50 protein-coding genes, 1 tRNA gene and 1 pseudogene (2 of these 52 only partly in view) are annotated in these 57,671 nt (G+C 68.5%); 26 read left to right on the top strand and 26 right to left on the bottom strand.

The features are described from left to right. The 3 genes from ACWD04_RS19225 to ACWD04_RS19215 form a co-directional block, all read right to left on the bottom strand. On the bottom strand, window positions 1-1,353 hold the 5' portion of the coding sequence (locus tag ACWD04_RS19225) for a sodium-translocating pyrophosphatase (RefSeq protein ID WP_451133359.1). The gene continues 1,095 nt to the left of window position 1, outside the view; the window shows 1,353 of its 2,448 coding nt (coding positions 1-1,353); it begins with the start codon at window positions 1,351-1,353; its stop codon lies beyond the left edge, outside the window. 395 nt (window positions 1,354-1,748) lie between these two features. Continuing rightward, window positions 1,749-2,198 carry an ATP-binding protein gene (locus ACWD04_RS19220; RefSeq protein WP_451133357.1) on the bottom strand — a complete coding sequence of 150 codons (450 nt, stop codon included), beginning with the start codon at window positions 2,196-2,198 and terminating at the stop codon, window positions 1,749-1,751. A gap of 207 nt (window positions 2,199-2,405) precedes the next feature. Next, window positions 2,406-2,759, bottom strand: coding sequence for an STAS domain-containing protein (locus ACWD04_RS19215; protein WP_003967428.1), 354 nt, complete (start codon window positions 2,757-2,759; stop codon window positions 2,406-2,408). A 79-nt stretch (window positions 2,760-2,838) separates the two neighbouring features. On the opposite strand from ACWD04_RS19215, the gene ACWD04_RS19210 reads away from it, so the two are divergent. After that, entirely contained in the window at window positions 2,839-5,325 is a 2,487-nt protein-coding gene (locus tag ACWD04_RS19210; RefSeq protein WP_451133354.1) for a DEAD/DEAH box helicase, read from the top strand. Here the strand turns inward: ACWD04_RS19210 and ACWD04_RS19205 are convergent. The 7 genes from ACWD04_RS19205 to ssd form a co-directional block, all read right to left on the bottom strand. Beyond that, complete coding sequence (locus ACWD04_RS19205; protein ID WP_451133524.1) at window positions 5,270-5,644, bottom strand: Rv3654c family TadE-like protein; 375 nt, start codon at window positions 5,642-5,644, stop codon at window positions 5,270-5,272. The genes ACWD04_RS19210 and ACWD04_RS19205 overlap by 56 nt on opposite strands. Window positions 5,645-5,649: 5 nt before the next feature. Then, window positions 5,650-6,030 carry a TadE family type IV pilus minor pilin gene (locus ACWD04_RS19200; protein WP_451133353.1) on the bottom strand — a complete coding sequence of 127 codons (381 nt, stop codon included), beginning with the start codon at window positions 6,028-6,030 and terminating at the stop codon, window positions 5,650-5,652. Further along, complete coding sequence (locus ACWD04_RS19195; RefSeq protein WP_451133351.1) at window positions 6,017-6,253, bottom strand: DUF4244 domain-containing protein; 237 nt, start codon at window positions 6,251-6,253, stop codon at window positions 6,017-6,019. Before ACWD04_RS19195 ends, ACWD04_RS19200 begins: the two co-directional genes overlap by 14 nt. A gap of 149 nt (window positions 6,254-6,402) precedes the next feature. Continuing rightward, the gene (locus tag ACWD04_RS19190; RefSeq protein ID WP_451133522.1) at window positions 6,403-7,221 is read right to left on the bottom strand and encodes a type II secretion system F family protein; all 819 of its coding nucleotides are present in this window, start codon (window positions 7,219-7,221) and stop codon (window positions 6,403-6,405) included. Between the two features lie 5 nt (window positions 7,222-7,226). Next, on the bottom strand, window positions 7,227-8,099 hold the full coding sequence (locus ACWD04_RS19185) for a type II secretion system F family protein (RefSeq protein ID WP_451133349.1): 873 nt from the start codon (window positions 8,097-8,099) through the stop codon (window positions 7,227-7,229). Next, complete coding sequence (locus tag ACWD04_RS19180; protein WP_451133347.1) at window positions 8,096-9,244, bottom strand: TadA family conjugal transfer-associated ATPase; 1,149 nt, start codon at window positions 9,242-9,244, stop codon at window positions 8,096-8,098. The genes ACWD04_RS19185 and ACWD04_RS19180 overlap by 4 nt, the downstream gene beginning before the upstream one ends. Beyond that, window positions 9,241-10,380, bottom strand: coding sequence for a septum site-determining protein Ssd (gene ssd, locus ACWD04_RS19175; protein WP_451133345.1), 1,140 nt, complete (start codon window positions 10,378-10,380; stop codon window positions 9,241-9,243). Before ssd ends, ACWD04_RS19180 begins: the two co-directional genes overlap by 4 nt. A gap of 500 nt (window positions 10,381-10,880) precedes the next feature. Between ssd and ACWD04_RS19170 the strand changes: the two genes are divergently transcribed. Further along, a complete protein-coding gene (locus tag ACWD04_RS19170) occupies window positions 10,881-11,720 on the top strand; it encodes an HAD family hydrolase (RefSeq protein WP_451133343.1) in 840 nt (279 codons plus the stop codon). Window positions 11,721-12,205: 485 nt separating this feature from the next. Here ACWD04_RS19170 and ACWD04_RS19165 read toward each other — a convergent pair whose 3' ends face one another. Then, a complete protein-coding gene (locus ACWD04_RS19165) occupies window positions 12,206-13,030 on the bottom strand; it encodes an oxidoreductase (protein WP_451133341.1) in 825 nt (274 codons plus the stop codon). Window positions 13,031-13,131: 101 nt separating this feature from the next. Here ACWD04_RS19165 and ACWD04_RS19160 point away from each other — a divergent pair, with 101 nt between their 5' ends. After that, a complete protein-coding gene (locus tag ACWD04_RS19160) occupies window positions 13,132-14,127 on the top strand; it encodes an ATP-binding protein (RefSeq protein WP_451133339.1) in 996 nt (331 codons plus the stop codon). A gap of 30 nt (window positions 14,128-14,157) precedes the next feature. Here the strand turns inward: ACWD04_RS19160 and ACWD04_RS19155 are convergent, their stop codons facing one another. Next, window positions 14,158-15,477, bottom strand: a complete 1,320-nt coding sequence (locus ACWD04_RS19155; RefSeq protein WP_451133337.1) for a hypothetical protein — start codon at window positions 15,475-15,477, stop codon at window positions 14,158-14,160. Window positions 15,478-15,775: 298 nt separating this feature from the next. Between ACWD04_RS19155 and ACWD04_RS19150 the strand changes: the two genes are divergently transcribed. From ACWD04_RS19150 to ACWD04_RS19125, 6 genes are all read left to right on the top strand, one after another. Further along, on the top strand, window positions 15,776-18,292 hold the full coding sequence (locus ACWD04_RS19150) for a SulP family inorganic anion transporter (RefSeq protein ID WP_451133335.1): 2,517 nt from the start codon (window positions 15,776-15,778) through the stop codon (window positions 18,290-18,292). Between the two features lie 185 nt (window positions 18,293-18,477). Further along, complete coding sequence (gene acs, locus ACWD04_RS19145; RefSeq protein ID WP_451133334.1) at window positions 18,478-20,445, top strand: acetate--CoA ligase; 1,968 nt, start codon at window positions 18,478-18,480, stop codon at window positions 20,443-20,445. 343 nt (window positions 20,446-20,788) lie between these two features. Next, complete coding sequence (gene nhaA / locus ACWD04_RS19140; RefSeq protein WP_451133332.1) at window positions 20,789-22,192, top strand: Na+/H+ antiporter NhaA; 1,404 nt, start codon at window positions 20,789-20,791, stop codon at window positions 22,190-22,192. 39 nt (window positions 22,193-22,231) lie between these two features. Next, window positions 22,232-22,762, top strand: coding sequence for a phage holin family protein (locus ACWD04_RS19135; RefSeq protein WP_451133330.1), 531 nt, complete (start codon window positions 22,232-22,234; stop codon window positions 22,760-22,762). After that, window positions 22,759-23,736 (top strand): alpha/beta fold hydrolase, encoded by a 978-nt coding sequence (locus tag ACWD04_RS19130; RefSeq protein ID WP_451133328.1) that lies wholly within the window; start codon window positions 22,759-22,761, stop codon window positions 23,734-23,736. Before ACWD04_RS19135 ends, ACWD04_RS19130 begins: the two co-directional genes overlap by 4 nt. Window positions 23,737-23,841: 105 nt before the next feature. Further along, window positions 23,842-24,045 carry a hypothetical protein gene (locus ACWD04_RS19125; RefSeq protein WP_451133326.1) on the top strand — a complete coding sequence of 68 codons (204 nt, stop codon included), beginning with the start codon at window positions 23,842-23,844 and terminating at the stop codon, window positions 24,043-24,045. Between the two features lie 84 nt (window positions 24,046-24,129). Here the strand turns inward: ACWD04_RS19125 and ACWD04_RS19120 are convergent, their stop codons facing one another. From ACWD04_RS19120 to nth, 3 genes are all read right to left on the bottom strand, one after another. Then, window positions 24,130-25,335 carry a MarP family serine protease gene (locus ACWD04_RS19120; protein WP_451133324.1) on the bottom strand — a complete coding sequence of 402 codons (1,206 nt, stop codon included), beginning with the start codon at window positions 25,333-25,335 and terminating at the stop codon, window positions 24,130-24,132. 91 nt (window positions 25,336-25,426) lie between these two features. Beyond that, window positions 25,427-26,164: an NUDIX hydrolase gene (locus ACWD04_RS19115; RefSeq protein ID WP_451133322.1), complete on the bottom strand. Its 738-nt coding sequence runs from the start codon at window positions 26,162-26,164 to the stop codon at window positions 25,427-25,429. A gap of 117 nt (window positions 26,165-26,281) precedes the next feature. Continuing rightward, window positions 26,282-27,076 carry an endonuclease III gene (gene nth, locus ACWD04_RS19110; RefSeq protein ID WP_451133320.1) on the bottom strand — a complete coding sequence of 265 codons (795 nt, stop codon included), beginning with the start codon at window positions 27,074-27,076 and terminating at the stop codon, window positions 26,282-26,284. Between the two features lie 301 nt (window positions 27,077-27,377). On the opposite strand from nth, the gene ACWD04_RS19105 reads away from it, so the two are divergent. Then, complete coding sequence (locus ACWD04_RS19105) at window positions 27,378-28,052, top strand: Crp/Fnr family transcriptional regulator (RefSeq protein ID WP_150489041.1); 675 nt, start codon at window positions 27,378-27,380, stop codon at window positions 28,050-28,052. 85 nt (window positions 28,053-28,137) lie between these two features. On the opposite strand, the gene ACWD04_RS19100 is transcribed toward ACWD04_RS19105, so the two are convergent. The 4 genes from ACWD04_RS19100 to ACWD04_RS19085 form a co-directional block, all read right to left on the bottom strand. Further along, a complete protein-coding gene (locus ACWD04_RS19100; RefSeq protein WP_451133317.1) occupies window positions 28,138-28,968 on the bottom strand; it encodes an MBL fold metallo-hydrolase in 831 nt (276 codons plus the stop codon). Further along, window positions 28,961-29,887: an NUDIX hydrolase gene (locus tag ACWD04_RS19095; RefSeq protein WP_451133315.1), complete on the bottom strand. Its 927-nt coding sequence runs from the start codon at window positions 29,885-29,887 to the stop codon at window positions 28,961-28,963. The genes ACWD04_RS19100 and ACWD04_RS19095 overlap by 8 nt, the downstream gene beginning before the upstream one ends. 144 nt (window positions 29,888-30,031) lie before the next feature. Continuing rightward, a complete protein-coding gene (locus ACWD04_RS19090; RefSeq protein WP_451133313.1) occupies window positions 30,032-30,502 on the bottom strand; it encodes a RidA family protein in 471 nt (156 codons plus the stop codon). Then, the gene (locus ACWD04_RS19085; protein ID WP_019992579.1) at window positions 30,502-30,660 is read right to left on the bottom strand and encodes a DUF4177 domain-containing protein; all 159 of its coding nucleotides are present in this window, start codon (window positions 30,658-30,660) and stop codon (window positions 30,502-30,504) included. The genes ACWD04_RS19090 and ACWD04_RS19085 overlap by 1 nt, the downstream gene beginning before the upstream one ends. A 71-nt stretch (window positions 30,661-30,731) precedes the next feature. Between ACWD04_RS19085 and ACWD04_RS19080 the strand changes: the two genes are divergently transcribed. After that, window positions 30,732-31,769, top strand: a complete 1,038-nt coding sequence (locus tag ACWD04_RS19080) for an ArsA family ATPase (RefSeq protein WP_451133311.1) — start codon at window positions 30,732-30,734, stop codon at window positions 31,767-31,769. Then, a complete protein-coding gene (locus ACWD04_RS19075; protein WP_451133309.1) occupies window positions 31,766-33,235 on the top strand; it encodes an ArsA family ATPase in 1,470 nt (489 codons plus the stop codon). The genes ACWD04_RS19080 and ACWD04_RS19075 overlap by 4 nt, the downstream gene beginning before the upstream one ends. Window positions 33,236-33,270: 35 nt before the next feature. Here ACWD04_RS19075 and ACWD04_RS19070 read toward each other — a convergent pair whose 3' ends face one another. After that, on the bottom strand, window positions 33,271-33,633 hold the full coding sequence (locus tag ACWD04_RS19070) for a WhiB family transcriptional regulator (protein ID WP_451133307.1): 363 nt from the start codon (window positions 33,631-33,633) through the stop codon (window positions 33,271-33,273). 638 nt (window positions 33,634-34,271) lie between these two features. Here ACWD04_RS19070 and ACWD04_RS19065 point away from each other — a divergent pair. Continuing rightward, on the top strand, window positions 34,272-36,515 hold the full coding sequence (locus ACWD04_RS19065; protein WP_451133305.1) for a transglycosylase domain-containing protein: 2,244 nt from the start codon (window positions 34,272-34,274) through the stop codon (window positions 36,513-36,515). Between the two features lie 80 nt (window positions 36,516-36,595). On the opposite strand, the gene ACWD04_RS19060 is transcribed toward ACWD04_RS19065, so the two are convergent. Further along, a complete protein-coding gene (locus tag ACWD04_RS19060; RefSeq protein ID WP_451133303.1) occupies window positions 36,596-37,060 on the bottom strand; it encodes a GatB/YqeY domain-containing protein in 465 nt (154 codons plus the stop codon). 79 nt (window positions 37,061-37,139) lie between these two features. Between ACWD04_RS19060 and ACWD04_RS19055 the strand changes: the two genes are divergently transcribed. After that, window positions 37,140-38,078 carry a metallophosphoesterase gene (locus ACWD04_RS19055; protein ID WP_451133301.1) on the top strand — a complete coding sequence of 313 codons (939 nt, stop codon included), beginning with the start codon at window positions 37,140-37,142 and terminating at the stop codon, window positions 38,076-38,078. A gap of 86 nt (window positions 38,079-38,164) precedes the next feature. Further along, a tRNA-Pro gene (locus tag ACWD04_RS19050) sits at window positions 38,165-38,238 on the top strand. A 191-nt stretch (window positions 38,239-38,429) separates the two neighbouring features. On the opposite strand, the gene ACWD04_RS19045 is transcribed toward ACWD04_RS19050, so the two are convergent. Then, the gene (locus ACWD04_RS19045; protein WP_023422169.1) at window positions 38,430-39,287 is read right to left on the bottom strand and encodes a hypothetical protein; all 858 of its coding nucleotides are present in this window, start codon (window positions 39,285-39,287) and stop codon (window positions 38,430-38,432) included. A gap of 815 nt (window positions 39,288-40,102) precedes the next feature. Here ACWD04_RS19045 and ACWD04_RS19040 point away from each other — a divergent pair. Then, the gene (locus ACWD04_RS19040; RefSeq protein ID WP_451133298.1) at window positions 40,103-41,179 is read left to right on the top strand and encodes a hypothetical protein; all 1,077 of its coding nucleotides are present in this window, start codon (window positions 40,103-40,105) and stop codon (window positions 41,177-41,179) included. Here the strand turns inward: ACWD04_RS19040 and ACWD04_RS19035 are convergent. The 4 genes from ACWD04_RS19035 to ACWD04_RS19020 form a co-directional block, all read right to left on the bottom strand. After that, window positions 41,109-41,954 (bottom strand): PE-PGRS family protein, encoded by an 846-nt coding sequence (locus ACWD04_RS19035; RefSeq protein ID WP_451133296.1) that lies wholly within the window; start codon window positions 41,952-41,954, stop codon window positions 41,109-41,111. The genes ACWD04_RS19040 and ACWD04_RS19035 overlap by 71 nt on opposite strands. A gap of 190 nt (window positions 41,955-42,144) precedes the next feature. Then, the gene (locus ACWD04_RS19030; protein WP_451133294.1) at window positions 42,145-43,668 is read right to left on the bottom strand and encodes a LacI family DNA-binding transcriptional regulator; all 1,524 of its coding nucleotides are present in this window, start codon (window positions 43,666-43,668) and stop codon (window positions 42,145-42,147) included. A gap of 30 nt (window positions 43,669-43,698) precedes the next feature. Continuing rightward, window positions 43,699-44,049, bottom strand: a complete 351-nt coding sequence (locus ACWD04_RS19025) for a helix-turn-helix domain-containing protein (RefSeq protein ID WP_451133292.1) — start codon at window positions 44,047-44,049, stop codon at window positions 43,699-43,701. Window positions 44,050-44,245: 196 nt separating this feature from the next. Continuing rightward, window positions 44,246-44,497 carry a helix-turn-helix domain-containing protein gene (locus ACWD04_RS19020; protein ID WP_032791520.1) on the bottom strand — a complete coding sequence of 84 codons (252 nt, stop codon included), beginning with the start codon at window positions 44,495-44,497 and terminating at the stop codon, window positions 44,246-44,248. Window positions 44,498-45,119: 622 nt separating this feature from the next. Between ACWD04_RS19020 and ACWD04_RS19015 the strand changes: the two genes are divergently transcribed. The 10 genes and pseudogenes from ACWD04_RS19015 to ACWD04_RS18970 all read left to right on the top strand — a co-directional run. Then, on the top strand, window positions 45,120-46,037 hold the full coding sequence (locus tag ACWD04_RS19015; protein ID WP_451133290.1) for a hypothetical protein: 918 nt from the start codon (window positions 45,120-45,122) through the stop codon (window positions 46,035-46,037). Next, on the top strand, window positions 46,034-46,732 hold the full coding sequence (locus tag ACWD04_RS19010) for an ATP-binding protein (RefSeq protein WP_451133288.1): 699 nt from the start codon (window positions 46,034-46,036) through the stop codon (window positions 46,730-46,732). The genes ACWD04_RS19015 and ACWD04_RS19010 overlap by 4 nt, the downstream gene beginning before the upstream one ends. Window positions 46,733-46,827: 95 nt before the next feature. Continuing rightward, window positions 46,828-48,123: a hypothetical protein gene (locus tag ACWD04_RS19005; protein WP_451133286.1), complete on the top strand. Its 1,296-nt coding sequence runs from the start codon at window positions 46,828-46,830 to the stop codon at window positions 48,121-48,123. A gap of 340 nt (window positions 48,124-48,463) precedes the next feature. After that, window positions 48,464-48,958: a plasmid mobilization protein gene (locus tag ACWD04_RS19000; protein WP_451133284.1), complete on the top strand. Its 495-nt coding sequence runs from the start codon at window positions 48,464-48,466 to the stop codon at window positions 48,956-48,958. After that, window positions 48,955-50,694: a relaxase/mobilization nuclease domain-containing protein gene (locus tag ACWD04_RS18995; protein WP_451133282.1), complete on the top strand. Its 1,740-nt coding sequence runs from the start codon at window positions 48,955-48,957 to the stop codon at window positions 50,692-50,694. The genes ACWD04_RS19000 and ACWD04_RS18995 overlap by 4 nt, the downstream gene beginning before the upstream one ends. Window positions 50,695-50,856: 162 nt before the next feature. Then, window positions 50,857-51,129, top strand: a pseudogene (locus ACWD04_RS18990) (helix-turn-helix domain-containing protein); the annotation flags it as partial. A gap of 219 nt (window positions 51,130-51,348) precedes the next feature. After that, window positions 51,349-52,185, top strand: coding sequence for a hypothetical protein (locus tag ACWD04_RS18985; protein WP_451133541.1), 837 nt, complete (start codon window positions 51,349-51,351; stop codon window positions 52,183-52,185). 45 nt (window positions 52,186-52,230) lie between these two features. Beyond that, on the top strand, window positions 52,231-53,484 hold the full coding sequence (locus ACWD04_RS18980; RefSeq protein WP_451133280.1) for a restriction endonuclease-related protein: 1,254 nt from the start codon (window positions 52,231-52,233) through the stop codon (window positions 53,482-53,484). After that, window positions 53,481-56,780, top strand: a complete 3,300-nt coding sequence (locus tag ACWD04_RS18975) for a hypothetical protein (protein ID WP_451133278.1) — start codon at window positions 53,481-53,483, stop codon at window positions 56,778-56,780. Before ACWD04_RS18980 ends, ACWD04_RS18975 begins: the two co-directional genes overlap by 4 nt. A gap of 92 nt (window positions 56,781-56,872) precedes the next feature. Further along, window positions 56,873-57,671: the beginning of an RNaseH domain-containing protein gene (locus ACWD04_RS18970; protein ID WP_451133276.1), read on the top strand. It continues 2,186 nt past the right edge of the window; the window shows 799 of its 2,985 coding nt (coding positions 1-799); it begins with the start codon at window positions 56,873-56,875; its stop codon lies beyond the right edge, outside the window.

Raw genomic sequence — 57,671 nt, 5'->3', positions numbered from 1 at the left:
CCCGTAGACGCCGAGACCGATCAGGAGCGCGGTGTAGACGGCCGACTCCAGGCCGATGGAGATACCCGCGAGCACCACGGTCGCCGGGCCGGTCAGCGAGGACTTACCGATGTCCCGGACCGGGCGCCGGCTGGTCTCGGTGAAGTAGCCGGTGAGTTGCTGGATCAAGGCGGCGAGCACGATGCCGATGGCTACGGCGACCAGCGCGAAGATGCGCGGGTCGCCGCCGTGCGAGGTGATGGCTTCGTCGGTGACCCCGTCCAGCTCCGCGTACGAGGACGGCAGATAGATGAAGGCGGCCACCGCCACGAGGACGAGCGAGATCACGGCGGAGACGAAGAATCCGCGATTGATGGCGCTCATCCCGCTGCGGTCGGTGCGCCTGGGAACGACGGCGAAGATCCCGATCATCGCCGTGATCACACCGATCGCCGGCACGATCAGCGGAAAGGCGAGCCCCGAGTCCCCGAAGGCTGCCATGCCCAGGATGAGTGCTGCCACGAGCGTCACAGCGTACGACTCGAACAGGTCGGCGGCCATGCCCGCGCAGTCACCGACGTTGTCGCCCACGTTGTCGGCGATGGTGGCGGCGTTGCGCGGGTCGTCCTCGGGGATGCCCTGCTCCACCTTGCCCACGAGGTCGGCACCCACGTCTGCGGCCTTGGTGAAGATGCCGCCCCCGACCCTCATGAACATGGCGATCAACGCGGCACCGAGACCGAACCCCTCCAGCACCTTGGGCGCGTCGGCGGCGTAGACGAGCACCACACAGGAGGCACCGAGCAGGCCGAGACCCACAGTGATCATGCCGACCACGCCACCCGTACGAAAAGCGATCTTCATCGCTTTGTGCGAAACCGTGGTGAGATCCTTTTCCGCTTCTCCCGCGGCGGGAGTCGCCTCACGTGCGGCGGCAGCCACGCGCACATTGCTGCGGACTGCGAGCCGCATACCGATGTACCCGGTGGCTGCCGAGAAAAGCGCACCCACCAGGAAGAACAACGAGCGCCCCGTGCGCTGCGACCAGTTTTCGGCCGGAAGCAGCAGAAGCAGGAAGAACACGACGCCGGCGAAGATGCCGACGGTGCGCAGCTGCCGGGCCAGGTAGGCATGTGCTCCTTCCTGGACGGCCGCCGCGATCTCTTTCATCCGTTCGGTGCCTTCGCCGGCCGCCAGCACCCGGCGTACGAGCAGCCTGGCCACGACCAGCGCGGCTAGGGCGACAACCGCGATGACGACGACGATCAGGCGGTTGCCGTCGGTGAGTACTGCGGCTGCGAGTGAGGTGGACCGGCCGGAAGGTACGGAAACGTGCGCCAGTTCTGCCAGTGGGGTGTTGAAGAACTCCGCCATACGTCCTCCTGAAGCTGAGCGCTCAAGACGTGGACGGATTGTAGGGAGCAGAACCAGATCAAAACAGTGGGTGGTCAATGAAATCGACTTTCGTCCACCCAATGGCAAACGATCTTACTCACACCCGAACCCGAATGCAGTAATGGGGCAGCCGCATGGCGCGTACGGAATTGCCCGAGATCATCGATCAAGAAAAAAGAAAAGGCCCTGCTCAGCAGGGTCCGAAAGCGCGATCACGCCGACCAGCCGAAGGCCGCACGGGGGCGGGCTGGTTCCGCAAGGCGAGGTGGGGGCTGCGCAGGCAGGGCGGAGCGAGGCGGGGATGGGGAGCAACTGCGTCGAGGGAGCGGGCCACGCCAGGCAGGCTGGGCTGGGCTGGGCTGGGCTGGGCTGGGTCAGGGGAGCACGACAGCCGGAGCCGTCGGCCAGGTCATGCGGATCACTCCACCGTCCGCACCCGTGCGGACTTCCACGTCGTCCACCAGGCCTCTGATGACCGCCAGGCCCATCTCGTCCTCGCTGTCGGCATCGGTCTCCGGGTCGTCCGGACCTCCGTCGCCTGGCGTTCCCTGCACCGAGGCGTCACTACCCGGAGCGGGAAGCCCGTCGCCGACCTCGATGGAGAAAGCCTTCTCGTCCTCGGTCAGAATGACCGTGACCGGAGCGGCGACATGGCGGCTCCGGTGCAGTCCCACGGCGCGGCTGCACGCCTCACCGACTGCGAGTCTGACCTCGTCGAGCACCGCCTCGTCGACGCCGGCCCGGCGTGCCACGGCGGCTGCCACAAGGCGGGCCGTCCTGACGTGTTCGGGCTGAGCGCTGAAGCGGAGTTCAACGGTTGGCATGCCATCCCCCTCGAACGTATGAGCGTGCATCTCAGGGGCCCGGGCGTGGCGCCCGGTACCCCTGCTCTCATTTCCTCTCCGGAAACCAGCGAAGCCGGCAGCCGACCAATGGGTCGACCGCCTGCTCGTGGCGGCCCGTCTGCTGCCGCCTGCCGGTCTGTCACTGCGTGCCTGCCGGCCTTGGAGCTGCCAGCCTGCACCGACGGCTCAGTCGGTAGCCGCGACAGCCTCGTCGACCGTGGTGTGAATGGGAAACACCTTGGTCAGACCTGTGATCCGGAAAATCTTGAGAATGCGCTCCTGGTTGCACACCAGGCGCAGCGAGCCCTCATGGGCCCGGACACGCTTCAAGCCACCCACGAGCACGCCGAGGCCGGTGGAGTCGAGGAAGTCGACGCCTTCCATGTCGACAACCAAGTGGTAGCTGCCGTCATTCACCAACTCGACCAACTGCTCGCGCAGCTTGGGCGCGGTATACACATCAATCTCGCCACCGACCTCGACGACCGTACGGTCGCCACCAGGCCCGGACACATTGCGAGTCGACAGGGACAGGTCCACGGATCCTCCAGCACCTTGCTATCGAGCGGTCGCCCCTCGGTCTCCCCGACGGAGGCCAGGGGACGGATCGCCAGCCGCGATGGCATTCAATCACTTACCAGCAGCCATGCACGACGCCTTGGGACCATTGTCCGTCATGCCAGTGACACACTCGGTGCCGATGGCCAAGAATCACCGCCCCAGTCGACCACCGGAGAACACGGGCTCGCGCCCCTCTCCCACGGTGGTTCTCGACCGGCTCGCCGCAGCGGCGGGCCGGGCAGCGCGCATCACTCATACGGAGCACTTGCCCCCGCGTGAGGGAACCCATGCCATCTGGCCGGATCGCATCCGGCCAGAAGTGATCTCGGCGATTGGCCGGGCCGGCATCGGCCATCCGTGGACGCACCAGGCCGCCGCCGCCGAGCACGCCCTGGACGGCGAGTCCGTCGTGATCGCCACGGGCACGGCGTCCGGCAAGTCGCTCGCCTACCTCGCTCCGGTACTGAGCACCCTCCTCGACGGCTCGGATGCCCCGAACGGCCGCGGCGCCACCGCGCTGTACCTGTCCCCCACGAAGGCCCTGGCCGCCGACCAGCGCCGTGCGGTGAAAGTGCTCGCGGCCCCCCTCGGCTCCGCGATCCGGCCGGCGGTCTACGACGGGGACACGCCGGTCGAAGAACGCGAATGGGTGCGCCAGTACGCCAATTACGTCCTGACGAATCCCGACATGCTGCATAGGGGCATCCTCCCGTCCCACCCCCGCTGGGCCTCCTTCCTCCGCTCCCTTCGCTTCGTCGTCATCGACGAGTGCCACACCTACCGGGGCGTCTTCGGCTCCCATGTGGCTCAGGTGCTGCGCCGCCTGCGCCGCCTCTGCGCCCGCTACGGATCCGATCCGGTCTTCCTCCTCGCATCCGCCACCGCCGCACAGCCCTCGGTCGCTGCGGGCCGCCTCACGGGCCTGCCCGTCAAAGAGGTCGCCGACGACGCCTCGCCCCGGGGCGAGATGGTCTTCGCCCTCTGGGAACCGCCACTGACGGAGCTGCACGGCGAGAAGGGAGCTCCCGTTCGCCGTACCGCCACGGCCGAGACCGCCGACCTCCTGACCGACCTGACCGTTCAGGGCGTGCGCTCGGTCGCCTTCGTACGCTCCCGGCGCGGCGCCGAACTCATCTCCCTCATCGCCAAGGAACGGCTGGCCGAGGTGGACCGCTCGCTGCCCGGGCGCGTCGCCGCCTACCGCGGCGGCTATCTGCCCGAGGAGCGGCGGGCTCTGGAACGAGCACTGCACTCCGGAGACCTGCTCGGACTGGCAGCCACGACCGCTCTGGAGCTCGGCATCGACGTCTCGGGCCTGGACGCCGTCATCATCGCCGGCTATCCGGGCACCCGCGCCTCCCTCTGGCAGCAGGCCGGCCGCGCCGGACGCTCGGGGCAGGGCGCCCTCGCCGTCCTTGTGGCCAGGGACGACCCGCTGGACACTTTCCTCGTCCATCACCCCGAGGCGCTCTTCCAGCAGCCCGTGGAGTCGACCGTCCTGGACCCGGACAACCCCTACGTCCTTGCTCCCCATTTGTGTGCAGCGGCCGCGGAGCTCCCGCTCACGGAAGCCGACATCGCCCTCTTCGGCCCTGCGGTGCCCGACCTGCTGCCACAGCTCGAAGCCGCGAAGCTGCTGCGCAAGCGGGCCACGGGCTGGCACTGGACCCGTCGCGAACGGGCCGCCGACCTCACGGACATCCGCGGCGAGGGCGGCCGTCCGGTCCAGATCGTCGAGGAGGGCACAGGCCGGCTGCTGGGCACGGTCGATGAATCGGCTGCGCACACCGCCGTGCACGAGGGCGCGGTCCACCTCCACCAGGGCCGCACGTACTTGGTCCGGAAGCTGGACCTGGTGGATTCGGTGGCTCTGGTGGAGGAAGCCGTCCCTCCCTACTCGACCAACGCCCGTGACACGACAGCGATCGCCGTGCTGGAGACCGACACCGAGATCCCGTGGGGTGACGGCCGGCTCTGCTTCGGCTCCGTCGAGGTCACGAATCAGGTCGTCTCCTTCCTGCGCCGGAGGCTGATCACCGGAGAGGTACTGGGCGAGACCAAGCTCGACCTGCCACCGCGCACCCTGCGCACCCGAGCCGTGTGGTGGACGGTCACCGAGGACCAGCTCGATGCCGCCCGGATCAGCCCGGAGATCCTCGGAGGCGCACTGCACGCGGCCGAGCACGCCTCCATCGGGATGCTTCCGCTCTTCGCCACCTGCGACCGCTGGGACATCGGCGGTGTCTCCGTTCCGCTCCACCCCGACACGCTCCTTCCTACGGTGTTCGTCTACGACGGCCATCCGGGTGGCGCAGGCTTCGCAGAACGCGCCTTCCACACGGCCCGCACGTGGCTCACAGCGACGCGTCAGGCCATCGCGTCCTGCGAGTGCGAGGCGGGCTGCCCCTCCTGCATCCAGTCCCCCAAGTGCGGCAACGGCAACGAACCCCTGCACAAGCGGGGTGCAGTACGCCTTCTGGCCGAACTGCTCAGGACCGCGCCACCGGACGCAGCGGGGCCTCCGGAGGCCCCGCTCTCGACCTGACCTGAGGCGCGTAAGGGCCGAAACGCGCGCGGGCCGTCACGTCGGCGATCTCGCCCTGAACCCCACAACGCACGATCTCCACTCCTTGGGCCACGGCGACCTCCCGGGCCGCCTCGCATGCCGCCTCCGTGCCCCACAGCGCCCGGTCGGCTGCGGCAAGCGCCGCCATGTCCGCCGCGCCACCGGCCTTGTGCCGGGCGGACACGGCCTGGCCGAAGGCGAGCAGCGTCGCGAACACCGCGCAGAGCGTCGCCGTCGTGACCGCCACCCAGACGGTCGCCAGCCCACGGTCCCCGGCCCCGGGGCCACCGTCTCCCATCCTCTTCAAAGCTCTGTCCCCACAGTGTCCTCGGCCAGTGCGACTGCCTCAGCGCTCAGTGTCAGGCCCAGCGCCCCGGGCCCCGGGGTCGGCGCCTCCACCCGGACCCGCCACAGCCCCCCGGCCCGCTCCACGGCGACGTGGGCCCTGCCCGGCGCCGCTTCCTGCGCCGCGGACCGTACCGCCGCCTCCGGCTCCGACCGGGCCGCGGCGCGCGCTCCGGCCCGCGCCGCGTCCACACAGCGGATCTGGTCCGACGCGGCCACCAGCGCCCAGACGAGGGCGAGGACGAAGGCCACCAGCACAGGAATGGCCATGGCCGCCTCCGCCGTCACCGCTCCCCGGTCGCCGCCTCGCCCTCTTCGCGACGCCTCAGAACTTCGCATCGAGGGCGTCCTTGATCAGCGACTGCAACGCCGACAACACAGCCCCGCTGGTAACCACCTTGTAGAGCACCGCCGCGAAGGCGCAGGCGGCAATGGTTCCCACCGCGTACTCGGACGTCGTCATCCCCCGGTCCAGTCCGCGGCCCCGGGCGCTCCTGCCGAACCTGGTCTCCCACGCGCGACGCAGCCCACTCAAAGCCTGCTCCATGACCCTGCTTCCCATCTCAACCCCCTTGCTCAGAACTCACGTTGTCTTCGTTCGGAACTTCGATCAGCGCTTCGAGCAACCCGGAGCCCGGCCCCACGCGGGGGCTCGCTGGTCCTCGTCTCGATCTGTCTTCGGAGCCGGCCTCCGTGAAAGGCCGGTTCCGATCAGCTGCGGTGCAACAGACCAGTCGCCAAACCGATCACCACCGGCGCCACGCCCACCGCCAGAAAGGCGGGCAGGAAGCAGAGCCCCACCGGTGCGGTGATCAGCACACCCGCCCGCTGGGCACGCGCCACAGCCGCGCTCGCCCGCTCGGCGCGCATCTCATCGGCCAGCCTGGAAACCGGCTCTGCCGCAGGGGCCCCCGTCGTCATAGCCTGTTCCAGACAGCGGGCCAGTCGCGCGGCACCCGGTATCTCCCCGAACCGGCCCCAGGCCTCGGCCGGTTCACCACCGAGCAAGATCTCGGCCGCCGTACGGGCCAGCCGCTCGCCGACCGGACCGGCGATGGATTCCCCGACCGCCTCCGCCGCGTCCCGCGGTCCGGCGCCCACCGAAAGGCAGGACGCCAACAGATCCGCGGCAACAGGCAGCTGCCGGGCGATCAAAGCTGCCTCGGCCTTCTCACCGGCCGCACCACGCCCCCTCACCGAGTACTGCCACCGCCGCACTCCGTAGGCGGCCGCCAGACCTATCCCGCATCCGGCGGGCCCGCCGACAAGCGCCCAGCCGGCCGCCCAGACGACCAGAAACACCGCCCACCGTCGAGCACGGCTCCGGCTCGGCCCCCGCAGGCCCTTCCATCCCTGTCCTGGCGGCCCGCTCGCACGGGACTCGGTCAGCAGCGCCCCCCGTCTGCGTATCGCCCGCTCATGCCGCCCGGCGGACAGCGCGAGGGTGAGATACGCGGCTGTGCCCAGCACCGCCCCTACCGCACCCAGCACCGACGCGGTCGCCCCCATCGGTTCTTCCGCACCTGGCATCCCGCTCACGCCGCCTCCCCTGCCCGAACGATCCGCGATGCCCAGAACAGCCCCACAGCCTCCAGCAAGCCACCCGTCACCAGGCAGATGAGTCCACCCGGGCTGTGCAGCAGAACCCTCAGCGGATCCGCTCCGAGCGCCGCCCCCAGTCCCAGCCCCACCACCGGCAGCAACGCCAGGACCGCAACCGTCGACCACGCGCCCGCCAGCTGTGCCCTCAGCTCCTCCCGCCGCCGCTTCTCGCCCCGCAACGCGCTCTCCACGCGGGCCAGTCCGGCCGCGAGTCCGGCGCCGCCGTTCACGGCGACCCGCCAACAGGCAGCCATCCCCGCGAGCCCGTCGAACCCGGGCCCAGCCGACGCCTGCCGCAGCGCGCCCGGCACATCGCCGCCGAACCGCGCAGCGGCCAGGACCGCGGACTCGGCGGTGCCCAGTGCGCCGGTGTCCCGCGCGGCAGCGAGCAGAGCCTGTCCGGGCTCGCGCCCGGCCCGCAGCTCACCGACCACCGCCCCACACAGCCCCATCACCGCATGGGCCGCCTTCTCACTCTCACGCCGCCGAGCCCGCCGTCGCAGCCAGCGCCTCACGAGGGGGACCGCTACAGCGCCGGCGAGCAGAGGGAGTACTGATTCCCCCAGCGCGGCGAGAAGAGCCGCCACAGGGGCACACAGCCATTCCTGCCGCCCGTCGAAGAGCGTGCGGGCCGTGGCCCGTGCGGCCGGCACCCACTGCGCCTGCCGCCGTCGGACCGGCAACACCCGAGCCCTCCGTGCCCCCGGGTCCCGCGCCACGGCCAGACCACCTGCCACGCCCGCGCAGCACGCCATCATCACCCACACAGGCACCTGCATCAGCGCGCCAGAGCCGGGCCCCGTCATGGCTCCTCCCCGATCAGCGCTCCGAGCCGCTCCCAGCCCCGCTGCGGCTCGAACCCCTCAGTGCCCCAGCTCAGTGCCGGCACGGTGAGGACCAGCCCTGAGGAATCCCGCTCGAGCACATGCACTTCGGCCAGACGTCGCTGCCCTCCCCGGTCTCGCACGAGATGGACGACCACGGACAACGCCGCTGCCAATTGGCTGTGCAGAGCGGCCCGGTCGAGACCCGCAGCCGTCCCGAGAGCCTCCAGTCGCGCCGGAACATGCTCGGCCGCGTTGGCGTGCACGGTGCCGCAACCACCTTCGTGTCCGGTGTTGAGAGCCGCCAGAAGTTCTGTCACCTCGGCACCCCGGACCTCTCCCACCACCAGCCGGTCAGGGCGCATACGCAACGCCTGGCGTACCAGGTCCCGCAGCGTCACCCGCCCAGCGCCTTCCTGATTGGCTGGACGCGATTCCAGACGCACCACATGCGGGTGGTCCGGGCGCAATTCCGCCGAATCCTCGGCCAGTACGATGCGTTCCCGCTCACCGACCGCCCCCAGCAGACTCGACAGAAGAGTCGTCTTCCCCGCGCCGGTTCCTCCACTGATCAGATACGAGACCCGGGCCTCGACCAGAGCTCTCAACAGCCGGTCGCCGCCGGGTGGTACGGTCCCCGCCGACACGAGCTCCGCCAGCGTGAAGGCCCTGGGCCGCACCACCCGCAGCGAGAGGCACGTCGAGCCGACCGACACCGGCGGCAGAACCGCATGTATGCGCGTTCCGTCCGGCAGCCGGGCGTCCACCCACGGCCGGGCATCGTCCAGCCGGCGCCCCGCCACCGCGGCGAGCCTCTGAGCCAGCCTCCGGACGGCGGCCGCATCCGGAAAGACGACTCGGGTCAGCTCGAGCCCACCGCCGCGGTCCACCCACACCCGGTCGGGGGCGGACACCAGCACATCGGTCACCGCCGGGTCGGCCAGCAGCCGCTCCAGGACTCCTGTGCCGACCAGTTCCCCCCTCAGTTCCTCGGCCGCGCCGAGGACTTCCGCGTCACCGAGCAAACGGCCCTGCTCCCTCAGCGCGGCAGCCACCCCAGCGGGAGTGGGCGCCGCACCGCTGCGGGCGAGTCGTTGGCGTACGGCGTCGAGCAATGCGTCGGTCATGACGTCTCTTCCTCGCGAGACCGGGCCGGCACGCCGTCCGAACGGCCCTGGACATCCGCCAGGTCCCAGAACGCCGCGCAGAAACGGGCCAGGGCGCCGCGCGAGTTTCCGCCCGGTGGCACACCACTGTCCTGAGCCGAAGCCAGCCCGGACTCTGCGGGCAGGTCACCGACGAGCGGCAGGCCCAGCGCATGTGCCACCCACTGCTCGTCCAGCCCTGCCGTGTAAGGGCCCCGCGCTACGACTCGGAGGTCTTCCAAAACCATTCGAGCCGAGGACGCCACTCGCTGCGCTGCCGCGACCGCTCTCAGCTCGCCGGGCACGACCAGCAGCCCCACGTCCAGTTGTGCCAGCGCCTCTGCCACGCTTTCGTCGATCCGCCGCGGCAGATCCACGACCACCACTCCACCGAGCCGGCGCGCCGCAGCGAGCACGGACTGCATGGCCTGTGGCGGGACGATCACCTCGTCGTCCCGGCTCCAGCTGAGCACACGGAGCCCGTGCAACGCGGGCAGGGACTCCTCCAGCGCCCCTCCGCCCAGCCTCCCCTTCGAACGGGCGAAATCCGGCCACCGCAAGCCTTCGGATTCCTCACCGCCGAGCAGCACGTCGATCCCGCCGCCCAGAGGATCGGCGTCGATCAGCATGGTCCGGCGGCCGGACCTCGCCGCTGTCACGGCAAGCGCACAGGCCAGCGTGGATGCGCCGGAGCCACCGCGTCCCCCCATCACTCCCACAGTGAGCGCGGACCGGCCCACACCCTCCACCGCGTCGGCGATCTGGTCGACCAGCCAGCCTTCGGAATCGGGCAGCCTCAGCACGTATTCGGCCCCGATCTCGACCGCGCGACGCCATACATCCGGGTCGTCCTGGTCCCGCCCGACGAGCATGACGCCGGGCCTCCGGGCCGCCCCGCGGCACCCGCGCGCCGCGTCGTCGCCCACCAGAACCATCGGAGCCCGCTCCCAGCCGCCCCTCGTTCCCGGAGGGCCGTGATGCACCTCGGGCAGCGCTCCCGCTGCCGCGCACAGCCTGAGCAGATCGTCCAACAGGTCAGCGTCCTCGGTCACGATGAGCGGTCCGTCCCGCCGCCCTTCAGCACCGGACGGGCCTTCGCCCGCGAAAGATCCCTCCACGATCTCTGCCCCCTCTTACTGCCCCTTCAGTGCGGATTCGCGGCGATCTCGAACACTTCCGAGAGGCGCGATTCCGGAAGCCGCGGACTTCGCGGGTGGAATCAACATGCAACGAGCCGGAAAAAGATGTGGATCTTGCTCAAGAACTGTGGACAACTCAGGCGTTGTGAATATCCCGCTAGCTCGTACAGGCGACATTCTCAGCGCAGTCATTCCGCTACACGCGGTGACGATGCATGATCGAATGAACCCGGAGGGAAGGGGGGCGACGGCGGCCGCAAGGAGGGGAGGGCCCTCATTCTCGGGCCCCAAAACGCATCCGGACATGCGACGACCCCCGCCGGGGGGGAGAGCGGGGGTCGTCCCCACGGCCGACTCAGGGGGGGGAAGAGCCGGACCGGGTGAGCACGGTCGCGAACGATCCGTGACTTCCATGGTGTACCCGAGCACCTTCTCAGGCAAACCCACCCGCCGGATTTTACGCCAAATGGCGGGCCCCTATGCTCAGCTTTGTGGAAAACTGCTTCTCGCCGCGTACAGCAGCCTTCTTTGACCTGGACAAGACGGTCATTGCGAAGTCATCGACACTGACCTTCAGCAAGTCCTTCTATCAGGGCGGGCTGATCAACCGCCGTGACGTACTGCGCACCGCGTACGCACAGTTCGTGTTCCTCGCCGGGGGTGCTGATCACGACCAGATGGAGCGGATGCGCGAATATCTCTCAGCACTCTGCAAGGGATGGAACGTCCAGCAGGTCAAGGACCTCGTCGCCGAAACCCTGCACGACTTGATCGATCCGATCATCTATGACGAGGCCGCAACTCTCATCGAGGAGCACCACACCGCCGGACGCGATGTGGTCATCGTCTCGACCTCAGGCGCTGAAGTCGTCGAACCGATCGGGGAGCTGCTGGGTGCCGACCGGGTCGTGGCGACCCGGATGGTCGTGGGCGACGACGGCTGCTTCACCGGCGAGGTCGAGTACTACGCCTACGGGCCGACCAAAGCCGAAGCGATCGAGGCTCTCGCCGAATCGGAAGGCTACGACCTCTCGCGCTGCTACGCGTACAGCGACTCCGCCACCGATGTGCCCATGCTGGAGTCGGTCGGCCATCCGCACGCCGTCAATCCTGACCGGGCGCTGCGGCGCGAGGCCACTCTCCGAAAATGGCCGATTCTCGTCTTCGATCGGCCTGTCCGGCTCAAGCAGCGCCTGCCCACGTTCCCCATGCCACCGCGGCCGGCACTCGTGGCGGCGGCCGCACTGGGCGCGGCCGCCGTGACAGCCGGGCTGGTCTGGTACGCCAACCGCCGCCGCACCGCCTCACTCACTGGCTGACCGGGCCTGGCTGCGGGACAGACGGGCGCCATCGGACGCCCGCCGCCCCCATGGACGACAAAGCCCCTTCCGGGCACACACACAGGCGTATCCGATTCGGCTGCATTTGAACATAAAAGTAAAGAAATGTAGTCAGGTCTTCCGCTCCCTCCCCGTCCTGGAGTACAAAGGACTCAACGGCCCGCGAGACCAGGGACATCCGAGAGGATGACCGTCACGCACGAACGGCCCACGGACCGACGCATGAAAGTCGAGTACCCACGCGACGTCGACCCGTCGATTACGGGCCAGCCGCACCAGGTAGCGGGCAAAGAACCCGACCTGATGGGCACATATCGAGGACGCTTGGTAACTGGACGGACATGTCAGCGGCGGTACCGGAACCGGTACCGCCGCAACCCTTCTCCAATACCTGTCCGCAGAGTCCGATACGGCTGCGCAGCACTCAGCCGGCCGCGTCACCGGTTTTGATTTCACGCACCCGCCTAGGCGGCGCCGCGCTGCAGCGCCTCGCACACGGCCGTGGACTCCCTGACGCCCAGCCCCACCGAACGCCCGCAGTGGGCGATCCAGGCGGCCACACCCTCCGGCCTCCCCGACAGGTATCCCTCGAAGGCGGCCACGTAAGCCGCGCGCCCCTGCTCCGCATGACCGACTTCGGCCGGACAGATCGACTTGGGGTCGAGCCCACTGCCGATCAGCACGATCCGCTCGGCGGTCCGGGCGACGAGACCGTTGTGCGAACCGAAGGGGCGAAGCGCCAGCAGTTCACCGTGCACCACCGAGGACGTGACGAGCGCGGGCGCCGAACCACCGGCGATGATCAGGCGCGAGAGCCCTTCAAGCCGCCCGGACACCTCTTCCGCGCCCGGGACAGGCGCGTCGATCAATGGCTCATCCACCGGCTCGCCCGCCAGCCTGGGCCTACCGACCGTGTCCTCGGGAGTAGCGCCACCTGCCGCCACCAGGTGCAGCCGCGCCAGAACACGAAGCGGTGACTGCCTCCAGATCGAGAGCAGCTGCCCCGCCTCCGCCGTGAGTCTCAAGGCGGCACCGATGGTGCGAGCGTCGTCCTCACCGCTGAAGTCCGTGCGCCGACGCACCTCTTCGAGATTCCAGTCGGCGCCCGCGAGTGCAGCCGAACCGCGGGCTCCACGCAGGGACGCTTCCGCCGTGACCTCATTGCTGCGGCGCCGCATGACCCGATGCCCGTAGACCCGGTCCACCGCCTTGCGTACGGAGTCCACCGCGTCGGCGACCCCCGGCAGTTCCCCTAGGGCGGCCAGCGGGTCCGAGGAAGTCGTACTCATAAGTAGGGAGGCTACTCGCCCCCGCTGCGATATCGCCCAGGAGTGGTCTTCTTCACGAAGGGCGACAGCAATGAGCGATGATGCCACTACCCTAGGTGAACATGAAGATCGCTTTCGTAGGGAAGGGCGGCAGCGGAAAGACCACGCTGTCTTCGCTCTTCATCCGCCACCTCGCTGCCAATGAAGCCCATGTCGTCGCGGTGGACGCCGACATCAACCAGCACCTCGGGGCCGCCCTCGGCCTGGACGAGAACGAGACCGCCGCTCTGCCCGCCATGGGGGCCCAACTGCCTCTCATCAAGGACTACCTCCGCGGAAGCAACCCCCGCATCGCATCCGCCGCAACCATGATCAAGACAACACCGCCCGGGGAGGGGTCCCGACTCCTGCGCGTCCGTGAGGACAACCCGGTCTACGACGCCTGCGCCCGCACGGTCCGTCTCGATGACGGAGAGATCCGGCTGATGGCCACCGGTCCGTTCACCGAGTCCGATCTCGGCGTCGCCTGCTACCACTCCAAGGTCGGAGCAGTCGAACTCTGCCTCAACCACCTGGTCGACGGCCCGGACGAGTATGTGGTGGTCGATATGACTGCGGGGTCGGATTCGTTCGCGTCGGGCATGTTCACCCGGTTCGACATGACCTTCCTGGTCGCCGAACCGACCTGGAAGGGCGTCTCCGTCTACCGGCAGTACAAGCAGTACGCACAGGACTTCGGTATTGCGCTGAAGGTGGTGGGCAACAAGGTGCAAGGCGAGGAGGACCTCTGTTTCCTGCGTGCCGAAGTAGGCGACGACCTGCTGGTCGGCGTGGGTCAGTCCGACTGGGTCCGCACGATGGAGAAAGGCCGGCCCGCCCCGTTCGAGCTGCTCGAGGCGGACAACCGCATGGCACTGCAGGCCCTGCAGAATGCCGCAGAGGACTCGTACGAGCTACGCGACTGGGAGCGCTACACGCGACAGATGGTGCACTTCCATCTGAAGAACGCGGAGAGCTGGGGCAACGAGAAGACGGGGGCCGACCTGGCTGCCCAGGTGGACCCCGCTTTCGTCCTGCATGAGCAGTGCACGCAAACGGGCGCCGCCCGGCCGGCCTGAGCCGGACTGGGGCGGCACCAGGGGTGATCCCTAGTCCGCGCTCTTGCCGGGCCCCTTGCCTGCCGACCGATCCACCGGCCTGGCAGGCACGGGGCTGCCTGCGCGCTTGCCCGGGGCCGCCCCCGCAAGGAAGGCAGTCCAGCCAGGCCGGGGCTTCTGGCCGACCTTCAGCGTCCCGAGTTGGGCAAGCGTCGCCTGGTCCTGCGCGTCCAGCCAGTCGGCGAGCTGACGGAAGGAAACGCACTGCACCTCCCGCTGGGTACAGACCGTCTTGATCGTCTCCTCGACCGCACGCATGTAGGTGCCGCCGTTCCAGGACTCGAAATGGTTGCCGATGATCAGTGGAGCGCGGTTCCCGTTGTAGGCGCGGTCGAACGCCTGGAGCAGCCCGTCCCGCATCTGGTTACCCCAGTACTCACGCTTGTCCGGGTCGCCCTGCGTCCTCGTACCGGACTGGTTGAACATGAAGTTGTAATCCATCGAGAGCGTCTCGAACGAGCGGCCCGGCATGGGGACGAGTTGCAGGGGAAGATCCCAGATCCCGTCCTTCTTCGCAGGCCAGACCTGGTTGCCGACGCCGCTGGAGTCATAGCGGAACCCCATGGTCCGCGCGGCTGCGACCATGTTCTTCTGCCCTTCCAGGCACGGAGTGCGGGCGCCGATCAACTCCTTGTCGTAGTCGAAGGGCAGGGGCGCTTCACCCTTGAGGGCAGGGGCGTTGGTCTTCCAGCTCTTCACGAACGACTTCGCCTGGGTGATCTCGCTCTTCCACTCCTCGACCGACCAGGTGCCGACTCCTCCGTCCGGCCCGCAGAAGTGCCCGTTGAAGTGGGTACCGATTTCGTGGCCGTCCAGCCACGCGGCACGCAGCTCCGTCAGCGTCCGGCGGATCCCCTCGGCGTCGTTGAACCCGATGTCGGAGCGGCCCGACGAATGCCGAGGCGGGTCGTAGAGCTCCCTCTTCTCTTCCGGCAGGAGGTACACGCCGCTGAGGAAGTACGTCATCCTGGCGTCGTACTTCTTCGCGACCGCACGAAAATGCGAGAACAGCTTCTGGCTGTCCTCCCCCGCACCGTCCCACGAGAACACCACGAACTGCGGGGGCTTCTGACCGGGCTTGAGACGCATGGCCGCGGGAAGTTCCGGCTGAGCTCCCGTGAAGGCTGTGGAACCGTCGCCGATGAGGGTGACCGCCCCCTTCGGCGCCGCCGCCGGTGAGTTCCCTTCCGTGGCGGAGGCCGCCTCCTTCCCCGCTCCTGGTGCGGGGCCGACGGCCGAGCAACCGGCCAGACCGGCGATCAGCGCCATGGCCACGGCCCCCAGGGCGATCCGCTTCGCGACGGCCATCATCCGTCCACCCTCTTCCTTGCAGGATTCATGCGTTGAAGTGCCGACCCGGCGCGGTCAACCTCACACGCAGCTCTGCCGGAATCAGTACGACAAGCCGAGTGAAAAGATGCTTATTCACTTGAAAGGGTGATGAACTGAGCCATTTACTCGAAAGCATGGACACTCTTCTTTACTCTCCATTACGATTCATTTACGGAGAGTTTAGAAATCCCGCCGCTTCAACCCACCGCTGCACGCCGTGAACCACGGCCGCCGTCACTCACATCCGCGACCGCGCTGCCCCGGAGGAGACGGGAATATGTCTGCCTGCGTCCCTACCCGCAACGAACACTCACCCCGCAGTTCGCGCGCTTCCCGCGCCTGGGGATTCAAGCGTCCCCACAGCCCGCCGCCCCCGCACCGCCGCGGAAGCTTCCGCATCTCAGGTGCGGATCTGTCCGCCTCGATCACTGTCTTTCTGATCGCCGTTCCCATGTCGCTCGGTCTCGCCGTCGCCATGGACGCCCCCCTCGCCGCCGGCCTGGTCTCGGCGGCGATCGGCGGCATTGTCGCCGGGCTACTGGGCGGCACGCCCCTCCAGGTCAGTGGCCCGTCCGCCGGACTGACCGTCGTCACAGCCGAGTTGATCCAGATCTACGGCTGGCGCACCACATGCGCGATCACCATCGGTGCGGGGCTCCTGCAGATTCTGCTGGGTTCGCTGAGAGCCGCCCGCAGCGCCCTTGCAGTCAGCCCGGCCATCGTGCATGGCACGCTCGCAGGTATCGGTGTGGCCATCGCTCTCGCCCAGGTGCATATCGTGCTCGGCGGGACACCGCAGAGCTCAGCCCTCGACAACGCCCTTTCACTTCCCTCCCAATTGGCACAGGTCGAACCGGCCGCCCCCCTCGTCGGGGTCCTGACAATCTTCCTTCTCATCGTGTGGCCGCGCCTGCCCGGACGGATCGGAACGTCGCTGGGCAGATTTCCTGCCGCGCTCGCCGCCGTGGTCATCGCAACGGCTGTGGCCACAGTGGCGACCCCCGGCATCGCCCGGGTGGACCTTCCGTCATGGCGCTCGCACGTGCTGCCCGAACTGCCGCAGGGCCCGGTCGCAGCGCTGGCTACAGCCGTATTCACCGTGATGCTCGTGGCCAGCCTCGAATCCCTGCTGGCTGCGGTCTCCGTGGACAAGCTGACTGCCGAGCGGTCAGCAGGCACTTCCAGAGACGGGGCGGCACCGCCCGTGTACATCAAAAGGTCCGATCTCGACCGGGAGCTGCGGGCCCAAGGTATCGCCAATGCGGTGTCAGGACTCGCCGGAGGCCTTCCCATCTCCGGTGGCGCCGTACGCAGTTCCGCGAATGTGCGGGCGGGCGCGACGAGCCGCGCATCAACCGTGCTGCACGGCGTCTGGGTACTGCTGGCAGCCATGCTGCTGGTCACAGCCCTCGAGCTGATCCCCCTGGCGGCGCTCGCCGCCCTGGTGATGGTGGTCGGCATCCAGATGGTCAGCTTCGCCCACATCCGCAAGGTCCACAAGCACAGGGAGTTCCTGGTGTACGGCGCCACGATCAGCGGCGTGATTCTCGCGGGAGTGCTCGAGGGTGTGGCGTTCGGCATCGTCGTGGCAGTGGGCGTCGCCCTCCACCGGCTGGCCCGCACGAGGATCACCGTGACGGAACAGGACGGCCGTTATCTGGTCGCCGCTCGGGGTCAGCTGACCTTCCTGGCCGTCCCCCGGCTCAGCCGCCTGCTCGGAAAACTTCCACAAGGGGCGGACGCCGTGGTCGAGCTGGACGGCTTCTTCATGGATCACGCGGCGTACGAGACGATCCAGGACTGGTACGCGGCTCAGACCGCACTGGGTGGGCGGATCGAGTTCACCGGACGCTCCGGTGGCCGGATCGCCGAGCCTGCGTCGGCCGCCCATTCCTGCTGCCGGCCATGGACGCCGTGGCGCAACCATCACTGCCACGACCACGACCGCGCGCAGGACGCCGCGCTCACCACCTTCCTCGCTGGCTCGCACGTCATCTCGAAGGCTGCCCCTTCCGCTGTCCCGAGTAGCTCCCCGGGTCGCCGGCACGGCACCCATCGGCTCCTCAGCGGTCTCAGTTCGTTTCAGCGCACCACCGCTCCGCTGGTCCGGGGAGAGCTGGCCCGACTCGCAGCCGAAGGGCAGCGGCCGTCACAGTTGTTCCTCACCTGCGCCGACTCCCGCCTGGTCACCAGCATGATCACGGCAAGCGGCCCGGGCGACCTCTTCACCGTGCGAAACGTCGGCAACCTGGTGCCGCCACCGGACACCGGGAGCGCCACGGCCAACGACGACTCCGTGGCTGCCGCCATCGAGTACGCGGTGGACGTGCTCGAGGTCGAGTCGATCACCATCTGCGGTCACTCAGGATGCGGCGCGATGCAGGCCCTGTTGGGGGCCGCTCCGGAGGCGCCCCGGACACCCCTGTGGCGCTGGCTACGGCACGGGCTGCCGAGCTTGGAGCGCATGCGTTCCCGTCACCATTCCTGGGCGCGCATCGCCGGCCGACTGCCCACCGATGCGGTGGAGCAGCTCTGTCTGACCAATGTGGTCCAGCAGTTGGAGCACCTGCGTACGCACGAATCGGTGGCCCGCCGCCTGGCGGCAGGCACCCTGCAACTGCACGGCATGTACTTTCACGTCGGCGAGGCGCAGGCCTACCTGCTGACCGAGGGCGCCAGTTCCGGAACGGGGCCCGACGAGGTCTTCGTCCGTGTCGCCCCCGGCGCCGTATGGGGTGCGGAGCCCGGCACCGAATCTCTGCACGCAACCCCCGGCACCACGGTCGGCGCCTGAACCACTCGCACACCCGGTCCGTGAGACCTTGTGGTCCCGCTTTCGCATCACACAGCGCTGCTTGCGAAAGCGGGACATGTGACTCCTTACACGAGACACAGGTCTAAACCAATTCCCGGCAGACACTTGTCACCTGGCCCGCAGCCTGATGAGCTGTCCCCCGGGACACAACGGACACCCTGGGAATGGGAGATGTCGTGAGCAACGAAAGCCTGGCCAATCTGCTCAAGGAGGAGCGGCGGTTCACACCGCCTGCCGATCTGGCCGCGAACGCCAACGTGACAGTGGAGGCGTACGAGCAGGCCGACGCGGACAGGCTGGGCTTCTGGGCCGAGCAGGCCCGCCGTCTGACCTGGGCCACGGAGCCGATCGAGACACTCGACTGGAGCAACCCGCCCTTCGCGAAGTGGTTCGCGGACGGCAAGCTAAACGTCGCGTACAACTGCGTCGACCGGCATGTCGAGGCGGGCAACGGCGACCGGGTCGCGATCCACTTCGAGGGCGAGCCCGGCGACAGCCGCGCGATCACCTACACGGAGCTGAAGGACGAGGTCTCCCGCGCGGCCAACGCACTCACCGAACTCGGCATCGGCAAGGGAGACCGGGTCGCCGTCTACCTGCCGATGATCCCGGAGGCAGCAGTGGCGATGCTGGCCTGCGCCCGCATCGGCGCAGCGCATTCGGTGGTCTTCGGCGGCTTCTCCGCGGACGCCATCGCAGCGCGTATCCGGGACGCCGACGCCAAGGTCGTCATCACGGCCGACGGCGGCTACCGCCGTGGGAAGCCCTCGGCGCTCAAACCCGCCGTGGACGACGCCGTCTCCCGCATCGACAGCGTCGAGCATGTCCTCGTGGTCCGGCGCACCGGGCAGGACACTGCATGGTCCGAGGGCCGGGACGTCTGGTGGCACGAGATCACCGGCAGGCAGTCGACCGAGCACACACCTGAGGCCTTCGACGCGGAGCAGCCGCTCTTCATCCTCTACACCTCGGGAACCACGGGTAAGCCGAAGGGCATCCTGCACACGTCCGGGGGCTACCTGACCCAGACGGCGTACACCCACCACGCGGTCTTCGACCTCAAGCCCGAGACGGACGTGTACTGGTGCACCGCCGACATCGGCTGGGTCACCGGACACTCGTACATCGTCTACGGTCCGCTTGCCAACGGCGCGACCCAGGTCATGTACGAAGGCACGCCCGACACACCCCACCAGGGACGCTTCTGGGAGATCGTCCAGAAGTACGGGGTCACGATCCTGTACACCGCGCCTACCGCGATCCGTACGTTCATGAAGTGGGGGGACGACATCCCCGCCAAGTTCGATCTGTCGTCGCTGCGCGTCCTCGGTTCGGTCGGTGAGCCGATCAACCCCGAGGCATGGATGTGGTACCGCAAGCACATCGGTGCCGACAACTGCCCGGTTGTGGACACCTGGTGGCAGACCGAGACCGGCGCCATGATGATTTCCCCGCTTCCAGGGGTCACGGCGGCCAAGCCCGGTTCGGCCCAGCGGGCCCTGCCAGGCATCTCCGCCACCGTCGTCGACGATGAGGCTAACGAGGTGCCGAACGGCGGGGGCGGCTATCTCGTCCTCACGGAGCCGTGGCCGTCGATGCTCCGCACCATCTGGGGGGACGACCAGCGCTTCATCGACACCTACTGGTCGCGCTTCGAGGGCAAGTACTTCGCGGGCGACGGGGCCAAGAAGGACGAGGACGGCGACGTCTGGCTGCTCGGCCGCGTCGACGACGTCATGCTCGTGTCCGGGCACAACATCTCGACCACGGAGGTCGAGTCGGCCCTCGTGTCGCACCCCTCGGTCGCCGAGGCCGCCGTGGTCGGCGCCAACGACGAGACGACCGGTCAGGCCATCGTCGCCTTCGTGATCCTTCGCGGCACGGCCACCGCCTCAGAGGAGCTGGTCGCCGAGCTGCGCAACCACGTCGGCACCACGCTCGGGCCGATCGCGAAACCCAAGCGGGTCCTCCCGGTGGCCGAGCTGCCGAAGACCCGGTCCGGCAAGATCATGCGCCGCCTGCTCCGCGACGTCGCCGAGAACCGCGAGCTGGGCGACGTCACGACCCTCACCGATTCCTCGGTCATGGCCCTCATCCAGACGCAGCTGCCCGCCGCGTCCTCCGAGGACTAAACCGGACCGCCGTACGGCGCGGCGCCGAGGGGCATGGCCCCCCGGGTGCCCCTCGGGGCACCCGGGGGGGGTGAGGCTCCTCCGGGCGTGCGGGTACGGAAGACCCCAGGCACGCCGTCGGACGCCGCACACCGGTTCCGGATACCGTTCCGGTACTCCAGGTAGAGTGGTGGTTCCGTCGACGGGAGCACCTCAGAAGAAGCACGTCACAGGAAAGCCGTCGGCGCGAACAGCTAGCGTCAACAACCACAACACGACATCTCCACAGGGGCGCCGGGAAGTCTGGTCGGCATGTGAAAACGCCATGCCACCACTGCCGTGTACCGACCCGGAGGTCTCCCCCGTGGCCACGCCCGCCCCCCCGTCAGGCCGACGCAGCACTCTGCTCGGCCGGCTGTCCTTGCCCGAGCGGAATTACGTCGCCGAGGCCCTGCGCACCGAGACGGTCGGTGGCATCATCCTCCTGGTCGCGGCCGTAGCCGCGCTGATATGGGCGAACACCTTCGGCTCGGCCTATGAGGCCGTCAGCCACTTCCGCCTCGGTCCCGGGACCCTGGGGCTGGACCTCTCCGTGGCCCACTGGGCGGCCGACGGACTGCTCGCGGTCTTCTTCTTCGTCGCAGGCGTCGAACTCAAGCGTGAGCTGGTCGCCGGGGAGCTACGTGACCCCCGGGCGGCGGCCCTGCCCGTCGCCGCCGCGCTCTGCGGCATGGCCGTCCCCGCCGTCGTCTACACGCTGACCGCCGTGCTCGGTGGAGGGTCCGCCGTCGGCTGGGCCGTCCCCACCGCCACCGACATCGCGTTCGCGCTCGCCGTCCTCGCGGTCATCGGCACATCGCTGCCGTCGGCACTGCGCGCCTTCCTCTTGACGCTCGCCGTCGTCGACGACCTATTCGCCATCCTCATCATCGCGGTCTTCTTCACCGAGAACATCGATTTCCTGGCGCTCGGAAGTGCCTTCGCCGGCCTGGCCGTGTTCTATGTGCTGCTGCGCGCAGGAGTGCGGGGTTGGTACGTCTACCTCCCGCTCGCCCTGGTCATCTGGGGGCTGATGTACAACAGCGGCGTCCATGCCACGATCGCCGGTGTCGCCATGGGCCTCATGCTGCGCTGCACCAGGCGTGAGGGCGAGGCGCGCTCCCCCGGCGAACACATCGAGCACCTGGTGCGCCCTCTGTCGGCCGGCGTCGCGGTTCCGCTGTTCGCCCTCTTCTCCGCCGGTGTCACTCTCAAGGGCGACGCCCTGGCCGACGTCTTCACCCGGCCCGAAACTCTCGGTGTGGTGCTCGGTCTGGTCGTGGGCAAGACCATCGGTATCTTCGGCGGCACCTATCTCGTCACCCGCTTCACCAAGGCCGAACTGAACAAGGACCTCGCCTGGGCAGACGTCTTCGCCGTAGCCATGCTGGCCGGCATCGGCTTCACCGTTTCGCTGCTCATCGGGGAGCTAGCCTTCACCGGCGACGAAGACATGATCAACGACGTCAAGGCGGCGGTCCTCGTCGGTTCCCTGATTGCCGCCGTACTCTCCGGTGTACTGCTCAAACTGCGGGTACGCAGATACAGGGCGCTGCACGCGGCCGAAGAACTCGACGCCGACGAATCGGGAGTGCCCGACGTCTACGAGCAGGACGACCCGAAGTTCCACCTGCGGATGGCCGCGCTCCACGAGAGAAAGGCTGCCGAGCACCGTCGCCTTGCCGAACGGGCGGGGGCAGCGAGCAGCAAGCCGGACAGTCCGGCATGATCTGACATCGAATGTACGGAAGAGAGAAGGGAGTCAGGGATGAGCGACCCCGGCAACTACGCGGGCAGCACCGACCGTAGTCTCGGACAGCTGTTCGCTTCGGCGACTGCCGAGATGTCCGCGCTGGTGCACGACGAAATCGCCCTGGCCAAGGCCGAGGTGCGTCAGGACGTCAAGCGCGGCGTGATCGGCAGTGTGGCGTTCATCGTCACGGGCGTGCTGATCCTGTTCGCGATCCCCGTGCTCAGCTTCGCCGCGGCCTACGGGATCCACAATCTCGGGCTCGGCCTCGCCTGGTCGTTCCTGATCGTCGGCGGCGCGTTCATCCTGCTGGGGATCCTGCTCGCCCTCTTCGGGCTCGCCAAGTTCAAGAAGGTCAAGCCGCCGGAGAAGTCCATCGCCTCGGCCAAGCAGACCGCAGCGGTCCTGCAGGGCGTCAAGCCGCACCCTCGCCCCGCCGCCGGCGCGCGTGCGATCGAGCAGGCGCAGGGCAGCACACTCGCGGACAAGGCCATCGAGAGCCGTTCTGTCCAGGACAAGGCAGTCTCTGTGACACGCTCGTCCACATGACCGACCCCGATTTCAGCGCATCCGGCCCGGTAGGGCCGCTTGGAGCGGCTGCCGGTTCCGGCAGCCCTGTCCGCCTCGACGGGCCGTGGACCCACCGTGATGTGGCGGCCAACGGCGCACGCTTCCATATCGCCGAGCTCGGCGACGGGCCGCTGGTGCTGCTGCTGCACGGGTTCCCGCAGTTCTGGTGGACCTGGCGTCATCAGCTGACCGCCCTGGCCGACGCCGGGTACCGCGCGGTCGCGATGGATCTCCGCGGGGTCGGCGGCAGCGACCGTACGCCCCGGGGCTACGACCCTGCGAACCTGGCGCTGGACGTCACCGGCGTGATCCGCTCGCTCGGCGAGGCGGACGCGGCTCTCGTGGGGCACGACATGGGCGGCTATCTCGCCTGGACCGCGGCGGTGATGCGGCCGAAGCTGGTCCGGCGGCTCGTGGTGTCGTCGATGCCTCATCCGCGCCGCTGGCGTTCCTCGATGCTCTCGGACCCCGCGCAGTCCCGGGCCGGTTCCCACATCTGGGGTTTCCAGCGCCCGTGGGTTCCGGAGCGTCAGCTCGTGGCGGACGACGCGGCTTTGGTTGCCCGGATGATCCGTGACTGGTCGGGGCCGCGCACCCCTGACTTCCCCGACGACCGGACCGTGGACGTCTACCGGCGCGCGATGTGCATCCCGTCCACGGCGCACTGCTCGATCGAGCCGTACCGCTGGATGGTGCGCTCCCTCGCGCGCCCGGACGGCGTCCAGTTCAACCGGCGGATGAAGCGACCGGTACGTGTACCGACACTGCATCTCCACGGCTCGCTCGATCCGGCGATCCGTACCCGCAGTTCGGCGGGTTCCGGCGAGTACGTCGAGGCGCCGTACCGGTGGCGACTTTTCGACGGTCTGGGGCACTTCCCCCACGAGGAGGATCCGGTCGGCTTCTCGACCGAACTCATCAACTGGCTCAAGGACCCTGAGCCCGACCGGTAGCCGACGCGCACAAGTATCCGACGAACAGCCAATTGCCTGCCGCATAAGCCAATTGGCTGACTCGCACACGATTACCGACCTTGGGGCACGGGCAGACGTCGAGGTATGGGCTGGACGCGCGACTTCAACGACGCAGCACGCAACCGCCGCTCGACCGCTCCTGTCGGTCCGAGCATTCCTGAGGGGGGCGGCTCCCGGAGCCGAGTGCACGATATGAGCGATTTCCATGATCTCCGGCTGGGCATTCCGCGCATTCTCCACCGCCGGGCCCGCTGGGTCTCGGCGCGCCTGCGCCATCCCCGTGGTTGACGCAGGAGACGCCGGACAGCACGCCACGCACATCCCCGGGCCCGAGCGGTGCCCCTGCGTCCGGCCGGAGCCGGACGCAGGACCTCAGAGCGCGCAGCCCTGGCTGTCGACCTGCTGAACCGTGGACTTGCCGAGGTCGATGTCCTCGCGGATCTCGTCGACCGTCAGCGCGTAGCCCGTGGCGGGGTCGTCGAGTGACTTGGCGAACACCACTCCGTACACCTTGCCGTCCGGAGTGAGCAGTGGACCGCCGGAGTTGCCCTGCCGGACGGTCGCGAAGAGCGAGTACACATCGCGTCCCACGGTGCCCCGGTGGTAGATGTCCGGGCCGTTGGCGTCGATACGGCCCCGGATGCGGGCGGAGCGTACGTCGTAGGCGCCGTTCTCCGGGAAACCGGCCACGATGGCGCTGTCACCGCTCTCCGCATCCTTGTCGGTGTCGGTGAAGCGCAAGGGCTCGGCGTCCAGGTCCGGGACGTCCAGAACGGCGATGTCCCGCTGCCAGTCGTAGAGGACGACCTTGGCGTCGTACAGCCGGCCCTCGCCGCCGATCTGGACGGTCGGCTCGTCGACGCCGCCGACCACGTGGGCATTGGTCATCACACGGCGGTCGGAGAAGACGAAACCGGTTCCTTCGAGAACCTTGCCGCAGCTCGGTGCCATGCCGACGACCTTGACGATGGACTTCTTGGCACGGGCGGCGACGGGGCTTCCGGCCAGTGCCGGATCCGGGGTTTCGACTTCAGGGATGGGCTCGTTGGCGAAAGGGCTGAAGACCTGCGGGAAGCCGTTCTGCGCGAGAACGGAGGAAAAGTCCGTGAACCAGTTGGAGGCCTGATCCGGCATCACCCGGGAAACCCCGAGCAGGACCGAGGAATTACGGACCTCCTTGCCCAGAGTCGGCAGTGACGTACCGGCCAGCGCGGAGCCGATCAGCCAGGCCACCAGGAGCATGGCCACCACGTTGACGAGGGAACCGCCCGTGGCGTCCAGAGCCCGCGCCGGAGACCACGTGATGTACCGGCGGAGTCCGTTGCCGAGATGAGTGGTGAACGCCTGGCCCACGGAAGCGCACACGATCACGATCACGACCGCGACGATGGCGGCGGTGGAGGAGACTTCCGACCCGTCGGTCGCCTGGTCCCAGATGACCGGTAGCAGGTAGACGGCGACGAGACCGCCGCCCAGGAAGCCGATCACGGACAGGATGCCGACGACGAAACCCTGGCGGTAGCCGATGACCGCGAACCACACGGCGCCGACGAGCAGCAGGATGTCCAGCACGTTCACCGTCTATAGCCTCGCAGATTCGTCACCTGGCCCGTCCGGTTCGACGGGGTCCGGGCCAGGCCCGGAACAGCGCAGCATGGGAGTCAGCCTGTCATGCGCGCCAGTCGAGCGGCACCTGCCTGGTCCTGTCCCAGGGGCGTTCCCACCCTGCGTAATGGACAATCCTGTCGATCACACCGGCTGTGAATCCCCACACCAGTGCGGATTCGACCAGGAATGCGGGGCCTTTGTGGCCGCTCGGGTGGACGGCGGTCGCGCGGTTGGCCGGGTCCGTGAGATCCGCCACGGGGGCGGTGAAGACCCGGGCCGTCTCGGCCGGATCGACGACACCCACCGGGCTGGGTGTTCGCCACCAGCCGAGTACGGGTGTGACGACGAAGTGGCTCACCGGGATGTAGAGCCGGGGCAGCACGCCGAAGAGCTGGACACCGCTCGGATCGAGTCCGGTCTCCTCCTCGGCCTCCCGCAGCGCGGCCCTGAGCGGCCCGATGGTCGCGTGGTCGCCGTCCTCGGGATCGAGAGAGCCTCCGGGGAACGAGGGCTGGCCGGCGTGTGAGCGCAGGGAGCCGGACCGCTCCATGAGGAGCAGCTCCGGACCGCGCTCACCCTCGCCGAAGAGCACCAGCACGGCGGACTGGCGCCCGGCGCCGCTCTCGGGAGGAAGGAATCGGCTGAGCTGCTGGGCCTGCACGGTCCGCGCCGCCCTGGCCACGGGCTCGAGCCAGGCGGGCAGCCCGTCGGTGGAGACGGCGAACGCGCTGTCGCGGGGCGCGCCCGTCTCAGTGGTGGCCGCGTCAGCTGCGGCCCGTGTGCTCTGTGCGTGCGTCATGGGCACCCCCGTCGTTCCAACGCCTGTCACCGGCCGTTTCGTTCCGCACGGACCCGGCCCGCACGCCGCCGGGGGGCCGCTCACCCCGGTCACCCCTTCGCCCCGCAGGACGGCCGCTCACCCGGCTCCCAGCGGCGGGGCCGGGCTGCCCGGATAGTCCGGAGGCGGGCTGAGTCGCTGGCCCGGGTAGCCGCCCATCTCGTACTTCAGGAGCTTCTTCGCCCTCTCGGGATCCGTCTCGCCTTCCCCGTAGGAGGGGCAGAGAGCGGCGATCGGGCAGGCTCCGCAGGCGGGCTTGCGGGAGTGGCAGACGCGGCGGCCGTGGAAGACCACGCGGTGCGAGAGCATGGTCCACTCGCTTTTCGGAAAGATCGCGGCGACCTCCGCCTCGACCTTCTCCGGGTCTTCCTGCTCGGTCCACTTCCAGCGGCGTACCAGGCGGCCGAAATGCGTGTCCACCGTGATGCCAGGGACCCCGAACGCGTTGCCGAGTACGACGTTGGCCGTCTTGCGTCCGACGCCGGGCAACTTCACCAGATCCGCCAGCCGACCGGGGACCTCTCCGCCGTAGTCGTCCCTCAGGGCTGCCGACAGGCCCATGAGGGACCGCGCCTTGGCCCGGAAGAAGCCGGTCGGCCGGATGATCTGCTCCAGCTTCTCGGGAACTGCGGCGGCCATGTCCTCGGGCGTCGGATAGGCGGCGAAGAGCGCCGGGGTGGTCTGGTTGACCCTCAGGTCGGTGGTCTGGGCGGAGAGGACCGTGGCCACCAGGAGTTCGAAGGGATTACGGAAGTCCAGCTCGGGGTGTGCGTACGGATAGACCTCGGCCAGCTCGCGGTTGATCCGGCGGGCTCGGCGGACCATCGCCAGACGTGACTCCGGCTTGGCGGACCTGCCCGACGCTGCCCCCATCGAGGGATATGCGGCTTTTCTCGTACTTCGTACGGACTGTTCGCCCACAGCGGAATTCCTGTCTCCCGACACCCCATCAGCCCCTTCGGCCTGCGCTGTCACCGGCGTTCCGGACACCCGGCCAGCCTAGAGCCACAGTCCGACATCCACCCCGGTCACCGCAATTTCACGCCCGATCGGCCCCCTGCCGTAGGGTCCGGCACGCCCGTGCGTCAAACTGGTTTGTGATCGATCGCACTGTTTTACCGTCCGGCATCATGGAAACGACGCTTCCCTGAACAGGCCGACAAGGAGAGAACTCGTGGACGACGTTCTGCGGCGCGCCCCGCTTTTCGCGGCGCTCGATGACGAGCAGGCCGCGGAGCTCCGCGCCTCGATGAGTGAGGTGACCCTCGCACGCGGCGACGCGCTGTTCCACGAGGGCGACCCGGGCGACCGGCTGTACGTGGTCACCGACGGCAAGGTGAAGCTCCACCGCACCTCCCCCGACGGGCGGGAGAACATGCTGGCCGTCCTCGGCCCCGGCGAGCTGATCGGGGAGCTGTCGCTCTTCGACCCGGGCCCGCGCACGGCGACCGCGACCGCGCTCACCGAGGTCAAGCTCCTCGGCCTCGGTCACGGAGACCTCCAGCCCTGGCTGAACGCCCGCCCCGAGGTGGCCACCGCATTGCTCCGGGCCGTCGCCCGTCGCCTGCGCAAGACGAACGACCAGATGTCGGACCTGGTCTTCTCCGATGTGCCGGGGCGCGTCGCCCGCGCGCTCCTCGACCTGTCGCGCCGCTTCGGCGTGCAGTCCGAGGAGGGCATCCACGTCGTGCACGACCTGACGCAGGAAGAGCTGGCCCAGCTGGTCGGCGCCTCCCGCGAGACGGTCAACAAGGCGCTCGCGGACTTCGCGGGCCGCGGCTGGCTGCGGCTCGAAGCACGCGCCGTGATCCTGCTGGACGTGGAGCGGCTGGCGAAGCGGTCCCGCTGAAGCTCTGCTTCGTACTCTCGCCGAAAGGGCCCCACCGCGCGGTGGGGCCCTTCGCGCGCCCCGGGGCGGCCGTGCGAGCCGTGTCTCAGATCAGGCCGTGCTCGGTCAGGTACTCCAGCTGAGCCCTTACCGACAGCTCCGCCGCCGGCCACAGGGAACGGTCCACGTCCGCGTACACCGCGGCCACGACCTCGCCGGCCGTCCGGTGCCCGGCCTCCACGGCCGTCTCGACCTGCGCGAGTCGGTGCGCCCGGTGGGCGAGGTAGAACTCGACGGCCCCCTGGGCGTCCTCGAGCACCGGGCCGTGCCCGGGAAGCACCGTGTGCACCCCGTCGTCGACGGTCAGTGAACGCAGCCGCCGCAGGGTGTCCAGGTAATCGCCGAGGCGGCCGTCCGGGTGGGCTACGAGGGTGGTGCCGCGCCCCAGGATCGTGTCGCCCGTCAGTACGGCCCGGTCGGCGGGCAGATGGAAGGAGAGCGAGTCCGACGTGTGCCCCGGGGTGGGGACGACCCGGAGTTCGAGCCCTCCTGTGGTGATCACGTCGCCGGCCGTGAGCCCCTCGTCTCCCAGCCGCAGCGCCACGTCCAGGGCGCGCACCTTCGTCCGGGTGAGCCCGGCGAACCGGGCGGCACCCTCCGCGTGGTCGGGGTGCCCGTGCGTGAGCAGGGTGAGGCCGACGCGCCTGCCCGCCCTCTCCACGGTGTCGACGACGGCCCGCAGATGTACGTCGTCGAGCGGCCCCGGGTCGATCACGACCGCGAGGTCGGAGCCCGGTTCCGCGACGATCCAGGTGTTCGTGCCGTCCAGCGTCATCGCCGAGGCGTTGGGGGCCAGGACGTTGACCGTGCGCGTGGTGGCGGGCCCGGAGAGCGCTCCGCCACGGGGCTGGCCGGGCAGTGCCGCCGCGTCACTCATCCGGGGTTCCGTCCGTGGCCGTGCCGTCGTCCGTGGAGGAAGCCGGTCCCCCGACCACCGGGACGTGTCTGGTGAACTCGTCGTGCCCCGGCCAGCTCAGCACCAGCTCGTCGCCCTCCATACGGGCCTCTGCCAGCACGGGAGCGAGGTCCTGGGAGTCCGCTGCCTTCAGCGCCTCCGCAGCCGTACCGTACGGCCTCAGCGCCCGCAGGGTGGCCACAGTGGGCGGCATCATCAGCAGTGCGCCCTTGTCGTAGCCGTCGGCGGCGTCTCCGGGCCGGATCCACACCGTCCGGTCGGCCTCGGTGGAGACGTTCCGGGTGCGCTGGCCCTCCGGGAGCACGGCCACGAAGAACCACGTGTCGTAGCGCCGTGGCTCGAAGGCCGGGGTGATCCAGCGCGCCCACGCGGCCAGCAGGTCGGAGCGCAGCACCAGGCCCCGGCGGTCCAGGAACGCGGCGAAGGACAGTTCACGGGCGACCAGGGCCTCGCGGTCGGCCTCCCAGTCGACGCCCGTGGTGTCGCTCACGACGGAGCCGGCGGTCGGCCCTGCCAGCAGGACCCCCGCTTCCTCGTACGTCTCACGGACCGCGGCGCAGACGACCGCCTGCGCCTCGGCGGCCGTGTCGACGCCCAGGCGGCCGGCCCAGGCGTCCAGGGACGGTCCCGCCCAGCGTACGAGGTGGTCGTCGTCGCGCGGGTCGACCCCGCCACCCGGATAGGCGTACGCACCGCCGGCGAAGGCCATGGAGGTGCGTCGGCGCAGCATGTGGACGGAGGGACCGCCCGGCCCCGAGGTGTCGTCCCGGAGCAGCATCACCGTGGCCGCACGCCTGGGGGTCACGGCTGTCAGCTCGCCGCTGGCGAGGGCCCGGATCCGGGCGGGCCATTCCGGTGGGTACCACTGACCGTTGGACATGGCCGGAGGCTATCCGGAACCACGCCGATGTTCGAGGGGCCCCAGGACAGCGATGCCTGCCCCTCCATCGGCCTCGTGCGCTGCTCCCGTGCACACCCGATCCCGCCCGGTCGCGGGACCGGACGGGATCACGGAGGTGCGGGATCAGGCGTCGGCGAGCTCGACCTGGACCTCCACCTCCACCGGTGCGTCCAGCGGAAGCACCGCGACGCCCACGGCGCTGCGGGCGTGCACGCCCTTGTCACCCAGGACCGCGCCCAGCAGCTCGCTCGCGCCGTTGACGACTCCCGGCTGCCCGGTGAAGTCGGCGGCCGAGGCGACGAAGCCCGTGACCTTCACGACTCGTGCGATCCGGTCCAGGTCACCGGCGACCGACTTCACCGCCGCCAGGGCGTTCAGAGCGCAGGTCTTCGCCAGCTCCTTGGCCTCGTCCGGCGTCACCTCGGCGCCGACCTTGCCGGTCACCGCGAGCTTGCCGTCCACCATCGGGAGCTGGCCGGAAGTGTAGACGTACACCCCGGACCGCACGGCCGGCTGGTAGGAGGCCAGCGGCGGTACGACGTCCGGGAGCGTCAGGCCGAGTTCGGCGAGCTTCGCCTCGACGGCGCCCGCCACTACGGCTTCTCCCGCTTCAGGTAGGCCACGAGCTGCTCGGGGTTGTTCGGGCCGGGAACGACCTGGACCAGCTCCCAGCCGTCCTCGCCCCAGGTGTCCAGAATCTGCTTGGTCGCATGCACGAGAAGGGGCACGGTCGCGTATTCCCACTTGGTCATGAGCCGACTGTAATACCTGGCATCCGCGGCCTCGTGCGTAGCCTGCCTGTCGACTGGTTAGGCTCGAAGACGTGAGCAGGTTCCAGGTCGTCAGCGGCAAGGGCGGGACCGGTAAGACCACGGTCGCCGCCGCACTCGCGCTCGCCCTCGCGACCGAGGGCAGGCGCACTCTCCTCGTCGAGGTCGAGGGCAGGCAGGGCATCGCCCAGCTCTTCGAGTCCGATGCCCTCCCCTACGAGGAGCGCAGGATGGCCTTGGCGCCCGGCGGCGGCGAGGTCCACGCACTGGCCATCGACGCCGAGCGCGCGCTCCTGGACTACCTCCAGATGTTCTACAAGCTGGGCAGTGCGGGCCGGGCGCTGAAGAAGCTCGGCGCGATCGACTTCGCCACCACCATCGCCCCGGGGGTCCGGGACGTCCTGCTGACCGGAAAGGCCTGCGAGGCCGTGCGCCGCAAGGACAAGCAGGGCAGGTTCGTCTACGACTACGTGATCATGGACGCGCCCCCCACCGGCCGCATCACCCGCTTCCTCAATGTGAACGACGAGGTGGCGGGGCTGGCGCGGATCGGCCCGATACACAATCAGGCGCAGGCCGTGATGCGGGTCCTGAAATCCCCCGAGACCGCGGTCCATCTGGTGACGCTCCTGGAGGAGATGCCGGTCCAGGAGACCGCGGACGGCATCGCCGAGCTCCGCGCCGCCGAACTGCCCGTGGGCCGGGTCGTGGTGAACATGGTGCGCCCCCATCTGCTGGACGAGGATGCGCTGCGCACGGCGTCGGGCGGCCGTCGCAAGGAGATCGCGAAGACGCTCACCCGGGCCGGCGTGACAGGTTCCGCCGGGCTCGTCCGGCCGCTGGTCGAGCAGGCCGCCGAGCATGCCCAACGGGTCGGTCTTGAGCGTGAGCAGCACACGGTGCTGGCCGGCCTGGGGCTGCCGATGGCCGAGCTCCCGCTGATCGGCGAAGGAGTGAATCTGGCCGCGCTGTACGAGCTGGCGGAGGAGTTCCGCAAACAGGGTGTCGGCGACGAGACCGCGGACGCGGCGGGGGGGCAGGCGCCCCGGGGCGGGAAGCGACGCGGCTCCGGACGAGGGGTGGGGTCATGACGCTGGACACGGGCATCGCACCGGGACTGGAGACCGACGCGCTCCTGGACGACACGGAGATCCGTATCGTCGTGTGCTGTGGCTCAGGTGGCGTGGGCAAGACCACGACCGCGGCGGCGCTCGGCGTCCGGGCGGCCGAGCGCGGCCGCAAGGTCGTCGTCCTCACCATCGACCCGGCCCGCCGGCTCGCCCAGTCCATGGGCATCGACCAGCTGGACAACATTCCGCGCCGGGTCGATGACATCGAGGGCGAGGGCGAGCTGCACGCCATGATGCTCGACATGAAGCGCACCTTCGACGAGACCGTCGAGGCGCACACGGATGCCGAGCGGGCACGCGCAATCCTGGAGAACCCCTTCTACCAGTCGCTGTCGGCCGGTTTCGCGGGCACGCAGGAATACATGGCGATGGAGAAGCTCGGGCAGCTGAGGGCGCGCGACGAGTGGGACCTGATCATCGTCGACACCCCGCCGTCCCGTTCCGCGCTGGATTTCCTGGACGCTCCGAAACGTCTCGGCTCGTTCCTGGACGGGAAGTTCATCCGGCTGCTGATCGCCCCCGCGAAGATCGGCGGGCGAGCCGGGATGAAATTCCTCAACGTCGGGATGTCGATGATGACGGGGACGCTCGGCAAGCTGCTCGGCGGTCAGTTCCTGCGCGACGTACAGACCTTCGTCGCGGCGATGGACTCCATGTTCGGCGGATTCCGTACCCGTGCCGACGCGACGTACAAGTTGCTCCAGGCGCCCGGCACGGCGTTCCTCGTGGTGGCGACACCTGAACGGGACGCTCTGCGCGAGGCCGCGTACTTCGTGGAACGGCTGGCCGCCGAGGAGATGCCGCTGGCCGGTCTGGTCCTCAACCGGGTACACGGCAGCGAGGCCTCACGGCTCTCCGCCGAGCGGGCGCTCACGGCCGCAGAAAATCTTGACAGCGTCGGCATTGTGGATCAGGCGGCAGGGAAGGCTGGCCTTGGTGACCCGGCGGACCCGTTGGCCGCCGCCTCTTCCGAAGCCCCGGAGTCGCCGCTCCACCCCGAGCGCAGCAACGAGCCCTCCCCGCACGAACCGCCACAGCAGGAGCCGCCACAGCACGACCGCAGGTCACACACCCCCGAGCCCGAGCCGCACGGTCGTGGCCGAAAGTCGCCTGACCCGTCCGGACCACCCCCTCACACGGAAGCGGACGGGCACGACACACCTGCCACCGACGCCGGACCGGTCCAGGCAACCGCCGCGGCATCCGTCGAGCAGTTGACCGCGGGCCTGTTGCGGCTGCACGCCGAGCGGATGCAGGTCGTCGCACGCGAGCAGCACACACGTGACCGCTTCACCACGCTCCACCCCGAGGTCCCAGTGACCGAGGTGGCCGCGCTGCCCGGCGACGTGCACGACCTCTCAGGCCTCAGGGCCATCGGGGAACTCCTCGCGACCGGTTCTGCTTCCACCCCCGTCGGAGCTGTGTAGGACCACCACCGGGCCCCACGGGCCGCCTGTGCGGCCTACCCCACGGCTGCGAACGTCTCGTGCAGTTCGTCGTCGTGCAGGTCGTCGTCCAGACCCACCGCTGCGGGCAGCATGCCCGTGGACCGCTCGTACTCGCTTCGCGCGGTCTCCAGCAGGCGGCGCCAGGACGTGACGGTGGGCCGCCGACGCAGTAATGCGCGGCGCTCCCGCTCCGTCATTCCGCCCCACACGCCGAACTCGACGTGATTGTCCAGCGCGTCGGCCAGGCACTCGGTCCGCACCGGGCATCCGGTGCACACCGCCTTGGCTCTGTTCTGCGCTGCCCCTTGTACGAACAGTTCATCCGGATCGGTAGTGCGGCAGGCTGCCTGCGCACTCCAGTCGGTTACCCAGCCCATCCCGGCGCCGTCCTCTCCCGAATCGAGGCTCCCCCACGGCGACAGCGGCATATTCACCGCTGCCAGTTGAGGACGTTACGGAAGGTGGCGACAGCACAACACCCCCTTCGGGCCCAATCTTGGATGGCCCGAACGGACTATGCGTACGCGGCAGATCACCCAGAGGAGTGATGCAACGACATACGTGACCTTCCCGACGGAATCGGGACATGAAGCCCAAGCCGCAACGGACATCCCGCGACACATGAGGCGAATTCGGAAACGCCTCGGCGGCTGGCTGAATTCCGTTGAGGACCGCGCAGGGGGCCGGTACCAAATCGGGCTGCTGTGACAGTTGGGAGTAGCTTAGGCCAAGGCCTATACGCGTGTCCGGCGAATGAGAACGTAGACACCTCACGTCGCTGCGCCGTCAAGTTCGCGGGTCGAGTCCTCCGAAACGGCGTGCTCGTAGAGCCGCTGGTGCCTCTCGTCGGCGTACGGCCCAGGAGCAGTGGTCAGGATTGGGACCAGTACCGCGCACCGATCTACGTCGAGGCCTCGGCGGCCCGGCTGCACCCGGATGTCACGGTCTGGTACTCGAACGCTCCGAGGGCCCCCACCCCTGCGGAACGCCGCTGACAACGGATTAGGCTGCCCCCATGCCAAAGAAGCGCTCAGGCGGGGGTCTGACGACGACCCAGCAGGCCGCCAAGTTCCTCGGTGTCGCCGCGCTCTCCGGAGCTGTGCTGGCGGGCATCGCGCTGCCGGCCGCCGGCGCACTCGGGCTCGCGGCCAAAGGAACGGTCGAGGGATTCGACGAGATCCCTTCCAACCTCAAGACTCCGCCGCTGAGTCAGCGGACCACGATCCTGGACAGCGAGGGCGGCGCGATCGCCACGGTGTATTCGCGTGACCGCACCGTCGTCCCGCTCAAGGACATCTCGCCGTACATGCAGGACGCGATCATCGCGATCGAGGACTCGCGTTTCTACGAGCACGGCGCGGTGGACCTCAAGGGCATCCTGCGCGCGATGAACCGCAACGTGCAGGAGGGCGGCGCCGCGCAGGGCGCCTCCACGCTCACTCAGCAGTACGTGAAGAACGTCTTCGTCGAGGAGGCGGGCGACGACCCGGACAAGGTCGCCGAGGCCACCCAGCAGACCCTGGGCCGCAAGGTCCGGGAGCTGAAGTACGCGATCCAGGTCGAGGAAGAGCTCGGCAAGAAGAAAATCCTGGAGAACTACCTCAACATCACGTTCTTCGGGCAGCAGGCCTACGGAATCGAAGCGGCCTCCCAGCGCTACTTCTCCAAACACGCCAAGGACCTGGAGGTGGGAGAGGCGGCGATGCTGGCCGGCCTCGTCCAGTCACCGACCCGCTACGACCCGGTCAACGACACGGAGGAGGCGACCAAGCGTCGCAACACCGTGCTGCAGCGCATGGCCGCCGTCGGCAGCATCTCGCAGAAGGAGGCCGACGAAGCCATCGCCGCCCCCCTCGAGCTGAAGGTCAGCAGGCCGAAGAACGGTTGCATCACCGCCGTCAGTGGCGCTGGATTCTTCTGCGACTACGTACGCAAGACCATCCTGACCGACCCGACCTTCGGGAAGACCGAGGAAGAGCGTTCCAAGCTCTGGAACCTGGGCGGTCTGACCATCAGGACCACACTCTCCCCACGTGCGCAGAAGGCCGCCAACGAGGCCGCCACCTCGAAGGTCAACAAGGACGACAAGGTCGCCGCCTCGGTGGTGCAGGTCGAGCCCGGCTCCGGCAAGATCCTCTCGATGGGCCAGTCCCGACCGTACGGCCTGGACCAGAATCAGCACGAGACGGTTCTCAACCTCGCCGCCAGCAACAAGATGGGCGGCAGCACCTACGGCTTCCAGGTCGGCTCGACCTTCAAGCCGATCACGGCCGCCGCAGCTCTGGAGGGGGGCATCAACCCGGCGCAGAGCTACAGCTCCGACTGGAAGATCTCGGTGCCGATGAACTCCTACCGGAACTGCGCGGGAGCGCCTGCAGGAAGCGGGAACTGGGACCTCCAGAACGAAATGGAGTCCGAGAAGGGCGCCTACGACATGACGAGCGCGCTCGGCAAGTCGATCAACACCTACTTCGCCAAACTGGAGCAGCAGGCCGGACTGTGCGAGACGGTCACCATGGCGAAGAAGCTCGGCTACGAGCGAGGTGACGGCGAGCCCGTCCCGGACAACAAACCGTCGATCACCCTGGGCGGCACGGAGAGCACCCCGCTCGGCATGGCCGCCGCGTACGCGGCGTTCGCCAATCGCGGCACGTTCTGCACGCCGGTCGCCATCGAGGCCATCACGGACGCGAACGGCAAGAAGGTCGACGTGCCCAAGTCCTCGTGCTCGCGGGCGATGAGCGAGAAGACGGCCGACACCATCAACCAGATGCTCAAGGGCGTCGTCGAGGACGGCACCGGCACCCAGGCCGGCCTGACGGACCGCGACAACGCGGGCAAGACGGGTACCACCAACGACCGCGTGGACGCCTGGTTCGTCGGCTACACGCCGAACCTGTCCACGGCGGTGTGGGTCGGTGCCGACATCGGCAAGAAGGTGCCGATGTACAACATCACCATCGGTGGCCAGTACTACGACAAGGTCTGCGGTGGCTGTCTGCCCGGTCCCATCTGGAAGACCGCGATGACCGGCGCGCTGAACGCATCGGAGACCCCGTCCTTCAACCCGGTCTCGGTGCCGCGCGCCAAGGAGAAGGAGAAGGACAAGGGTGAGGGTGAGGGCGAGGGCCGCGACGAGGACACGGACGGCGGGAACGACGACGACAAGCCCGGCGCCGACCCCATCGGCGGGATCACCTTTCCGCCCGGCGTCATCGGCGGGAACGACGGCCGCGGGCGCGGCGGCAACGGTCCCTGACCGTCCGGTCCACGCGACGACGTCATGAATGAAGGAGGGGCACCCCGCGCAGGGGTGCCCCTCCTTCGTGCGTCGGCCTCTCAGCCCGCGAGCGACTTCTTCACCGTGGCGGCGACCCGGCCGCCCTCGGCGAGCCCTGCCACCTTGGGGTTGACGATCTTCATGACGGCCCCCATCGCGCGCGGCCCCTCGGCACCGGCGGCCTTCGCCTCCCCGACGGCCTGCGCGACGATCGCGTTCAGCTCCTCGTCGGAGAGCTGCTTGGGCAGGTACGCGTCGAGCAGCTCGCCCTCGGCCCTCTCCCGCTCGGCCTGCTCCGTCCGGCCGCCCTGCCCGAAGGCCTCGGCCGCCTCACGGCGCTTCTTCGCCTCCTTGGCGATCACCTTCCGCACTTCGTCGTCGGAGAGCTCGCGCGACGTCTTGCCGCTGACCTCTTCCTTGGTGATCGCGGTCAGGGTGAGCCGGAGGGTGGACGAGGTGAGCTCGTCACGCGCCTTCATGGCCGTGGTGAGGTCTTCCTTGAGCTTGGACTTGAGCGTGGTCATGCGGCGATTGTGACAGGTACGGGGCACTTGCCGCCCGCCTGTTTTCGTCCCACAGCACCGTTTCTGCGACGATGGACCCATGCGCGCACGCTACGGAGTACCCCTGAAAGTCACGGCAGTCGGCGCAGCGGTCGGTGCCGCCGGCCTCGTGTACGCGGCCGGATTCGAGGCACGCTCGTTCCGCCTTCGCCGGATCACCATTCCCGTACTCCCGCACGGGGCACGTCCGTTGCGCGTACTCCAGGTCTCCGACATCCACATGGTGAGCGGCCAGCGCAAGAAGCGCGCCTGGCTGCAGTCGCTGGCGGGCCTGCGCCCGGACTTCGTGGTGAACACCGGCGACAACCTCTCCGACTCGGAGGCCGTGCCGGAGCTGCTCGACGCTCTCGGCCCCCTGATGGAGTTCCCCGGGGTCTACGTCTTCGGTTCCAACGACTACTACGGCCCAAAGCTCCGTAACCCGGTCCGCTACCTCCTGGAGAAGACGCAGGGCAAGCACGGGCTCAACGGAAACGCACCGGCGGTCAACGTCGTCCACAACCCGTGGGAGCCGATGCGGGACGCCTTCGACGAGGCCGGCTGGCTGAACCTCTCCAACACCCGGGGCCGGATCAAGGCCGACGGCCTCGAGATCGCCTTCACCGGCCTGGACGACCCACACATCAAACGGGACCGTTACGCCGAGGTGGCCGGCGGCCCCGAAACGGGCGCAGACCTCTCGATCGGCGTCGTCCACGCCCCGTACCTGCGGACCCTGGACGCCTTCACTGCGGACGGCTACCCCCTGATCCTGGCCGGCCACACCCACGGCGGCCAGCTCTGCATCCCCTTCTACGGCGCCCTCGTCACCAACTGCGACCTGGACACGGACCGGGTGAAGGGCCTCTCCGGCCACACGGTGGGCGAACGGCGCGCCTACCTCCACGTCTCGGCGGGCTGCGGCACGAACCGCTACACCCCGGTCCGCTTCGCCTGCCCGCCCGAGGCGACGCTGCTGACGCTGACGCCTCGCGACTGAGGCCCCGCCGGGGCACAAAAACCGGATTTCGCCTCCGGGCGCCGGTGAGCTAAAGTAATCCGTGTCGCCGGGACAACGGTGGACATCGGGGTGTAGCGCAGCTTGGCAGCGCGCTTCGTTCGGGACGAAGAGGTCGTGGGTTCAAATCCCGCCACCCCGACAGCTGAAACACCAGGTCAGGGGCCTGATCCGCTTAGCGGGTCGGGCCCCTGACTCGTTCCTGGTGGCGTCTTGGGAGCCGTTTGGGAGCCGATCTCAGGATCCGGCTCCCAGGGAGCCGCCATTGAGCCTGCCGAGCAGAACCTCGACGCGACACTTATGGGACGGACGCCCGGCAGAGCCTCCCCGCGGTCAAGCAGCGGACTCCACCCCTGGGGCGGAATCCTCCGGCGGGTCGAGGAGTCTGAAAGCGCAGTCTCCCGGACGCCGCCCCAAGCGCTGGACCATGAGAGCGCCGAGGAGCGCTGTCCCCGGGCCACACACCGGTCCCGCATCCGTGCCGACATAGAACAAACCGTTCTCGTCCGGCTCCCGGCCCTCGTGCTCGGTGCCGGCGGCCAGCGCGAGGCAGAAGCCGAGGAGATCGACGCGCAGGCCGACGGCCAGGTCACCTCGAAGGAACACCAGCGGGTGTGCCAGCCCTTCACTGTCGTAGCCGGCGGAGACGACGGCACCCAGCCCGTCGGGTAGCGGGTACATCTCCTCAGGGATGTCCTCCACTACGCCCTTCATGTCGACGGCAAGCTTCAGGAGCTCCGTGAGGACCTCTTCGTCGCTCCGCCACCCGTCCTTCGGCGCCCAGTTTCCATCCTTGTAGAGATGGAGGACATCGGCCGTCGCGTCCGGCGGGTCTCCCAGCACCAAGTCCGCCAACACGTCGCTCGGCTCCTTCACCACTACACCTTGGCCTTCTCGCTGCGGCCAGAGGACCAGGTGAGGGAAGGGACGGTGAATGTATCGAGCGAGAAGCGACCGGATGGCAACCGACAGTTCTTGCTCGCTGAGGCCGGGGCGCACCAGCACGCAGATCCGGTCTGGAAGGACGGCCAATGCAGCCTGCATGCCGTGCTGCCCGAGGTCGATCTCGACTGCCTGTGTGTTCATCGCATCCAGCAGTACCGGCAGTTCCAATGCCCAGGCGTCATGCGCTCGGATCCTGCCCTCCCCATGGGTTCCCTCGGGTGCGACTTGCACTGCTTGCTTCTGCATAAGGTTCCCTTCCTTCGTTTGAACCGGGTCACCCAGTCTTGGTCCGGTTCACAGCGAGGAAGGCGTAAAGTCGTGAAACGCCTTGTCGTGCGCATCGCGCCTGCCACGCTCACAAGCGCCAGGTCGCATTCAGGCGAATTGATCCCACAGGAACCCCTCGTAGGGAACCTGAGCGAATTTCTTGATACAGGTTGTGCTGACGCGAGCACACACGGTACGACCGTGCCATGCACCGTTGGTCGCCACTCAATGATCGCCAGCTGGTCCTGCTCACCCGCATTGGGGAGGGGACGGAACCTGTTACCTCATACAGCCCGGAACTTGCCGCCACCGCTCACGCCCTCAAGGGGCGGGGCTTGATCATCATGCCGAAGCAGGGCGAGAGGTGGCAGGCGGACATCACCAACGACGGACGTTTCTACTTGGAGCACGGGCACCACCCGGACCGGCCGGAGCGGACTCCACGCAGGCAGCGTTCGGCGGCCCCCAAGCTGACACCACAGGCTGGCCCTCCCAGCCGACAGACAGCGCCCTCGTCTGCGGCTGCGAAGCCCTCGCGTCCCTCACCGGCCTCGATTGGCGCGGCCCTGATCACCCAAGTGCAGGAGGCCGGCCGCTTCCTCCGTATCCCGAACCCGAGCGACGGGGAGCGGGCCCGCTACCGGCGAGCATTCGATGCTGCGCGGCAATGCGCCCCCGAGGGGTACCACCTCAAGCACACGGGGCGAGAGAGGGGTGATTTCGTTCTCGGCCTGCTCAGGGTGACCGGCGAGGACGACACCGAGTGGAATCGGATTCGCCTGGCTCGTAGCCGCGTGATCACCGACGTTGAGGACGTGGTCGCGGCGGTCACCGCAGACCACAGTGCCTTTGAGATCTCCGAGGAGGTCCTCCCCCGGGTGATCGCACTGCTCCGTCTCCTCACCGAGCAGGCCCTCGTTCGCCATGGCGAGATCGCGGTGTCCAAGAAGCGCAGGCAGGCGCGCCCCCTGCTGACGGTCCACGGCAGGACGTACGAGGTCAGCTTCCGCGAGCGGCAGAAGCAGGTCAGGTACGTGCCCAAGCAACCGGGCCGGCGTACGTACGACTGGCAGCGGGTTGCTCCGGCGAACCGGTCCGAGCCGTCCGGCGAGCTGGAACTGCATCTCAGCCAGCACTCGGGCTACTGCTACGGATCCGGATGGAAGAAGGACTGGGCCGACACCGCCAAGAAGTCGCTGGAGGACCAAATCGGTTCGGTCTTCCGCGCGCTCAAGGCACACGCCGAAGAGGAGGAGCGGGCTCGGTTGGAGCGCGAGGCTCAGCAGCGGCGGCTGCGGGAGGAGCGGGAAGCTGAGCAACTGCGACTGCGTGAGGAGCGGGAGCGGGAGGAGAGAGAGCGCCGCCTACAGGAAGCGGAGGAGATGCAGCGCAGGCAGCAGGAGTGGGAGGCCGCTGTCAGCGTCGCGACGATCAAGGCCGTGGACGCGGTGCGGGTCGAGCGCTTCAGTACGGCCTTGGAGCACTGGCGGACTGCGGGGGAGATCAGAGATTTCTGCTCAGCGCTGGACAAGGCCGCTGCCACGTCGAGCGACGACCTCGACGCCGAAAGGCTGCGGGAGTGGTCGGCGTGGGGGAAGGCCGAGGCCGAGCGGCTCGACCCCACTGTGCGCGGCAGGGGACTTACCGGCCACGGCTTCCATGCGCAGCCGACGGGCGACCAGCTGCGGCCGTTTCTCGACGGCTGGCACCCGCAGCATCCCGAGAAAGTGGAGTCGGTGAAGGAGAAGCCTCAGGTGGAAGCCGCGTCACCCAAGCCGGAGCCGGACCGGCGGCACGACTTCAGCGACGAACGTCTGGATCAAGGCTGGAGATATGGACGCCCAGCTCGCGCTCAATGGTGGAGGCGATGAAGCCGTGTCCGCGGTCACGTAGGGTCGTCACCGCCCGCTCGACCAGTTTCCCGAGCCGGATGACCTCCGCCCGCAGGGCGACCAGTTCGTCATAGCGCTCGGACTTGTCCTCGCCGCACCAGGCCCGCACGGTCCTCAGGACGGTCGCTTCGGCGTCCAGCTTGCGGTCATCGCGACGGCTGTAGGAGGAGTACCAAGAACCCTGGGCGCGTTCCTGCTCAAGGCTCTGCTGTTTGCGGTCCACCTCCGGCAGGATCGTGTCGGCGAGACGTTCGGCCAGATGGCGGGCGAGACGTTCAGTGACTGGCCAACCTGCAAGGCAGTGGCCGTCGCGGTTCTCGTGGACCGCAGGATCGTCCCGCAGTTTCGCGGGGTCCATACCGACGAGCGGTGCGGTCTCATCCAGTCGGCCCATGTCCAGGATGCCGGCGTCCTGGACGCCTCGCCGGAGGCGCAGTTTGCTCTTCGGTCTGACGAACCCGAGGATCAGCCGCGCGGCCTCGAACTCCGTGCTGCCCCTCACGTGTCGCGATGCCTCGGCCAACGCCAACTCCGCCGCGTCGTCCGCGTGGAACTCTTCGGACTCCGCCCACGGAACCACGAGGCACGTGGGGTTGACCCATTCCTGTAGCCCGGCGGCGTCACCGTCAAGGAACCGCACGTGGACCCCGCCCGTCCTGCCGGGGCCGCCGACACGAACAATCTCTACCTGGTGGACCGCGCTGCCCAGGTCCTTCGGCCTCACGCGATACGCCCAGTGCTCACCCATTTCCATGCGCCTATTGAGTCAGGTCTGCTGGCATCAGCGCCCGCCGATTCACCAAAACCACCAGGCGGAATCGAGCAAGCGCCCCAGGTTCCGTCGGCGTGGTCAGGATCGGTGGGTAGTCCCATCCCTTCGAGCGATGACGAAGCGCTCGTACGCCTGCACCCCCGTGGGGCACAGGCGTAACTCGCTACCGGTGTTACTCCAGGCCGCGTGCTTGCCTGCGTATGTGCAGAAGGTCGCAGAGCACGCGCACCGATGATGTGGGACACATGGCCAGCCGCGAGTCGAGAGCTGCCTCCCACTGCTCTGTCATCCCGGCCATCAGCCGCTTGCGCATGCCCGGCGTGACGTGGGCATAACGCGCCGACACAGAGCCGTCAATGTGGCCCATGCGCTGGTCCATCAGGACCTTCTCGGTGCCGAGGTCCTCCATCACGGTCCTGTGGGTGTGGCGCAGTCCGTGAGGCGTGAGGCCCTTCGCGACCGGGAGCCAGCAGGCGTCGGCCCGGTTGCCGGCGCCGCGTCCCCGTACGGGGACGCCGGGCCACGGCTCGCCGAGCAGGGGAACGGGGCGCGCTTCCTGCGGGGCCTTCTTCGGGTACCAGCCTGACACCGCCGGGGTGAACAGCCAGGTCCCGAAGCCGTTCCTGCGCCAGTGCGCCGCATGTTCCGCCACGACTCCGCCACGCACGAACCCGAGGTCGTTGACGGCCCTCTCCACCCGTGTGCGGGTGGCGTCGGCGACGCGGTCAGGGTGGTTGAGGACGTTGGACACCGTTCCCGTGGAGACCTCAGCCCGGCGTGCGACGTCGACGAGCTTCGCGCCCTGGTGCCCTCCGGTACGAGCCGCGCCTTGGCCACGGAAGACGTAGGTCCTGCCGTGGCAGGGGCAGGGCGTCGGCTTCGTGCGGGCGACGTGGTTGGCGACCAGGGCGGACAGCCAGTCCATCGAGTCGAGGGTGCGATAGCTGTCGTCCTTGGGCGGGCAGCGCACCATCTCACCCGAGTCGAGCTCGTACAGCTGCCACTCGACACGGACGGATCCGGCGCGAACGAACTCTGTCTCCAGACCGACGACTTCGCCCCAGCGCATGCCGGTGTATCCCTTGAGCACCACGGCGACGAACTCGTCGTCGCGGCCGGACAGCAGGGCTGCCCGTTCGGCGGTGAGCAGGACGCCGAGCGGATCGGTGACGACCTTCTCCGGGCCTCTGTCACGAGAGCGGCCCGCGCGCTTGCCCCGCCCGCGTCGCCTGGTCGCCGGGTTCGACGTGATCAGACCTTCGTCGATCGCGTCCTCGAAGATCAGGTGGAACGTGGAGCGCCAGGTCTTCACGCTGGAGGCCGCGTACAGGGCCCTTTCCTTCTTCTCCCACCGGTCGACGTCCGAGCGCAGGATGCCGGCGAGCGCATGGTCCTCGAAGTCGGGGAGGAGGTGCTCCTCGATGTGGCGCTTGTAGTTCTGCATGGTCGAGGCGGCCAGGTCCTGGGCCTCGTACCAGCGGCTCGCGTACTCGCCGAACGTCTCCTGCCCCAGGGCGGGGTCGCGCCAGTCGCCGCGTCGGTACTTGTTCTCGGCCTCGCTCGCCGAGCGTTGGGCCTCGCCCTTGGTAGCGAACTTGATCGTCTTGCCTTGCTCGTCGACGACCGTGAGGTGCTTGCCGGGAGCAGTCTTGTATCGGGCACGCCAGTAGCTTCCGCGCTTCTCCGCGAAACCCAAGTACGTTTCCTTCCTCTTCGGTGCGGCGTTCTACGCGGCGGTGTCGAATGCGACTCGGTCGGATCGGCGCGGCGGCCTGGCGCGCAGGCGGCCGGAGGGTGCACCCGGCTCGGGGGCGCTGGAGCGTCGGGCAGGGGCCGCAGGCGGGGCGCCGGGGGACGGTGGCCGCGCAGCGACGGTCGGTCGCTCCTCGTGGAGGCGGATGATCTCGGCGAGATGGGCTGCGGTGAAGCGGTAGGCACGACCCACTCGGGCGAAGGGGATCTGGCGACGGCGGGCGCGATCCTTGACCCACCAGGCAGAGCAGCCGAGCACGGCGGCGACCTCGTCGGGGCGGTAGAGGCGGGCCGGTGCGACCTCGGCGCCTGTTTGCTCAGCCACGCGGGATCGCCTCCTTCGCGGTCCGGCGGCGGAAGGGCGACAAGGCAGGGGGAATGGCCTCTTGGCGCAAGGGAAATCCTTCTCTGGCGCGGTGGTGTGACCCGTGACACGCCGGTTGATCTCTTGGTACGGGCGAGGTGATGTAAGCGGGCACTGCCGGGTGTTGGCCCACCCGGACAGCGCTGCAAGGGCTTCGCTAACTCGTCTCGGCGAGCAGCGTGAGCGGCGAGACGTCGAGGGCGGCTGCGATGGCGACGAGGTCATCGACGTCGCAGCGGCGCTGCCGGCATTCGATGCGGGACAGCATCGTGATGGTCATGGGGCGGCCGAGCGCAGTCACCCGTTCGGCCAGCTGGCGCTGAGCGAATCCGCGCGCTGCGCGGGAACGGGTTATGGCTTGGGCGGTCAGCACACCGGCCGGACCAATTCCCAGGGGGATTTCAGGCATGCGTCTGTTGTAGCTCCGCATTGCCGGTTTGGGTAACCGGCGATCTGCTGCTATGTTCCACGTCTTTTTTGTCAGATCTGGTCCCCGGACCCGCGAGCGACGCAACATAGACCGGAATCCGGCGCTGACCAAATGCCTGTGCTCGCCCGGCAGGCGCGCTTCCTTCAACTGCGCTGGCGTGGGTTGTTGCATCACGCGGTCACGTCAGACCGATCGCCGATGCAGGCAGACGGCGATTCACCAGCCGCCCCATTTGTGCCACTTCTAGGTCAACCGCTAATTCGGGTCTACCGTTATAGGGAAGCCGCGCACGACGCGTTCGCCGAGAGCTGTTTGCTTTCTCGGCGGAATGCTGGACTTGCACGGGGAGGGTGTGGCTGTCTTGGCCATGCACCCGGAACACCTTGCGACTCCGAGCACATGAAAACCCCCGGCGGGCCAACGCCGGGGGTCAGGGAGTCCCTACCGATATCGCCCGTACCTGAACGATCAAGACGGTGGCGGTCACAACGCCACCGGGTGAGGAACCGTCTATGCCCCAACAAGCTACAGCCCTCGCGGCCGTAGTCGCATCCTCGTCGCCGAAGTCGCCCGCTCTGCCCACGAAGGCGGGGCGATAGGCATGGCGCGGATACGCACGATCAAGCCGGAAGCCTTCATCTCCGAGTCGCTCGCCGCGGTGAGCGTCCACGCCGAGCGGACCTTCTTCGGCCTCCTCACCCAGGCAGACGACCACGGCCGTTTCCGGGACCAGGCCGCTGTCATCGCCGGCGCCCTGTGGTCCCTGCGCCCCGAACACGGCCCTCTGGAGGTCGAGGACGACCTCACACAGCTCGACGGCGCCGGTCTGGTCTGCCGGTACGAGGGTGACGACGGCAAGCGCTACCTGCACGTCGTCACCTGGGCTCGCCACCAGAAGATCAACCGGCCGAGCGGCAGCCGCTGCCCGTCCTGCCCGCGCCATCAGGGAAGCCGGTCTACCGAGCCGGCAACGCCTGTTCACGGTGCCCTCCGTGAACATGCCGCGAGCCCTCACCGTGGAGGACCTGAGGGGTCCGGTGAATGCAGCGAGCCGTCCGTGAACCGGGAAGTTGCAGGTCAGGGCAGTTTCAGTGAGCCCTCACCACAACGCCGGGAAATGGCGGTGAGGAATCAGGGTCCGGATCTAGGACCTAGGATCCTGGATCTAGGATCACCTCCGGTGGGGAGCGCAAGCGCCCCCGCGCCGCCCGCCGTCTCGGGCGCGATCTCGGCCAGGGACCTGGTCGGCGAGTACGTCGCATCCTGCGAGCACCGGCCGCCCAGCGACGTAGTGGGTCGCCTCGGCAAGGTGGCCGGCAAACTGCTCGGCGAGGGCATCTCGGCCGAGCACATCCGCGCCGGGATGAGTCGCATGCGGGCCAAGGGCCTGTCCGTGAACCTGCTGCCGAGCCTGGTCAACGAGGCCATGAACGCTCCTCAGGCAGCTGCTGCCCCGCACCGCGCGTGGACCAACCCGGCGTCCTCTGACGTCGAGGCGGCCTACGGAGGCCAGCTGTGACCACAGCCACCACCAGCCGGGAACCGCAGCGCATCAGCTCCCTGGCGGCCCGCCTCGACACAATCCTCGCCGACCGGGGCATCGACGCGACCGCCGCACCCGCCGAGGCGCCTTCGGAGCGGGTGACCGCACTGGAGCTAGCCGAGGCTCGCATCCCACCTCGCTACCGCGACGCCCTCGCCGGCCACGATCAGGTTGCCGCCTGGGTTGACGAAGTGGCCCTCGCCGCACGGCCCGGCCCGAGCGGCACCCGGGGCATCGCGCTCGGACCGTCCCTGCTGATAGCCGGCCCCACCGGCACCGGCAAGACGCACCAGGCGTACGGCGCGGTGCGGTCGCTGCTGACCGCCGGTGTGCGCCTGCGGTGGGAAGCCGCCACTACGGCCGACCTGTACGCCCGCCTACGCCCACGCGCCGGCCATGACGCCGAGCGAGACCTCGCCACTCTCAGCACCTGCCCGCTGCTGATCCTGGACGACCTCGGCGCGGCCAAGCAGTCGGAGTGGACCGAGGAGATCACGTACCGGCTGATCAACCGCCGCTACACCGACCTGCTCCCAACCCTCCTCACGACCAATCTGACGACCGCCGCGCTGCGCGATGCCGTCGGCGACCGCGTCGCCTCCCGTCTCGCCGAGATGACCACGACCGTCGTCCTCACCGGCGCAGACCGCAGACGCCGACCCCACGCCTGACCGCACGGCGCCGACCCACCTCACCCCTTCCCCACGCCGCCCGCCCGCGCCCACGCCTGCCCAAACGGCGCGGCGGCCTCCCTGGAGACCCCTGCATGACGCAACTCGCCCTGCCCACATTCGGGCACTGGATCTCAACGTCTCTCGCCCTTACCGCCCTCCTGGGCACTTGCACGATGCTGCTGCTCGGCTTCCTGATCAGCCGGCGCTCTACCCGAAACCGCAGCAGGCACCAGCCCGGTACACCTGCGGTCAGGGTCGCCGCACTGGCCGCGGTCGGCTGTACCGCCTACAGCGCAGACACCAGCTGGCGGTTCGCCGCCGACTACCTGGACATGAGCGGTACCACCGAGCGCATCGCGATGTTCGCCGCCGCCGAACTCGCCCTCTTCGCCACGGCGCTGCTCGCGCGGCAGAATCTGCACGGGCCCAAGCAGGCACCCGGCCTGCCCGGAACCCTGACCTGGGTGATCACCGCCGTGCAGGTGATCCCCGCGTACGCCGAGTCAGGCGTGGTCGGCGGCACAGTGCGAGCCTTCGTCGGCCCGATCATGGCCGCCCTGCTCTGGCATCAGGCCATGGGCATCGAACTGCGCATCCGCACACCCGAGGGCGCTTCCCACAGCGTGCTCGCCCAGGTCGGGCGCGAAGCACGTGAGCGCCTTCTCTCCCGCCTCGGTATCGCCGCACGCGATCGTGATGCCGCCCAGATCACCCGCGACCGGGCCACCCGCAAGGCCGTCGCCCTGGCCTCTCATCTCGCGGAGCGAACTCAGAAGCAGCGCGCCGGCTGGCGAGGTCGGCGCACTTCACGACGACTTTCACAGGCCATCGCCCAAGCCGCAGTGGGCATCGACCAGCACCAACGCGAAGTGCTGCTGCAGCAGCTTGCCGTCCGCCGTCACGCGGCAGCGCTGGCCACCATCGAACTCGCATCGCCTTGGACTGCTTCCCCCTTGGATGGGGGCACGACGCATCGCGGCGAGGCAACGACGCTCCGGCGCAGCCAGCCGAGTGCCGACCACGCCTTGCAGCGCGAGGAAACCACGGAACACCCCACCTCCCGCCCTCCCTCCGAGCTGCTGCCTCCTCGATCCGTGCAGAACCGACTTCCCCTGCACGATTCGGCCCCCACTCGCGAGAACACCGAGCCGGCCCCCGAGGTCGACGTCCCCGCCGCGCAACGCTACGGACGTCCTCCCGGCGCCGAAATGGAAGAACTGCTCACGATCGGCCGCCGGGCCATCGCTACGCACGGAACGGCCACTCGCGCCGTGCTGCGGAACGCCATTCGCACGGCCGAGCTCACCATCTCCGAAGACCGTCTCACCGAACTCAAGGCCCTCCTCGCCGCAGAGCTGGACGCCAAGAGCGGCATCCCGACGGGCTGACCGGATATCCGGTCAGCCCCCGGACGCCCGCACGGGGGCCCGTGGACCAGCCACTCCGTCTGGTCCACAGCCCGCCTCATTCGCACCGCTACGCCAGACACGCACGGCCCTCCCTCGCGCTCTCCCACTCGAACCAGCGGGAGGCGGGGCTGCTGCCCGTCCGACGGCCTGGTGCGCTCTCCCTATCCCCTACCAGGAGCTGATCTCCATACAGGACTCGTACCCCAACAGCCCCGTGCATCAGAACGCGACCCACCCCACGCCAACCCAAAGCGGAGCAAGTTGGAGGTTCGGACACTCCCCCGCAGGGGGAGCGTCCGAACCCGCACCCGCCCCGGGGGTGGCGGGGTCCGACCAGCGCCAGGGGGCGCCGGACGGAAAGGCTGCGACCGAGGGCGGATCGCAGCCAACAACGGCCGTCCGCAAGCGCCGCCCCAAGGGAAAATCGCGACCGCGCGACAAGAAGCAGCGTCCCGCCCAGAGCGTCCGCCTCAACGAACGCGAACACACAGTCATCCAGGCCGGCGCCGACGCCGCCGGCATGAGCGTCGCCGGGTTCCTCGCCCACTCCGCCTTGGCCGCCGCACGCGACCAGACCCGCACCGCCGCAACCATCGCCGCCGACCAGGACATCCTCACCGAGCTCTTCGCCACCGGACGCAAGCTCGGCTGGGCCGGCAGCAACCTCAACCAGATGGCCAAGGCCCTCAACTCGGGCGGCGACATCAACGGCGCCAGCATCGAGGAGACCCTCGCCGACGTCCGCCGCGCGGCCACAGCCACCAGGGCGGCCGTTGAACGCATTAACAACCGCCAGACAGACGAGACCACTTGATCCCCCGCATCCACAAGCAAGGCAGCAGCACCCGCGGCCTGCTCAACTACCTCTACGGCAAGGGCACCCGCGAAGAGCACGTCGACCCACACCTGGTCGCCTCCTTCGACTCCATGGCACCCGACCCCGGCCGCGACCCCTCCGCGACGAAAGAGGATCTCCAGCGGCTTCTCGACCAGCCACTGCACCTGCTCGACGAAGGCCAGCGACCCGACCAGCACGTGTGGCACTGCTCCGTACGCGCAGCAGGCACCGACCGCATTCTGAGCGACGAGGAGTGGGGCGACATCGCCCGCCGCATCGTGGCCGCCACCGGCATCGACCCCGGAGGCGTGGACGACGCCGGGTGCCGGTGGGCCGCCGTCCGTCACGCCGACGACCACATCCACATCGTCGCCACCCTCGTACGCGAGGACGGCCGCCGCCCCGATCACCACCGCTCCGGCCAACGCGCACAAGCCGCTGCCCGCCTCATCGAAGCCGACTACGACCTGCACCGTGTCGCCCCCGGCGACGGCACTGCGGCCAAGCGCCCCACCAGCGCCGAGCGCCACAAGGCCGAACGGCAAGGGCAAGAGCGCACGGCGAGGGAGAAGCTACGCGAGACCGTACGCACTGCCTCGGCCGGCGCTGCCTCCACGGATGAGTTCTTCGACCGTCTGGCCGCCGACGGTCTGCTGATCCGCAAGCGGATCGCACCGTCGGGCGACCTGCTCGGCTACAAGGTCGCGCTGCCTGACGACCGCAACAAGGACGACGAGCCGGTCTTCTACGCCGGCTCCACACTCGCCCCAGACCTGTCCCTGCCTCGCATACGCGAACGCTGGGCCCTTCACGCGGAGGCGGTCACCGAGGGCGAGCGTGAGCCGGTGCAGCCCGCTCTGCCACCGGTGACCCATCCCGCGTTCGCTCGGCGCTGGGCTGCTGCTGCCACCTGGCAGGCTCTGCTGATCATTGATCACGGTGACGACGGTATGGCAGCAGCGCAGATCGCTGCGGCGGGAGAAGTCCTGGACGCACTCGCCAAGACCTCTGCCGCCCACACCCGTGCTGAACTCCGGCAGGCTGCCTTCGCGTTCGAGCGGGCCAGCCGCTCCCACATCCGTGCCGTACGTGGGCATGACCACGCCCTGCGACAGGCCGCCCACGATCTCGTCCACAGCGGCCCCGCCCTCGGCCGCGGCGAAGACGGAGCCACTACGGCGATGGTCATCGACATGGCCATTTTCCTCGCCATCACCGCGGCCAACTGGCACGCCAGGAAGCACCACGGCCAGCAAGCCGCCGCGGCCCGGCAAGCCGCCGAGCACCTGCGCGCCGCCTACCAGGCTGCCGCGGCCCACCCCATCGCCGCCCTCCGCCAGCGAGGTCAACAACTGACACCGCGGATCCGGCAGCGGCAAGCCGATCTCCTGCACCAGGCGCTGCCAGAGCTCGCGGAGCGAATCCAGGCCGAGCCCGGCTGGCCCGCCCTGGCCGCCACCCTCGCCGACGCCCGGCAAGCGGGCCACGACCCGGCAGCCCTGCTCACCGAAGCCACCCGTCGCCGCGAACTGGACACCGCCGACTCCATCAGCGATGTCCTCGTCTGGCGCCTGCGCCGCAGCGCCCACCTGCCCACGGCACCCGAAATGCCCCAGGCCACACCCGCGCGAGGCAGCCGGCACACCCCGGCCCCAGCACCCACCACGCCAACGGCGGCCAGGGCAGCGAACCTCTCCAGCCGTCAGCGCTGACCCAGAGAAGCGGCCGCCGGGCACGAGCAGATGAAGCGTGATGGCTGGGGGAAGTCCGCGTGATGAGGGACGTCGCCATGGTTCCAGGGTGTGTCCAAGCCGGTCTATGTCGTCACGCGGCCGACACGCGGGAACCAAACCGCCCAAGCTGACGGACGATTGATGGGCCCGGATCACCCCATGTTCGGGCCCATCAGCTGTCTCCGCCCCAAGTCGGCAGTCCGCGCGGTTGCGGTGAACTGTTCACTACGTTTTGCTTCTGGCATGGCGCAGTCCCTACGTCCCCAGGCTCTGGAACATCAGCGCCTGTTCAGAGACATGAGCGTGGAAGCGTTAGCCGAAGCTGTAGGAGTCACTCCGCGTGCCGTACGTCACTGGGAGGCTGGAGCGCGGGCCGTCGGTGACCGGGCTTTCGGCCGACTGCTGGAAGTCTTGCAATGTGGGGCGCAGGTCCTGACGGGGCGCGACCCGGGCACTGAGAGCCTGGCCGACTTGCGCCGTGAGGCGGGCATGAGCACCGAAGAGGCCGCTTCGGCTCTACGACGCAAGCAGGGCGCACGGGGCCTGAATATCAGCGCTGAGAAGATTCGTGACTTGGAGCGTGGCAGACGTGTACGCGGCTGGACGTGGGGGTCCCCAGAGACCCTCGGGCAGGTGGCCCGCATGCTCGCCCAGGTCTATCGGATTCCCGACCGGGTGGTGATGGATGCCTGGCGCCGCAGCCGTCCGGAAGACCCTCTCCCGCTCCTTCCTCTCCGACGTGCTCGTCAGTCGTCTGGGAAGTTGCTGGGTGCCTGGAGTTCCCTCAACGACCGGCAGCGCACCTATCTGACGTGCATCTTCCGGCAGGATCAGGAGGCCGAGGCGGAACAGCGCCACGCCCGTCAGGTGGGTGCGGAGCTACGGCCGGCAGCCGAATGGCGGCGCATGACGTTGGCGCTCTCCGCCTCGTCCGATCTAGTCGGCTATACCCGCATTCAGGAGCGGCTGCGCGAGGCTGGGGTGCACGACCCCGGTGCCGGGTCTTCCGTGGCCGCTTTGGAACGGCGTGGCCTGATCGTTGTGTATCGGGACCGGGTTTACGTCGACGGGCTAGGAGATTTGCCTCGTACCCGGGTGGAGATGACCCGGCCCGGCCGATCGGTGGCCCGAGCGGCGCTAGGTGTTCCCCGCGAGGCGGGACCGCCCGCGCCACTGCTGTCGTCGTGGCTGTGGAAGATCGTGGTCCGTGTCGCGCGCGCTGGGACGCAGGGGGTGGACGGCAGTCTCGCTGGGCGTGGACCGCATTACCTGGCGGTGGGACAAAGTCCTGACGGACGCACCCCGAGCCGGGGCTTCATTGTGTTGCGGCACCCCGACGGGGTGACTCATGGGCCGTACCGGTGGTTCCTTACAGACTCCGGGCAGCACCACATCGACGATCATCTTGACGCTTACCGCAGCTTGTATCCCGGCGTCGATGCCGCGGGCGTCACCGGGAGCTCTGGCTAAGCGTTCTCGGGTTCATTGTCAGTGCCCTGTCGTAGGGTCCAGCCCGTGAAGCAAGCTGAGGGCACAACAGACATTCAGCAGACTCACTCGCTGCTGGAAATCGTCAAGGCATTCGCCGTGTGTGAGCACGCGATGGCCAACGAGGAACTGGATGGGCCGAGACGCCTCGACCGTCTCATGGAGGCCCACGGCATCCTGATGGCGGCCTGCGGCCCGGGCCACCTGATCCCGTTCGATGAACTGATGGGCAGGCTCACCGGCGACCGGGCTGGCTCCCTGGAAGGGCTGCTGCCCGACTGGATCGACAGCGAGGCCCTCGTGGGCGTGCGTCTCATGGACAGCGAGGGTGTGGCCACCGAGGAGGGGTTCGACTTCCGGCACGAAGCCCAGCGCGTCATGCGGGCTGCACAGAAGGTCGGCAAGTTCGCCGGACAGGTGACGAAACCGAAGCTGGATGACGAGTACAGCCAGGAAGCCGTCTTCAGCTCGATCAAGGGCCCCTTCTACGAGAGGCACCGCACCACGCTCGTGGAGAACCCTACGGTGCCGAGTGGCAACCTCGCGGACCTCAACCTGCCTTCGCGGGCAAACGACTTCTACAAGCCGATCCCCCAGTACGCGCAGCACAACGGCTGGTGGTGGCCGTGCCCTGCCTGCAAGTGGCCTATGAAGGTGGCGGCTTCCCGCACGGGCGGACGCACCCGGGGCAGGGTGCGGTGCCTGTACCCCTGGCACGAGGAGACGGGCGCGTCGTACGAGTTCGTCGTGACTGCCCGGAAGAAGACAGCGCCGGTGCTGAGTCCGACGTTTGAATGCCGGGTTCCGTCCGGAAGGTTCGCGCGCCTGTGGACCGGGGCCGTGCCGCGGGTGCCGGAAGCAAAGCCAGCCGCAGAGTACGTGGCGCTGGTAAGGCCCGTGTGGCGCTACACCGTCATCCCCGGCCTCCCCGAGCTGGCCCTGCACCGAGCCGCTGCGGCGGCCCTGGAGGGAACGGCCTGGGAGTCACACCTGTGGCCCAACGGGGACCAGTGCGACCTGTGGATCACCCGCGAAGGTAGGGAGAAGCCACGGTTTCCTGCCGACTTCAAGGACTACACCTGGCCGAATCACCTGGTCAACAAGCTGCACATGGACGGCGGCGATCAGGGTGGCGCGGAGTATCTGGTGGTGCCCGACCATCGCCAGGACCAGGTGGACCAACTCGATGCGGTGTGCCGCATCCACAGGATGAAGGCAGCGATGACGGCGACGGACTACCTGGAGATGGTCATCGGGCAGGTCAAGGAGGACCGGGCATGATCGGGGAGATGACCGGGCAGGAAGCCGGCCTGGCCGGAGCACTCGCGCTGGCCGCGCACTACTTCCCCCGCAAGGACGACGAGGGTCGCATCCTGGCCGGCTTCGAAGAGGCCACATTCTTTGCCTATCGCAAGCCGCAAGCATGGGCGGAATGGTCAAGCCTGCCCATGGCCGAGCGGATTCTGATCCGCCAAGTGATGATCTTGATGGCTCAGGAATGGACGGATGAGAAGAGGATCAGGGCCGCGGTCCTCGCGCTGCTCGGTACCCTGGCTTCCGATCCCGACTTCGCGGACAAGTCGGGTGGGTCGCTTCGGTTGCCATCCGGGGATCCGCATTTGGCGAACGCGGTGATCCCTCGTGTGGGAGGGGACTTCCTCGCTTACGCGCAGCGTGTCACCGGCCCGTTCTTCACCTTCGGCAAGCGTCCCAAGGCGCAGGCGTTCGCGGGCCCGGGAACGCTCAAGACGAGGACGGCGTACCTGGGCAAGGAGCACGGCACGACCAGCAGGGAAATCTATATCCAGGAGACTCCCGACTTCTTTGAAGCACCAGGCCACGAGGTCCTGCCACAGGTGCACACCCGCCCGCAGCGCGACCGGGTCGCGCCGACGGTAAAACAGCTCTTGGACGTCGCCAAGATCCTGAGCGGGCAGGACAAGAGCGTCGCCTACCTGCACAAGGTGCTCAAGCGCTTCTTCAAGAGCATGAAGACCACCGACGGTGCGCTGACGGAACTCGACCTGACTGCCGGAGACCTGCAGGTCCTTAACGCCCCCACCGGAAGCGGGAAGACGGTCCTGGTACGGGTCATGGCTTCCTGGGCGGCGATGAACGGCTGGCGAATTACTCTCGCCGTCACCGATGTGCGCGCCACCTTGGACATGGCCTGGGACATCAACAACGACCTGGCCTACCTGTACCGGAATAAGCATCTCGCCGAGCCCGCTCACTGCACTCCGCTGATGTCTCCGTCGAGCATGCACCGCCGTGCCATGGACTACGCCGCCCTTGGGTCCTCCACCCAGATCGACGAGTGGGACCGGCGCGCCAGGACCGACATCGGGCTTCTGTCGACCGGCTGCGCGCAGCGGGCATTGATGGACCCGCCCACCCTGTATCCGTACGGTGAGGAAAACTGCACCTCGCTGACCTCCGCGGCGACCGGGTCCACGCGACTTACCTGCCCTTTCGCCCCGGTGTGCGGAAAGTTCCAGCAGTTCTATAAGGCCGCCGACGCGGCCGTCATCGTCACCAACCACGCCAACCTGCTGGAAGGCCAGACACGCATCGGCGTCGTCTTGGACGGGCAGGAGTTCCGCGGCAAGGCACGCGGCACCAGGGGCATGAGCGTCCTGGAGATGACGCTGCGAGCCTGTGATGCGCTCGTGATCGATGAGATCGACGCTTTCCAGACGGCCGCCATCAGCAGTTGCACCTCGGACATCACTCTGGCCTCCCGGAAGCGGACGACCGCGCTGCGGGAGATCGACTCCGATGCCAAGAATCTCCCGGTCGTCCATGAGATGGGCCTCGTAGCGCCGGTCAGTCACGCCCGTCTCATGGCCGAGATGCTGCTGCTGTGGCTCTGCTCCGGCAGCGGGCTGAAGATGAACCCGGGCAAAGAGGCGGACAGCCCCGACGGGGCCAGCCGCGACAACACCGGCTGGCGGTTGGCCCGTTCCAGGGACCGCGAAATCCTCCGGATCCTGTTCCCCGACCAGACGGCAGCTGAGGATGTTGCGCCCGAGCTGTTCGCCTTCCTCGACGAGATCATGCCCGCTCCCTGGTACGACTCGGAACCGGATGAGGAGATCGAGCTTCCCGGAGGAGCCGACTGGGACGCCGTCGAAACGGCCCTGACCACACTCACCGCGCAGCGTGGCCAGGATCACCTCACCGATACCCGCGACGCGATGCGCACGCTCCTGCGCGATCTTGTGCCCGATGCGCATCAGCAAGCCGCTGTGGTGAACCTGTTGGTCACCCGCACTGTGCTCCGAGAGCTCGACGGTGCGCTGGACGAGGTGCGCATGCAGGCGCAGACCCTGCGCTACCTCGACCTGGGATCGGTTCGCAAGATCCTCGAAACCATGCGCAGCAGGACGGTCTCCACCCTCTACCCCCTGGCCATGCTGGGCCGCTCCATCCATGGCTACCAGGTGAAGGGCATGGACAACAAGGAGAAGGAAGCGGAGCTCCTGTCCCGTTCCTTCGGCGGCGATCCCCACACCTTCGTCAGCGAACTCGGCGGACTCACGGCCCTGCTGACCGCCGGAGTGCAGCGCCCGGTCATGGGTCTGTCCGCCACCGCTTACTTGCCCCAAGCCGTACAGGAACACATCCATGCCCCGGTCCGCTGGTGGCTTCCCGATACCCGCCCCGAGTCCATCGTCACCGTCGCCACCCCAGTACGGGGCAACAACGGGGACGCCATGAGGGTCGGAGGGCTCCCTCAGGAGCTGAAACCCAAGGCGCTCCGCGATCTTGGCAGGGGCCTGTACGAGCAGCAGCTCGCCAGGCGACTGGCCCGCCTGGAGAAGCAGGAACCGGAACGGGCGCGCGTCATCCTCGCCGTCAACTCCTACGAGCAGGCTGCGCACCTTGCCGCTGGGGTGGCACAGGCCGACGGGCTGAACCACCGGGTCTGCCTGCTGGTGAAGAAGCCGGAGAAACAGCGCTACGAGGAACACCTGCCCGCTCATGTGGACCGGATGGTCCGCGAGGAGCTCAAGGAGTTTCCTGACCGGGGAGAGATCCTCATTGCGCCTCTCGCTGTGATCGGGAGGGGCCTGAACATCGTCGTCGGTACGCGCTCGGCGGTCCGCGACATCTACCTGTGCGTACGGCCCGTTCTCAGCATCGAAGACACCGACTGGCTGCACGCGAGCGTCAACGCCGCCGGATTCAACACCCTTCCTGCCGACGGCAGCGACGAGCCCCTGGCCGTCCTGCGCACAGCGAGCGAAGCCTCCTGGAAGCAGCTCACCAAGATCCTTCGTTCCCCGGCCCGGTTCTCCAACATGGACCACGACCTGCGCAAGGAACTCGTGGCAGGCATGCTCGTTCTGCTCATCCAGCTCGCCGGCCGCGCCCGTCGAGGCGAGACCGACATGACCCTCCACATCGTGGACCACTCCATTCACGACAAGAAGTTCAGCTCCGACCTGGCCACGATCATCGAGCAGATCTATCGCGACTGGACTCCCAATCAGCGCGAAATCATGAATGAGCTCTACGGTCAAGCGCTTCAGGCATTCCTCACCTACGCGGGCCTGGACCAAGAGATGCTCTGAACTGCCCATGCCCGCCTCCTCCTTTCCATGACGGAGGCCGCCCGCATTCCTCTCCCCAGCGGGAGAGACCGAGAGACGAGGTACCCCTGCTCATGGGGCGAAGCAACACGCAGCGGGATCTCACCGCGCACACCACATCGATCCGGTGCACCCAGGAACTTCTGGCCGACATGACCGCCCTGGTCTGGGACTTCGGCGACTACCACTCGCCGATCCGCAGGGCCTGGCGAGAGCTGGGGAGCACGGCAGCAAGAAACGGAAAGTGGATCAAGGATGTTCAGGAGTCTGACCCGTTCCTGGTCCCCTATTCCATCGCTGTCACCGTGCTCCAGCAGATCACCGACGGCTACGTCTACCTGGACAAGTACCTGGCCTTCATGGTGACGCTCAACCCCGTGGAGCCCGAAACCCTCAGGAAGGTCTTCACCTACCTGGAGGGCATCGTCCGTAAGGTCCCGCTGGACGAGATCCCCTTCATGGATCAGCCCACCTTGGCCCGGCTGGTAGCCGAGGCCGCGCCCCGGCGCCTCAGCCTCGCGGAGAACATCCTTCAGCCAGAAGACGGCAAGCCCGCCAGCCCGGACAGCTGGGCATACGAGGCAGTGAAGTGGCACATCGCAAAGAAGCTGGCCTCGAAGTCGTTCCTCGACCAGGAAATCGAGCCAGTCCTTGAGGCGTACGAGGCTGCGGACGGCGAGACGAAGCACCGGACCGCCGACTGGCGGCCCTCTGAAAACATCGCGGCAGTGCAGTACCGGCCGATCAGCACCGGTGACCTGATCGCCTGGGACCAGCCCATCGGCCCGGTTTTCGCCAACCTCGCCCACCCGGTCGACCTTGACGAAGCGATCAAGGCCCTCCCCGAGAACCCCACCCGCAGCCAGGTCCAGT

The organism is Streptomyces sp. NPDC002911 (assembly GCF_053591835.1).
This window is presented reverse-complemented; position numbering and strand designations above follow the sequence as displayed.

Bases quoted from the DNA above. Each gene is read 5' to 3' on its own strand.
- ACWD04_RS19220 (WP_451133357.1), bottom strand. From the start codon at position 2,198: ATGCCAACCGTTGAACTCCGCTTCAGCGCTCAGCCCGAACACGTCAGG.
- ACWD04_RS19210 (WP_451133354.1), top strand. From the start codon at position 2,839: ATGGCATTCAATCACTTACCAGCAGCCATGCACGACGCCTTGGGACCA.
- ACWD04_RS19205 (WP_451133524.1), bottom strand. From the start codon at position 5,644: ATGGGAGACGGTGGCCCCGGGGCCGGGGACCGTGGGCTGGCGACCGTC.
- ACWD04_RS19200 (WP_451133353.1), bottom strand. From the start codon at position 6,030: ATGCGAAGTTCTGAGGCGTCGCGAAGAGGGCGAGGCGGCGACCGGGGA.
- ACWD04_RS19195 (WP_451133351.1), bottom strand. From the start codon at position 6,253: ATGGGAAGCAGGGTCATGGAGCAGGCTTTGAGTGGGCTGCGTCGCGCG.
- ACWD04_RS19190 (WP_451133522.1), bottom strand. From the start codon at position 7,221: ATGCCAGGTGCGGAAGAACCGATGGGGGCGACCGCGTCGGTGCTGGGT.
- ACWD04_RS19185 (WP_451133349.1), bottom strand. From the start codon at position 8,099: ATGACGGGGCCCGGCTCTGGCGCGCTGATGCAGGTGCCTGTGTGGGTG.
- ACWD04_RS19180 (WP_451133347.1), bottom strand. From the start codon at position 9,244: ATGACCGACGCATTGCTCGACGCCGTACGCCAACGACTCGCCCGCAGC.
- ACWD04_RS19170 (WP_451133343.1), top strand. From the start codon at position 10,881: ATGCTCAGCTTTGTGGAAAACTGCTTCTCGCCGCGTACAGCAGCCTTC.
- ACWD04_RS19165 (WP_451133341.1), bottom strand. From the start codon at position 13,030: ATGAGTACGACTTCCTCGGACCCGCTGGCCGCCCTAGGGGAACTGCCG.
- ACWD04_RS19160 (WP_451133339.1), top strand. From the start codon at position 13,132: ATGAAGATCGCTTTCGTAGGGAAGGGCGGCAGCGGAAAGACCACGCTG.
- ACWD04_RS19155 (WP_451133337.1), bottom strand. From the start codon at position 15,477: ATGATGGCCGTCGCGAAGCGGATCGCCCTGGGGGCCGTGGCCATGGCG.
- ACWD04_RS19150 (WP_451133335.1), top strand. From the start codon at position 15,776: ATGTCTGCCTGCGTCCCTACCCGCAACGAACACTCACCCCGCAGTTCG.
- acs (WP_451133334.1), top strand. From the start codon at position 18,478: ATGGGAGATGTCGTGAGCAACGAAAGCCTGGCCAATCTGCTCAAGGAG.
- ACWD04_RS19135 (WP_451133330.1), top strand. From the start codon at position 22,232: ATGAGCGACCCCGGCAACTACGCGGGCAGCACCGACCGTAGTCTCGGA.
- ACWD04_RS19130 (WP_451133328.1), top strand. From the start codon at position 22,759: ATGACCGACCCCGATTTCAGCGCATCCGGCCCGGTAGGGCCGCTTGGA.
- ACWD04_RS19125 (WP_451133326.1), top strand. From the start codon at position 23,842: ATGGGCTGGACGCGCGACTTCAACGACGCAGCACGCAACCGCCGCTCG.
- ACWD04_RS19115 (WP_451133322.1), bottom strand. From the start codon at position 26,164: ATGACGCACGCACAGAGCACACGGGCCGCAGCTGACGCGGCCACCACT.
- nth (WP_451133320.1), bottom strand. From the start codon at position 27,076: ATGGGGGCAGCGTCGGGCAGGTCCGCCAAGCCGGAGTCACGTCTGGCG.
- ACWD04_RS19100 (WP_451133317.1), bottom strand. From the start codon at position 28,968: ATGAGTGACGCGGCGGCACTGCCCGGCCAGCCCCGTGGCGGAGCGCTC.
- ACWD04_RS19095 (WP_451133315.1), bottom strand. From the start codon at position 29,887: ATGTCCAACGGTCAGTGGTACCCACCGGAATGGCCCGCCCGGATCCGG.
- ACWD04_RS19085 (WP_019992579.1), bottom strand. From the start codon at position 30,660: ATGACCAAGTGGGAATACGCGACCGTGCCCCTTCTCGTGCATGCGACC.
- ACWD04_RS19075 (WP_451133309.1), top strand. From the start codon at position 31,766: ATGACGCTGGACACGGGCATCGCACCGGGACTGGAGACCGACGCGCTC.
- ACWD04_RS19070 (WP_451133307.1), bottom strand. From the start codon at position 33,633: ATGGGCTGGGTAACCGACTGGAGTGCGCAGGCAGCCTGCCGCACTACC.
- ACWD04_RS19065 (WP_451133305.1), top strand. From the start codon at position 34,272: ATGCCAAAGAAGCGCTCAGGCGGGGGTCTGACGACGACCCAGCAGGCC.
- ACWD04_RS19060 (WP_451133303.1), bottom strand. From the start codon at position 37,060: ATGACCACGCTCAAGTCCAAGCTCAAGGAAGACCTCACCACGGCCATG.
- ACWD04_RS19055 (WP_451133301.1), top strand. From the start codon at position 37,140: ATGCGCGCACGCTACGGAGTACCCCTGAAAGTCACGGCAGTCGGCGCA.
- ACWD04_RS19045 (WP_023422169.1), bottom strand. From the start codon at position 39,287: ATGCAGAAGCAAGCAGTGCAAGTCGCACCCGAGGGAACCCATGGGGAG.
- ACWD04_RS19035 (WP_451133296.1), bottom strand. From the start codon at position 41,954: ATGGAAATGGGTGAGCACTGGGCGTATCGCGTGAGGCCGAAGGACCTG.
- ACWD04_RS19020 (WP_032791520.1), bottom strand. From the start codon at position 44,497: ATGCCTGAAATCCCCCTGGGAATTGGTCCGGCCGGTGTGCTGACCGCC.
- ACWD04_RS19015 (WP_451133290.1), top strand. From the start codon at position 45,120: ATGGCGCGGATACGCACGATCAAGCCGGAAGCCTTCATCTCCGAGTCG.
- ACWD04_RS19005 (WP_451133286.1), top strand. From the start codon at position 46,828: ATGACGCAACTCGCCCTGCCCACATTCGGGCACTGGATCTCAACGTCT.
- ACWD04_RS18975 (WP_451133278.1), top strand. From the start codon at position 53,481: ATGATCGGGGAGATGACCGGGCAGGAAGCCGGCCTGGCCGGAGCACTC.